Source organism: Trabulsiella odontotermitis (assembly GCF_001188485.1).
In the GTDB taxonomy this organism is placed as follows: domain Bacteria; phylum Pseudomonadota; class Gammaproteobacteria; order Enterobacterales; family Enterobacteriaceae; genus Trabulsiella; species Trabulsiella odontotermitis_A.
Map to the genome: position 1 here is coordinate 56,813 of NZ_JNGH01000104.1, position 57,671 is coordinate 114,483.

The following is a 57,671-nucleotide window of genomic DNA, read 5'->3' on the forward strand; positions in this document are numbered from 1 at the left end:
GCGGCGTGATTGTGCCTATCGTCGATTTGCGCGTGAAGTTCAGCCAGCAGGAAGTGGAGTATGACGAGAACACCGTGGTGATCGTTCTTAACCTCAACCAGCGTGTGGTGGGTATTGTGGTTGACGGCGTGTCTGACGTGCTGTCGCTGGCCTCGGAGCAAATCCGTCCGGCGCCGGAGTTCGCCGTCACGCTCTCCACCGAGTACCTCACCGGCCTCGGCGCACTGGGCGATCGCATGTTGATTCTGGTGAATATCGAAAAACTGCTCAACAGCGACGAAATGGCGCTGCTGGACAGCGCTGCCGCCCACGTAGCCTGATTTTCTCACATCCTTAGCGCCTCCGGAAACGGGGGCGTTATGCTTTGCAATCTTCCTGTCTCCGGGGCACGACCAAAGCGCAATTTTTCCTCCTCTCCCCTTTAAAGTTCTCCCTCTGAATGCCGATAACCCTGTAAATGAATAATTAAGAAGGTGTTGTATGTTGAACCGTATCCGCGTTGTCACGTTGCTGATGTTGGTGCTGGTCGTCTTCGCACTGCTTCAGCTTCTGTCCGGTGGCTTTTTATTTTCCTCCTTGCAGCAAAACCAGCAGAGTTTCGTGCTTTCTAACGAACTGCGTACCCAGCAAACTGAGCTCAGCAAAACCTGGGAGCTGATGCTGCAAACCCGTATCAACCTGAGCCGTTCATCTGCCCGAATGATGATGGACGCAGCCAATCAGCAGAGCAGTGCTAAAACCGATCTGCTGAAGAACGCCAAACTGAGCCTGGCCGAGGCGGCGAAGCATTACGACCTGTTCAAACAGGCTGCTCCGGAATCGGCGATGGCTGACGTCACGCAGCGTGTTGATGAAAGCTATCAGAAATATTTCGCCGGTCTGACGGAGCTTATCAGCTTCCTCGACAACGGCCAGATGGATGCTTATTTCGCGCAACCCACCCAGGGCATGCAAAACGCGCTGGGCGAGGCGATGAGCCAGTACGCGGCGCAGAGCGAAGCGCTCTATCAACAGGCGTTTACCACCAGCGGACAGGATTACCGCTTCGCGCAGTGGCAACTGATGATCCTCGCCGTAGTGCTGGTGGTGGTGTTAGTCGCCGTATGGATTGGTATCCGCCATATCCTGCTGCTGCCACTGGCGAAAGTGATGCACCATTTGCGTCAGATAGCCGAGGGGAATCTGACGTCGTCGCTGGCGATTGCCGGGCGTAACGAAATTGCCCAACTGGCGGACACCGTCAACCATATGCAGCATTCGCTGATCGATACCGTGACCCGTGTTCGTGAGGGAACCGACGCCATTTATACCGGCACCAGCGAAATCGCGATGGGTAACAGCGATCTCTCGTCCCGTACCGAACAGCAGGCTTCCGCGCTGGAAGAGACCGCCGCCAGTATGGAACAGCTGACCGCCACAGTGAAACAGAACGCCGATAACGCCCGTCAGGCGTCACATCTGGCGAAGAGCGCCTCGGATACCGCCGAGCGCGGCGGCAAAGTGGTGGACGGCGTGGTCAAGACCATGCACGACATCGCGGCCAGTTCGCAGAAAATCTCCGACATTACCAGCGTAATCGACGGTATTGCCTTCCAGACCAACATTCTCGCGCTGAACGCCGCCGTCGAAGCGGCCCGTGCGGGCGAGCAGGGTCGTGGCTTTGCAGTGGTTGCGGGTGAAGTCCGCAACCTGGCCAGCCGCAGCGCGCAGGCCGCAAAAGAAATTAAAGCGTTGATCGACGACTCCGTGTCGCGCGTCGATACCGGCTCCGTGCTGGTAGAAAGCGCAGGCGAAACCATGCGTGAAGTCGTCAACGCTGTCACCCGCGTCACTGACATCATGGGCGAAATCTCCTCGGCATCCGATGAGCAAAGCCGCGGTATCGATCAGGTGGCGCTGGCGGTGTCGGAAATGGACAGAGTCACTCAGCAGAACGCCTCGCTGGTGCAGGAATCCGCTGCTGCCGCAGCGGCACTGGAGGAGCAGGCCAGCCGCTTAACACAGGCTGTCTCCACCTTCCGTNAAAAGTCAGAAAACCGTCGGCAGAACGGTGCAGCCGGATGCAGCACCGGTGATTTTACGTCAACGCCCCGCTACGGCGGGCAGCGACGAAAACTGGGAAACCTTTTAATTTCTTTGCGGCACATTGCCGTTAATCGGGAGTGGGGATGTTCAATCGAATTCGTATCTCGACCACGCTGTTTTTGATTTTGATAATTTGCGGCCTGTTGCAGGTGGGGAGCAACGGACTGTCTTTCTGGGCGTTTCGTGACGGATTTCACGGTTTACAACAGGTAGCGCACAGCAATACCCAGCGTACTCAGCTGGCGCAAATGCGCTCTGTACTACTGCAGGCCAGTTCCGCGCTGAATAAAGCCGGAACCCTGACCGCGCTGAGCTACCCGCAGGACGACATCAAAGCGCTGATTGCCAGCGCCCATGCTGCCCTGCAGGAGTCAGATGGATTGCTGAAGGCGTTCGTTGCCGTTCCGGCGATGAACGAGGAAGGCCAGAAACTGATGGAGGTGTCGCAAAGCACTTACCGTCAGTGGCAAGGCGATCTTCAGCATCAGGTCACCTGGCTTGAGAACAACCAACTCTCTGATTTTATGACCGCGCCGGTGGATAAATCGCAGGCCGCGTTTGATGCCAACTTTAATGCCTGGCAGAACCACATCAATCTGTTTGTGGAGAAGGCCGGGCAAGAAGGGGAGACCAACTATCACCGTTCCGCGATGGCCTTTATTGTCGTGCTGGTGCTGGCGGCCTTAGTGACCACCGCCTCGCTGTGGTGGGCGCGTAAGATGATTGTTATTCCGTTGACCATCATCAGCAGCCACTTTGAAAGCATTGCGAAAGGTAATCTGGCGCGGCCGATTGCGGTATACGGCAAAAACGAGATTTCGGCGATTTTTGCCGGACTGAAAGCGATGCAGACGGCGTTGCGCGACACGGTCAGCCAGGTACGTGAAGGCAGCTACGCGATGCATACCGGTATTTCGGAAATCGCAGCGGGCAACAACGACCTCTCTGCCCGTACCGAGCAACAGGCGGCATCGCTGGCGGAAACCGCGGCAAGCATGGAGCAGTTGACCGCCACCGTCGCCCAGAACGCCGACAACGCCCGTCAGGCGTCGAAGCTTGCCAGCAGCGCGGCAGACACCGCGAAGCGCGGCGGGCAGCAGACGTCGCACGTGGCGGAGACGATGCATGAGATCGCCGGGAGTTCGCGCAAGATTGGCGACATTATCAACGTGATCGACGGCATTGCCTTCCAGACCAATATTCTGGCGCTCAACGCAGCGGTAGAAGCGGCGCGTGCCGGGGAGCAGGGACGTGGATTTGCGGTCGTTGCCGGGGAAGTGCGTAACCTGGCGAGCCGAAGCGCGCAGGCCGCGAAAGAGATCAAAACGCTGATCGAGGAGTCCGTGACGCGCGTGCAGGAAGGATCTGAACGGGTGGATATGGCCGCCAGCACCATGCAGGAAATTGTGCGTTCCGTGACGCAGGTAAACGACATTATGGGTGAAATCGCCTCGGCGTCTGATGAACAGCGTCGTGGTATTGAGCAGGTGGCGCAGGCTGTCAGCCAGATGGATCAGGTGACGCAGCAGAACGCCTCACTGGTGGAAGAGGGTGCGGCGGCAACGGATCAACTGGCAAGCCAGGCCGACCATCTGACCTCACTGGTGTCTGTGTTTGAGATTGAAGAAAGGAATGTGACTCAGCAAAGCGTTACGGCTGAGGCTGTACCTGTTGTTTCCTGACCAGGATTAAGAAGGCGCTATGACATCATCTCTGCCCACAGGGCAATCGTCGTTACTTATGCAGATGACACAGCGCCTGGCGCTGTCCGACGCGCAGTTTCGTCGGATATGCCAACTGATCTACCAGCGCGCAGGTATCGTGCTGGCGGATCACAAGCGCGATATGGTTTACAACCGCCTGGTGCGGCGCTTGCGCACGCTCGGGCTGGATGATTTTGGCCACTATCTGACCATGCTGGAGTCGCATCCGGATAATGCAGAGTGGCAGGCGTTTATCAACTCGTTGACCACTAACCTGACGTCGTTTTTTCGTGAGGCACACCACTTTCCGGCGCTGGCGGAGCATGCTCGCCGCCACCGCGGGGGGGAGTACCGCGTCTGGAGTGCGGCGGCATCTACGGGTGAAGAGCCGTATTCGATAGCGATTACGCTCGCTGACACCCTGGGGACGGCCCCGGGGCGCTGGCGGGTGTTTGCCAGCGACATCGACACCGAGGTGCTGCAGAAAGCGCAAAGCGGGATTTACCGCCATGAGGAACTGAAAACGCTGTCGCAGCAGCAGCTTCAGAACTACTTCATGCGCGGCACCGGCCCGCATTCCGGGCTGGTGCGGGTACGGCAGGGGGCGGGGGANGGGACCATTCGATGCGATTTTTTGTCGCAACGTAATGATTTACTTTGACAAAACGACGCAGCAGGAGATCCTCCGCCGTTTTGTCCCGTTACTTAAGCCCGACGGCCTGCTGTTTGCCGGGCACTCGGAGAATTTCAGCCACCTCGTGCGCGAGTTTAGCCTGCGTGGGCAGACGGTTTACGCGCTGAGTAAGGATAGAGCATGAGTAAAATCAGGGTGTTGTCTGTTGATGATTCCGCGCTGATGCGCCAGATCATGACGGAAATTATCAATAGTCACAGTGACATGGAGATGGTCGCGACGGCGCCAGACCCGTTAGTTGCCCGGGATTTAATTAAAAAATTTAACCCGGATGTGTTGACGCTGGATGTCGAAATGCCGCGCATGGACGGTCTGGACTTCCTTGAAAAACTGATGCGTTTGCGCCCGATGCCGGTGGTGATGGTCTCGTCACTGACCGGCAAAGGGTCGGAAGTGACGCTGCGGGCGCTGGAACTCGGCGCCATTGATTTCGTCACCAAACCACAGCTCGGCATCCGCGAAGGGATGCTGGCCTACAGCGAAATGATTGCTGAAAAGGTGCGTGCGGCGTCGCGGGCGCAGGTGATCACCCATAAATCCATGGCGGCACCTGCCATGCTGAAAGCCGGGCCGTTGTTGAGTTCGGAAAAGCTGATCGCGATTGGCGCTTCCACCGGTGGCACCGAGGCGATTCGCCACGTGCTACAGCCGATGCCGCTGACCAGCCCGGCGATTCTGATCACCCAGCATATGCCGCCAGGGTTTACCCGTTCTTTTGCCGAACGGCTCAACAAGCTGTGCCAGATAACTGTGAAAGAGGCGGAAGACGGCGAGCGCGTGCTGCCGGGGCATGCGTACATTGCGCCGGGCGACAAGCACATGGAGCTGGCACGTAGCGGGGCAAACTATCAAATTAAAATTCACGACGGACCGCCGGTTAACCGGCATCGTCCGGCGGTCGATGTGCTGTTTCATTCAGTGGCGAAACACGCGGGGCGCAACGCGGTGGGGGTGATCCTCACCGGGATGGGCAACGACGGCGCTGCTGGCATGTCAGCAATGCACCAGGCGGGTGCCTGGACGATTGCGCAAAATGAAGCAAGTTGTGTGGTGTTCGGCATGCCGCGCGAAGCTATCAACATGGGTGGCGTTAGCGAAGTGGTCGATCTTAGCCAGGTAAGCCAGCAAATGCTGGCGAAAATCAGTGCCGGACAGGCAATACGTATTTAAGAGGAGTGGAGTTTTATGGCGGATAAAGAGCTTAGGTTTCTGGTTGTGGACGACTTTTCCACCATGCGCCGGATCGTGCGCAACCTGCTGAAGGAGCTGGGATTCAATAACGTTGAAGAAGCCGAAGACGGCGTTGACGCGTTGAACAAGCTGCAGGCGGGTGGATTTGATTTTGTCATCTCTGACTGGAACATGCCGAACATGGACGGCCTCGACCTGCTGAAGACCATTCGCGCCGACGGCGGAATGGCGAACATGCCGGTACTGATGGTGACCGCAGAAGCGAAGAAAGAGAACATTATTGCGGCTGCCCAGGCCGGTGCCAGCGGCTATGTTGTGAAGCCGTTCACTGCAGCGACCCTGGAAGAGAAGCTCAACAAAATCTTCGAGAAACTCGGCATGTGAGGACGAGACAATGACGATGACGAAACCCGCGATTAAACCAGGCGAAGAACACTCCGCTGCGGATATCATCGCGCGCATCGGGAGTCTGACCCGTATGCTGCGCGACAGCCTGCGTGAGCTGGGGCTGGATCAGGCCATTGCCGAAGCGGCAGAGGCTATTCCTGATGCCCGCGACCGTCTGGACTATGTCGTCCAGATGACCGCCCAGGCGGCGGAACGCGCGCTTAACTGCGTCGAGCTGTCGCAACCTCACCAGAACCAGATGGAAAAGGACGCCAAAGCGCTGACCGGCCGTTGGGACCAATGGTTCGAAAACCCGATTGAGCTGGCCGACGCGCGCGAACTGGTCACCGACACGCGTAAGTATCTGGCGGATGTGCCACAACACACCAGTTTCACCAATGCCCAGTTGCTGGAAATCATGATGGCGCAGGATTTCCAGGATCTGACCGGGCAGGTGATTAAGCGCATGATGGACGTGATTCAGGAGATTGAACGTCAGCTGCTGATGGTGCTGCTGGAAAATATGCCCGATCAGCCTGCGCGTGCCAAACGCGAAAGCGAAAGCCTGCTGAATGGTCCGCAAATGGACACCAGTAAAGCTGGCGTGGTGGCAAGCCAGGATCAGGTCGACGACCTGCTTGACAGCCTCGGTTTCTGATGTAAAAAGATGGCCCTTGCGGGCCATCTGCTTTTTTAGCGTAACTCCATTTTGACGGTGACGTTGCCTTCGAACGGTCCTGCTTCCGGCGGTGTTGCGGTGGTTGCGACCGGCGCGGCCTGCATTTTTATCGACCCGTTTCCCTGCGAATCCAGTACCACCGGAAATGCCATATTGCCGTCAAGGCCCACGCTGTTGCTGTTCGTATCATAAAGCCGGACGCCGATATCATCACGCCCCATCATTCTGGCGATCAGCCCGTCGCCGGGATCGCTGACGCCCTGATCGGCGGTCAGCGTCAGTTTGATTTTCTGATACTGACTGACGGCGGCGTTATCGCAATGAAAGTTGATATTGACCGCTTTCAGCGTGAACCCCACTGGCGGTACGCCCGCCGTGGTGAAATTGGTTCTGGCGATGGCGCCGAAATCCACGTCGATGGTACTACCCGCGTTGATGGTGCAGCTCAAAGGCGCGCTCAGGCTGCCGGAGAGCCAGATGTTAGCCACCGGTTGGGCATCGCCGGAACCGCACATGCCGCTACCGAAATAGAGACAGGCGGAGCTTTGTTCAATCAGCGTGGGCGGAATGGTTTCCTGCCCGAGAATCGGCGATTTGATATACAGGCGGGCGGAAAGAATATTCCATTTAAACTGTCTCGACGGAACGCCTGCCACCGGCTGCGTCCCCGATCGGCAGACCGTTTCGTTACTTTCCTTAGACGTTAACGACTCCATGGAGCTGACCGGGACGGTCGTGGGGTAATTATCAATCGCAATGGAATACAACCCGCTACCGTCAGGGGAGTGGATCGCATCGGTATAAGCATCGATATCAATATCGATGTTTTCCGTCAGATAACCATACCCGGCGCGGCTGCCCGCAGAAAGCGGACTTCCGGCAAAGGCAAATCCCATCACCGTACTTGATGCGGTCATATTTCCCGGGCAATCGCACTGGGCCGTAATCGCCTGACCCGCGCCAACCAGATGACCGTCAGGCTGGATAATCTTACCGGCGCTATTTTCATCCGCACTGAATTCACGGTTGATGGTGGTCTGATACGTGCCAGGCGCGGCAAAACAGTTACGCAGAATCGTGGCCGCCCGGGCTGGGGCCATGCTCAGCATAAAAAGGAGGGTAATAAGAAAGCGTAACGTGAGGCTCATGATTGTGCTTCCTGGCGGCAAACCGCCGTGATCATTTTGATACGGGCAGGGGAACTGGCGGGGAGTTGAACCACGGCGTTGCACTGTGAATTTGCGCCCCATTTCACGGTGACCGTGGTGTTTTCAGCGATCCCCGCCATATACAGCACGCCACCTTCATCGACAATGCCGCTGTTTTGGGCGTCCGGGGTGCTGGCGATAGCACCAAAGGGCACGGGCTTGCCGTCCGGCAAAGTCAACGTCAACAATACGCGGTAGCCGATATGCGCGGTAAAATGCGCCCGCACAGCGGCGTTGCGCGACGGGACGACAGTGATCGCGGTGTTATTGCTGTCCACATCATCGGGCAGCGTGGTGGTGTCGATGGCAATCCGATTTTCCTGCCAGGCGGTCAGCGACGGAATAATGGCGTTGCCTGCCCAGTCGGTGCGGATGCCGTATTGATTCTGAAAATGCAAATCAGACGCGCCTGCGGTATCCACTATCGCAAACTGATCACCCAACGGTTGTGACAGTGTAACGCCACGCGGATGCACGACAATTCCGCCGCTGGCACCGTAGCTTATCTGCCGATCGCCCCCGGATGCGGAGTAATATCCGCCGCTGAGGTTGCCGAATGGCGAGCGCCAGGTGCTGTAAATACTGCTGCTGTTGCCCGGTTGTTGATCGCTGTGGCTCTGCTGCAGACTGTAGTTGAGGCTGCGATCTTCCAGCAGCGTGCCACTCAACCCCAGGTTCTGTTGGGTGCCACCATTTTTACTGTTGCTGAGGGAGTAACTCGTCCAGCTGTTGGCGAGCCAGCGATTCAGGGGAATGCTGACGCCAAAGGCGATCATTCGGTCATCGTCGCCGCTGTCGGTTTCCGCACGGGTCAGCGTCACGTGATAACTGATGCCCGCGTACTGATAACTCATTCCCCCCGACAGGCTGCGCGCTTTGCGCGAAGTTCCCCAGTAATTCTGCTGATAACCGTTCAGATAAATACTCCCATTACTGAACGGCTGGCTGATGCTGAACTGGATACGGTTGCGCTTGTTGTAATCATCGCGCCAGTCATCCCGATCGTCGTTGACGTGGTTGGCGTCAGCAAAGGAATAAAAGCCGCGAGTGGAATAACGGTAGCTGGCCAGCGTGAGGTGCGTATTTGTAGCGTCAATGCTTGAGGAGTAGAGCAGTCGCCAGGACTGACCATCGCTGGTCTTTTGCTGGGGTAATTCGGTTCGCGCGGCGGTGACATCAAGCGAAAGCCCCCCAAAGCGACCGAGGTTAATGCCTGTCCCGGAAGCCAGCGCCGTATAGTGGTCTGCTGCTGTCAGGCCGCCATAAATAGTGATGATATTATTCAGTCCATAAATGGCGCTGGCCTGAATAAAGGTTGGTTCACGATCGTCGTTCCCTTCCTGCGAACGGTAACGCCCGACGGTGGTTTCAAAGCGCCAGTGTCGCGGACGTTGCATCAGGGCGACGCTGGAAAAGGGCTGGGTAAAGTTGTGCTCAGTGCCATCCGCCTCCTTCACGCTGACCTGCAGATCGCCGCTGTTGGTTGAAGCATAGATATCACTGATTTCGAACGCCCCCGGCGCGACGTTCGCCTGATAAAGGGTGTAGCCGTTTTGCTTTACGGTGACGACCGCATTCGAATTGGCAACCCCACGAATAACGGGCGCGAAACCCCGTTCGCTGACCGGCAGCATCTCTTCATCAGAGGCGATATTAACACCTTCAAACTGTACGCTGTCGAACACATCGCCACGCGTGCTGCTTTGCCCGGCAACAAACTGCGCTTTAAGAAATCGCAGATCGTGCTGCAACCAACTGCCAATGGTCTGCCAGCGTCGCGTGTCTGAAGTCTGGCTCCAGGCCGAATAGTGACGAATTCTCCAGCCGCCGAGATTAACGCCGGTGCGCAGGTTAATGTACTGGCTGGTGTCGTCANCGACCAGTGCGCCGTCCGGCCCATTAAGGAAACTCAGCGTGCGCGTCTCTTTGCGCTGATTGTTCAGCAGCACAGTTGTGGGGTAGCTGCCAGGCAACTGCGCGTTTGGGTTGGAAAAAATGGATAAATCGGTTGCGGTGGTCCCGCCTTCCAGCGCGCTCGGGGAAAAATAGAAATCGCGGGCAGAAGCGCTTTCTGCGATCAATGTGATAGCGCCGCAGAGGGTAACCGAAATACGCCTGGATAAAGCCGGACAAATAATCATTAGTGCGAGTTATCCGTTATCCAGCTGGCCGCGAAATTTCTCTGATGCGTTGCCGTAATCGGTAATGCATCGCCAGTCGACGTTACGTTGATTAATGGCGGCGTTTAAGGGCAGTAAGGCTGTGCTTTTTGGGGCGACCGTGTCGGCATCCGCCACGATGCGACCGTTGATGTAAAGCGAATCAAAGACCACATGATAAGCCGAGGCGTTGCTGATGCGTAGAGTGCCCCCGCTGGCGGAAAATGTCAGATGTTCGCAGGCTTCATTTGGCGTGCCGGGTAGCCCTTCCGGGCGGTAAAACAGCTTGAGGCGTGTTTTATAAATCAGCCGCAGCACGTTTTTATCGTCGTCGCTTTTATCACTGGCAGGAATAGTTCTAACGTTGATGTAAAAGAGCGATTCCCGATCCTGCGGCAACGCGCCGCCGGACCAGACGATGCGCAGACTCTGCTCCGTCAGGGCATCGAGGCGAAACAGTGGTGGGGTGACGATGAAGGGGCCGCGCGTCTTTCCGTCGCCGCTATCAATCCAGGACTGAATTAACCAGGGTAACTCTGTGCCTTTATTTACCAGTGGCAGGGCAACTTCTTTTTTTTGCGCATCATAAATGACCCGTGTTTTGCCGATCTGTATTCCGGCAGCCAGACTGGTGTTAATAGAATGAAATGTTACCAGCGCGAATAACATCATCAATGAAATGCGGCGCATAAATTGCTCCTTGCATTAAAACGTCAAAACATGATCTGCGATGAGACAGATCATGTTTTAATGTTTATTAAATAACGTATGTAGCAATAATTAATGCGTGTCAGCGATAGAGAATATTCACGGTCATATCGGCATCCGCCGGCCCCGCCGTTACCGGTGTCGCGAAAGCGCGGTAGCGAGCAACAAATTGCTGACGAATGGCGTTACCGTCGACGGTGGGGAGATCAAGCGCAACCTGCCCCTCTGAGCCATCCATTTTCAATAACGTATCGGTTCTGTTGAACGTGCTGACGGCAACGCCAATATTGGTCGCTGCCGTATTTCCTGCCGTGGTGAGGGCGCTGACAGCCAGTAAATCTGCATTACTGGAGGCCACCGTTGTGCCTTCAAAGGTGAGCTGGATACTGGTTAGCCCGTCCGTCTGAAGCGGGCAATCTTTTAGCTCAATGGTAAAAGGAACAAGGGAGGACTCATCACCCGGGTTAGCAAACAGGGTCGTTGGGTAGGTACCGAGAGGAACGTTATTATCGGTTCCATCATTTCCATCAATAACACAGCTTGGTTCGATAATCTCTCCTGTGAAATGAACGGTACCCGCATTCATTTCATCGGCATAGACGGGTATTGATAGCGCAACGGTGAATACCGCAGGGATGTATTTTTTAAAAGTCATTCGATTGCTCCGGAATAAATCACGCTCCTGTATTCAAGAGCTATTAATTAATAGAGTGTTGTTAACTTTTGGCGAGTATACACAAATGAGGTCTAAATAAAAGTACGGGTGAGGATAAAAATGGACAATGCGTGATGATTGTTTTTAATTTTCGCTAAATATATATCTGTGGTTTATTAATTTATTTAAATATATAAAATGAAATGATCAGTCTTTGCCGAATATCATTCTGTTTATGCTCTGCGGCGGCGTATCGATCGCAACGTCGGTTCTGTGTTATTCCATTTTCCCCTGGCAATACCGCGCATAAAACCCGTTTCTGACCTCTTTTCCGGCCATTGGCACATCCCGGCTCTGGCATCATGAGCACCATGGATAGTAGCGCGGAACGCTGGCGTGGCAGAAGACAGTAGCGACGACAAAACAGAGGCCCCCACACCCCAACGGCTGGAAAAAGCCCGTGAAGAGGGGCAGATACCCCGATCCCGCGAACTGACCTCAATGTTGATTTTGCTGGTGGGAGTTTGCGTCATCTGGATCGGTGGCGAGTCGCTGGCGCGTCGGCTGGCGGCGCTGTTGTCATCGGGTTTGCACTTCGATCACAGCATCGTTAACGACCCTAACCTGATCCTCGGGCAAATTATCTCGCTGATTAAGCAAGCCATGCTGGCGATGCTGCCGCTGATTGTTGGGGTGGTAGTGGTGGCGATTATCGCGCCGATGCTGCTGGGCGGCATTGTGTTCAGTCCCAAATCCCTGTCGCTGAAGCTCGATAAGTTAAACCCGCTGCCGGGCATCAAGCGGATGTTTTCCGCGCAAACCTTCGCGGAATTGCTGAAGGCCATCCTCAAGTCGCTGTTAGTCGGCAGCGTTACGGGGTTGTACCTGTGGACGAACTGGCCGGACATGATGCGACTGGTTAGCGAATCGCCTATGAACGCGATGGGACATGCGCTGAATCTGGTCGGGCTGTGCACGCTGCTGGTGGCGTTGGGGATTGTCCCGATGGTGGGCTTCGACGTTTTCTGGCAGATCTACAGCCACACGAAAAAGCTACGCATGTCGCGCCAGGATATCCGCGATGAATTTAAGCAAAACGAAGGCGACCCGCATGTGAAGAGTCGTATTCGTCAGATGCAGCGTGCGGTGGCGCGTCGTCGCATGATGGCGGATGTGCCGAAAGCCGATGTCATCGTCACCAACCCGACGCATTACGCGGTCGCGTTACAGTACGACGAAAACAAAATGAGTGCGCCGAAAGTGCTGGCGAAAGGAGCCGGGCTTATTGCGTTGCGCATTCGTGAGATTGGCAGCGAAAACCGTATTCCGGTGCTGGAAGCGCCGCCGCTGGCGCGTGCGCTGTTTCGTCATGCTGAGATAGGGCAACAAATTCCGGGTCAGCTGTACGCCGCCGTGGCAGAAGTGCTGGCCTGGGTATGGCAACTGAAACGCTGGCGTCTGGCTGGCGGAACCGCCCCGAAAAAACCTGAAAACCTGCCGGTGCCTGCCGCACTGGATTTTTTGAATGAGAAGGAAACTGATGGCTAATCTGGTCGCAATGCTGCGTCTGCCCGCAAATCTGAAATCGACGCAATGGCAGGTTCTTGCCGGACCGGTGTTAATTCTGCTGATCCTGTCAATGATGGTGCTGCCGCTGCCAGCATTCGTCCTTGATCTGCTGTTTACCTTCAACATTGCGCTGTCGATCATGGTGCTGCTGGTGGCGATGTTCACTCAGCGGACCCTGGAATTTGCCGCGTTCCCGACCATTCTGCTGTTCACCACCTTACTGCGCCTGTCGCTGAACGTGGCGTCGACCCGTATCATTCTGATGGACGGTCACACCGGGGCAGCGGCAGCGGGCAGGGTGGTGGAAGCCTTCGGCCACTTCCTGGTCGGTGGTAATTTCGCCATCGGTATCGTGGTGTTTGTCATTCTCGTCATCATCAACTTTATGGTTATCACCAAAGGTGCCGGGCGTATCGCGGAAGTGGGCGCGCGCTTTGTTCTCGACGGGATGCCAGGCAAACAGATGGCGATCGACGCCGACCTGAATGCCGGTCTGATTGGCGAAGATGAGGCGAAAAAACGTCGTTCAGACGTTACCCAGGAAGCAGACTTCTACGGCTCCATGGACGGTGCGAGTAAATTCGTGCGCGGAGATGCGATTGCCGGGATCCTGATCATGGTGATCAACGTCCTCGGCGGCCTGCTGGTGGGCGTTCTGCAGCACGGACTGCCGCTGGCGAAAGCGGCAGAATCCTACACGCTGTTGACCATCGGTGATGGCCTCGTTGCGCAGATCCCGGCGCTGGTCATCTCGACAGCGGCGGGGGTTATCGTGACCCGCGTCAGCACCGAACAGGATGTCGGCGAGCAGATGGTGGGGCAGCTGTTCAACAACCCACGCGTGATGTTGCTCAGCGCCAGTGTTCTCGGGCTGCTCGGTCTGGTGCCGGGGATGCCAAACTTTGTTTTCCTGTTATTCACCGCCGCACTGCTCGGTCTTGCCTGGTGGCTTCGTGGCCGCGAACAGGTCGCGCCAACACAGCCGCAGCCGGTGGCGATGCCGGAAAACGGTCAGGCGGTCGAGGCATCGTGGAAAGACGTGCAACTGGAAGATACGCTCGGTATGGAAGTGGGCTATCGGCTGGNNGTAAGAAATTTGCTCAGGAGATGGGGTTTCTGCCGCCCGTGGTGCACATTCGTGACAACATGGATCTTCCCCCGGCGCGCTACCGTATTCTGATGAAAGGGGTGGAAATTGGCAGTGGTGACGCCTATCCGGGTCGCTGGCTGGCAATTAACCCGGGCACCGCCGCGGGCACACTACCGGGCGAACCGACGGTCGATCCGGCGTTCGGGCTGGCAGCTATCTGGATTGAAAGCGCGCTGAAAGAACAGGCACAAATTCAGGGTTATACGGTGGTGGAATCCAGTACCGTGGTGGCAACGCACCTTAACCATCTGATCAGTCAGCACTCCGCCGAACTGTTTGGCCGCCAGGAGGCACAGCAACTGCTGGATCGCGTGGCGCAGGAGATGCCGAAGTTGACCGAAGATCTGGTGCCGGGTGTCATCACCCTGACCACGCTGCATAAAGTGCTGCAGAACCTGCTTGATGAGAAAGTACCGATTCGCGATATGCGCTCGATTCTGGAAACGCTGGCTGAACATGCGCCAATCCAGACTGATCCGCATGAGCTGACGTCTGTGGTGCGCGTGGCGCTGGGCCGCGCCATCACCCAGCAATGGTTCCCGGGCAATGACGAAGTGCAGGTTATCGGCCTGGATACCGCGCTGGAACGTCTGCTGCTGCAGGCATTGCAGGGCGGCGGCGGTCTGGAGCCGGGGCTGGCGGATCGCCTGCTGGCACAAACGTCCGACGCGTTAACGCGTCAGGAAATGCTGGGCGCGCCGCCCGTGTTGCTGGTGAACCACGCGCTGCGTCCGTTGCTGGCGCGTTTCCTGCGCCGCAACCTGCCGCAACTGGTGGTGCTGTCCAACCTCGAATTGTCTGACAATCGTAACATCCGTATGACCGCCACCATTGGAGGGAAATAATGCGTAAACTCTTCGCATTGCTGTTACTCCCGCTGTGTGTACAGGCGGGAGAGGGATCGTGGCAGGCCAGCAGCATTGGGATTACGCTCACCTGGCGTGGACAATCAGCCTCCTNCCGGCGCTAAATGTGCGCAGCAATAAAGTCATCGTCAACTACCGCTAATCGCCGCTTTTCTCACCGTTCGGCAGACTCATCTGCCGACGCGATCTCATTTCTGGTCCTTTCTTTTGATGTAACAGAAACGCTGTTTTATAAATCAGTGACGCATGTAATCCCACTCTTTGCATTTCTGCCACTCCAGAGCGCGTCGTGGCAAAATCAGAAAGGTTTCCCGTTGCCCATGCTTTTACTGTAGCCGTGTAAGTGCCCCTAAGGACCGCCGGATTGCCGGAGGATCGCCACTAAGAAACAGGGTTTACGGCAATGAAAACACGAAAAATCGGTTTAGCGAATTATCTCGCCTACGGATCGGGCGACTTCCTTGGCGCAGGCACCACCGCGCTTACCGCCGCATGGCTGCTCTATTTCTACACCACCTTTTGCGGTCTTTCGCCCATTGAGGCGACGTTTATTTTTGCAACCGCCCGGGTTCTGGATGCAGTGGTCAGCCCGCTGATGGGCTTCCTGACAGATAACTTTGGCTCGACCTGGCTCGGCAAACGCTTCGGACGGCGTAAATTCTTTATTCTGCTCGGCATTCCCTGCGTTTTCAGCTATTCGCTGATGTGGGTCGGCGAAATGGGGTTCTGGTACTACTTACTGACGTATCTGCTGTTTGATGTCGTTTACACCATGATTCTGGTGCCTTATGAAACCTTAGTGCCAGAAATGACCGATGACTTTAAACAGAAAACGAAATTCTCCGGCGCGCGGATCTCCATGGCGCAGATGTCGGCGATTCTGGCCTCTTTCCTGCCCGGCGTACTGCTGACGCTGCTCGGCAAAGACAATGCCATCTCCTTCTTCTATGCCAGCCTGGTGTTTTCCGTACTCTGTGCGCTGATGCTGATGTTTGTCTGGTTCTTCACCTGGGAACGCCCGCGCGAAGAATGGACCGAGGCTGCGATACGGGCTGATGAAGAGAAGAAAACCCTGACGCTGGCGCAGAGTCTGAACCGGTTGATCATTGAGTTGTCTTCAACGCTGCGCATCCGTATTTTTCGCCAGCACCTCGGCATGTATCTCGGCGGGTATATCGCCCAGGACGTGTTTAACGCGGTGTTCACCTACTACGTGGTGTTTGTCCTGATGCAGGAGGCGTCCGTCGCCTCGAACCTGCTCGGCACCATGGCTATCTTCCAGTTCCTCGCGGTGATCGGCATGATCCCGCTCTGTATTCGTTTCGGGCCTGCGCCGTCCTACCGCATGGTGGTGGTGCTGTTTGGTCTGGCATCGCTTTCTTATGCGGCGCTTTATTATGCCGGAATGAGCGATATCTACTCGCTGCTGTTGCTGGTGTCGGCGGTTGCCGGGCTGGGGCGTGGCGGTATCAACTATGTGCCGTGGAATACCTATACCTACATTGCGGACGTCGATGAGGTGATCACCGGCCAGCGCCGCGAAGGGATTTTCGCCGGCATTATGACTCTGACCCGTAAAGCATCGCAGGNGGTGGGGATCATCATGCAGGTGTCCGGTTTCGTCAGCGGACAGAAAACACAGCCCGCGGAGGTAAGCCACACCATTCTGCTGATCCTGAGCGTCGGCACCCTCGCGGTGTTGCTCTGCGGTTTTCTGGTTTCCCTGCGTTTCAGACTGAATCTGCAGACCCACAGCGTACTGCGCGACGAGACGGCGAAGATGCGCCTGTCCGGGCGGGCGATACCGGAAAACGTCACGCCGCAGGCGCGCGCCACGGTTGAAATGCTGGCGGGCATGCCGTTTGACTGTCTGTGGGGCAATAACAATATTGGCTATCTGAACCGGAAAAAACCGGCCGCGCCGCCGCTCGGCCAGGTGGAGCCACTGAATTCGTCGTATAACTGAGGTAATTACTATGAAGGTCTGGCCTGTCAAACAGAGCCCATTGCTGCGTCAGCCGACGCATTTCATTGCCCGCGATGAGCTGAAAGCGCTGATCGAGAAGGTGACGCACAATCTGGTCAACATTAAAGATGAAACCGGCGCGTTTTTACTGCGACTGGATGACGGGCGTGTGATAGATACCAAAGGCTGGGCGGGCTGGGAGTGGACGCACGGTGTCGGGCTGTATGGGATCTACCAGTATTACCAGCAGACCGGCGATGTGCAGATGCGCGGCATCATCGACAGCTGGTTTGCCGACCGTTTTGCCGAAGGCGCAACCACTAAAAACGTCAATACCATGGCGCCATTTTTGACCCTTGCGTATCGCTATGAAGAGACGCGCAATCCGGCGTTCCTGCCGTGGCTGGAAAGCTGGGCGGAATGGGCGATGTACGAGATGCCGCGCACCGATTTCGGCGGCATGCAGCACATCACGCTCGCCGAAGAAAATCATCAGCAAATGTGGGACGACACGCTGATGATGACCGTTCTGCCGCTGGCGAAAATTGGCAAGCTGCTGAACCGCCCGGATTATGTTGAAGAGGCGGTGTATCAGTTCCTGCTGCACGTGCAGAACCTGATGGACAGGGAAAGCGGGCTCTGGTTTCACGGCTGGAATTACGACGGTAAACATAACTTTGCCCGCGCACGCTGGGCGAGGGGCAACAGCTGGCTGACCATCGTTATTCCGGATTTCCTCGAGCTGGTGGATTTGCCGGAACACAGCGCGGTGCGCCGTTATCTGGTGCAGGTGCTGAACGCGCAAATTGCGGCGCTGGCGGCCTGTCAGCACAACAGCGGGCTGTGGCATACGTTGCTCGACGATCCGGATTCGTACCTCGAAGCCTCGGCGACAGCGGGGTTTGCCTACGGCATTCTCAAGGCGGTACGAAAACGCTACGTGTCGGCGGAATATGCAGAAGTGGCAGAGAACGCGGTGCGAGGCATTGTGCGCAACATCTCCCCGGAAGGAGAGTTGATGCAGACGTCGTTCGGTACCGGGATGGGCAGCGATCTGGATTTTTATCGCCAGATCCCACTGACCTCGATGCCTTACGGCCAGGCGATGGCGATTTTGTGTCTGACGGAGTATTTGCGGAAGTATTTCTGAGAATAAGAAACCCGGCGGCTGCCGGGTTTTTTGTCACTTACATGCGTTCAACTGTTTCGATACCGAGCGTATCCAGGCCGAGCTTGAGGGTTTTCGCCGTCAGCAGCGCCAGCTTCAGGCGGCTGTTGCGGATCTCCTCGCTTTCAGCGCTGAGGATCGGGCAGTGCTCGTAGAAACCGGAGAACAGACCGGCCAGATCGTACAGGTATGAGCACATCACGTGCGGCGTACCTTCACGCGCCACCACGTTCAGTGTCTCTTCGAACTGCAGCAGACGCGCCGCCAGTTGGGCTTCACGATCTTCATTAATGAACACCGCGGCGTTCAGCAGCGCATGCTCTTCGATATCCGCTTTGCGGAACACCGACAGCACGCGGGTGTAGGCATATTGCATGTACGGCGCAGTGTTGCCTTCAAACGCCAGCATGTTGTCCCAGTCGAAGATGTAATCGGTGGTACGGTTTTTCGACAGGTCGGCGTATTTCACCGCGCCGATACCCACCGCATTAGCCAGTTTTTCCAGCTCGTCAGCAGGCATATCCGGGTTCTTCTCCGCCACCAGACGACGGGCGCGCTCCAGCGCTTCGTCCAGCAGATCGGCGAGCTTCACAGTACCGCCCGCGCGGGTTTTGAACGGCTTGCCGTCTTTGCCCAGCATCATGCCGAACATGTGATGTTCCAGCGGTACGGAATCCGGCACGTAACCGGCTTTGCGCACGATAGTCCACGCCTGCATCAGGTGCTGGTGCTGGCGGGAGTCGATGTAATAGAGCACGCGATCGGCATGCAGCGTTTCATAACGGTATTTTGCGCAGGCGATGTCGGTGGTGGTGTAGAGGTAGCCGCCATCCTTTTTCTGGATGATGACGCCCATTGGTTCGCCTTCCTTGTTTTTGTATTCATCAAGGAACACAACCGTTGCGCCTTCGCTTTCTACTGCCAGACCTTTGGCTTTCAGATCCGCCACGATACCCGGCAGCATCGGGTTATACAGACTCTCGCCCATCACGTCGTCGCGCGTCAGGGTGACGTTCAGGCGCTGATAGGTGATCTGGTTTTGCGACATGGTGATGTCGACCAGCTTGCGCCACATCTCACGGCAGTATTCGTCGCCGCCCTGCAGCTTCACCACATAGCCGCGCGCGCGTTCAGCGAAGGCTTCGTCTTCGTCGTAGTGTTTTTTGGCAGCGCGGTAAAACTCTTCGAGATCCGACAGCGCCATTTCGCCCGCGTTTTCCTGCTGCTGTTTTTCGAGGAACGCAATCAGCATGCCGAACTGGGTGCCCCAGTCGCCAACGTGGTTTGCGCGGATCACCTTGTGACCGAGGAATTCCTGGGTACGCACGGACGCATCACCGATGATGGTTGAGCGCAGATGACCCACGTGCATCTCTTTCGCCACGTTCGGCGCAGAGTAGTCGATGACAATAGTCTGCGGCTCAGGCGTTGTTACGCCAAGACGGTCAGATTTCAGCGCTTCGTTGACGTGCGTTGCCAGAAACGCCGGATCGAGAAAAATATTGATAAAGCCCGGGCCAGCGATTTCCACTTTGCTGGCGATGCCGTCCAGGGCGAGATGGGTGAGGACCTGCTCTGCCAGTTGTCGCGGCGCCATGCCCAGTTTTTTCGCAACTGCCATCACGCCATTGGCCTGATAGTCGCCAAACTGTACTTTTGCTGACTGACGAACCTGCGGTTCGCAATCGGCAGGGGGGCCCCNNGAATACCTTACGTTTGTCGCGCTAAACCCTGAGACGAGCCGCGCCGGGATATGGATAAATTAAGGCGGGAGTATACTGCATTTGACCTGTGCCGTCAGCACTGAGCAGGGCTCAGCGCGGCCGGAAATTCACTGCACGATTAACGAATAACCATTCACTTGCCGGTCACGACATTCAGCGGTTGGTTCACCCGCAGTAACCTGGTAAATTAGCGCTTTCCCGAACAATGACAGAGACGAAAATGACCGAATGGCAGAGCATTGAGGAACTGCATGATATTTCCGCAGATTTACCCCGTTTCACTCAGGCGTTAACAGAACTTTCCACCCGGCTTGGGCTGGATATCGCACCGCTTGATGCCGATCACATTTCCCTGCGCTGTCACCAGAACGCCACGGCGGAACGCTGGCGGAAGGGGCTGGAGCAGTGCGGCACGCTGCTGTCTGAAAATATCATCAACGGTCGCCCCATTTGCCTGTTCAAACTGGCTGCACCGGTTTGCGTCGCGCACTGGCGGTTTGAGGTGGTGGAACTGCCGTGGCCGGGCGAAAAACGCTACCCGCATGAAGGCTGGGAGCATATCGAAATCGTCCTGCCGGGCGAGCCGGAGACGCTGAACGCCCGCGCGCTGGCGCTGCTCGCCGATGAAGGGCTCAGCCAGCCGGGGATCGTGGTAAAAACCAGCTCGCCGAAAGGGGAGCACGAACGCCTGCCCAACCCGACGCTGGCGGTGACCGATGGCAACGTGACCATTAAGTTTCATCCGTGGTCCATAGAGCAGATTGTCGCCAGTGAGCAACAGATGTAACCACAATGTGAAGTAACGCGACGTCCGCCTGGCGCAAGCGTGGCAAGATGATGCGCTTTATGTGCTCTGCACGAGTAAAAAGGAGATGACCATGGCGTTGCTGGAGATTTGTTGCTACAGCATGGAATGTGCGGTAACGGCGCAGCAAAAGGGGGCGGATCGCATTGAACTTTGCGCGGCTCCGCAGGAGGGCGGGTTAACCCCTTCGTATGGCGTGCTGAAAACGGTTCGTCAGAAGGTGACGATCCCGGTGCATCCGATTATCCGTCCGCGCGGGGGTGATTTCTGCTACACCGACGGCGAGTTCGCGGCGATGCTGGCAGATATCCGCACGGTGCGCGAACTGGGTTATCCGGGCCTTGTAACGGGCGTGCTGGATGCCCACGGTAATGTCGATATGCCGCGCATGCGTGACATTATGGCGGCTGCGGGAAAAATGGCAGTCACTTTTCATCGGGCGTTTGATATGTGCTCGAATCCGAAGCAATCCTTTGAAAATCTGAAAGAATTAGGCGTTGCGCGCATTCTGACATCCGGCCAGCAATCATCAGCCGAAAAAGGTCTCGAATTAATTCGGGAACTAATTGCCCATGATGATGCTCCAATCATTATGGCGGGTGCTGGCGTGCGGGCGAGTAACCTTGAGTTATTTCTGGACGCAGGCGTGAAAGAGGTACACAGCTCCGCCGGACACTGGGTTCCGTCGGTGATGCGCTACCGTAACCCAGGCCTTTCGATGTCCACTGACCCCAATGCCGATGAATACTCTCGCTTTGCCGTCAATGGCGATACCGTGGCGGATATGAAAGCGATTGTCGCCCGCTACGACACGGAATAAACGATTTTTACCGCGCATCATGTCGCCCAATATGATGCTTGCTTGTACCAGGCCCCTGCCAATTAAACAGGGGCCTTTTTTTCTCCGTCATCCAACCTGGCTCACTCGTCATTTTGTCCCCGGGAAGTGCTCGGCGTCCTCACGTACTTCATGTACGCTCCGGGGTCTGCGCGCTTGCCGTGAACAAACTGACGTCGCCGCCGACGGTTGGGTTCTGCGCTTATGGTTTTTTCGCAATCAACACCGCGCGAAGCGGGGCGGGATAACCTTCGACGGTTTTTGAACTGTCGTTCGGATCAAGGAAATCGGCTAAGGATTCGGTGGTCATCCACGCGGTTTTGCGCTGCTCTTCGGTGGTGGTGACGCACATATCCACGATGCGAACATCAACAAATCCGCATTTCTCCAGCCACTTTTTCAGCGCCGGGGCAGAAGGGATAAAGTNTGATAGAGCACGCCCATCGAAAAGACGGTATCAAAGGCGTTCAGCGCTGGCAGTTGCTCGATGCCCAGCGGCAGCAGGTGCGCGCGCTGATCGTTGCCGAGCAGTTTACGTACTGCTTCAAACTGACACAGGAACAGCTGCGTCGGGTCGATACCTACAGCCAGATGCGCACCCGCACCAATCATCCGCCACAGGTGATAACCGCTGCCGCAGCCGACGTCGAGGATCGTGCGGCCACTGAGATCGGAAAGGTGCGGCAATACGCGCTGCCATTTCCAGTCCGAACGCCATTCGGTATCGATATTCACGCCATAGAGCGAAAACGGCCCTTTGCGCCACGGCATCAGGTTCTGCAACAGTTTTTCGATGCGTAACTGCTGACCTTCGCTGAGCGGCGTTTCGCTCTCCGCCGTCACGCTGTGCAGCAGATCGAGCTTATAGGGTTTCATGTCCGGCAGAAATTCCACCGCGTTGGTCCACTGTTTGAACTGACCGTGCAACGACGCACGCTGCCACTCGCCAATTTGCGCGGGCAGGGTTTCCAGCCAGTGGGAAAGGGGGCTTTTCGCGATGCGCTGATAAAAGTTGCCGAACTCGATCATGCCGCGTCCCCGGCTTTCAGCGCCACCAGCGAGCCAAAGTTAAAGCACTGGAACCACAGTTCGCTGTGTTCGAACCCGGCGTTATGCAGACGCGATTTGTGGGTTTCCACCGAATCGGTGAGCATCACGTTTTCCAGCATGCTGCGCTTCTGACTGATCTCCAGCTCGCTGTAGCCGTTGGCGCGCTTGAAGTCATGATGCATGTTGAACAGCAGCTCGCCGACGGTACTGTCTTCAAAACTGAATTTTTCCGACAGCACCAGCGCGCCGCCAGGATTCAGCCCGCGATAGATTTTTTCCAGCAACGTCTGACGTTCAGCAGGCTCCAGGAACTGCAGCGTAAAGTTCAGCACCACCATAGACGCGTTTTCGATGGTGATATCGCGGATATCGCCTTCAATCACCGCCACCGGCGTCGGCGCTTTGTAGGCGTCGATATGACGGCGACAGCGTTCCACCATCGCCGGGGAGTTATCGACCGCGATAATTTTACAGCCGGAATGCGCGATGTTGCGGCGCACCGACAGCGTGGCGGCACCCAGCGAGCAGCCCAGATCGTAAACCTGGGTGTCCGGCTGCACGAAGCGCTCGGCCAGCATGCCGATCATCGAAATAATATTGGAATAACCCGGCACGGAGCGCTGGATCATATCAGGGAAGACTTCAGCGACCCGTTCGTCGAAGGTCCAGTCGCCCAGACTGGCAATCGGCGCAGAAAAAAGCGTATCGCGGTTGGACATAACGTGTAATCCGAAAAATCAAAAACGGCGTATTGTGCGCTAACGTAAGGAGAAAACCAACTCCCACGGCATATACCAGAGGTTAGCCAGCACCGCCAGCAGCAACGCGCACCAGGTGGCGCTCATGCCGGAACGACGCCAGCGGATCAGCCGGTGGTGATAGCCATAATAATGCATCAGGCGTCCGGCGATCAGTAACAGCCCGCAGATGTGCACCATCCAGGTTTCAGCACCGTTCATCTCCATAAACAGCAGCAGAATAAGGCCGACAGGGATGTATTCCACCGCATTACCGTGAATGCGAATGGCGCTCTGCAGCTCGCTAAAGCCGCCGTCACCATACGAAACCCGGTACTGAAAACGCAGGCGAACCACATCAAACGAAAACTTAATTAACAGCAACGCACCCAGCACGGCATACAGCGCGCTTACCATACAAACTTCCTTTTAATACCCACAGATGGCTGTCCATATCATATATCAGAATAACGAAGATTGCTGCGGGATCGCGGGGGCGGCGCCAACATCGGGCAGGGCGGAACGGAGATCGGCCCACAGCGTATCGACCAGTTCCGGCGCCTGGGCGATGTCCGGCGTATGCAGAAAAAGATAAGGCGTGGTGCTGTTGACCCACTGCGGCAGCGTTTTCAGCCATACGGCGAAGAGTTCGCGATTTTGTGCCATGTCATCGCTGCCGATGAAACGCACCATCGGGTGTTGCGCGGTGACGACGGCATGCACCGGTACCTTCGGTTTTTTGCGCTGCGCCTCGATGATGGTTTCGCTGTGCGGCACAGCGCTGTGCACCGGGCGACTGTCGAGAATCACCCGATTCACGCCGCGCTGATGAAGCCCGCGATTCAGCGCTGTTTCCGCGTCACCTTTGGTGAAAAAGAGCGGGTGACGAACTTCCACGCCGTAGGTGAAGATTTTCGGCAGCGTGTCGAGGAAATGCCACAGGGCAGGGAGATCGGTCGGGCCAAAGGTGGCAGGCAACTGCAGCCAGTACTGGCCGATACGGGCCGCCAGCGGCGACAGGCGGGCAAAAAATGACGCAGCGAGGCCTGGTGGGAAATGGTCGCCGGGAATTTAAAGCAGAAGCGAAAATCATCCGTGGTTTGCTCATGCCAGCGCGCGACAATCTCCGCTTTCGGCAGCGCGTACAGCGTGGTGTTGCCCTCCACGCAGTTAAAGTGGCGGGCGTACTCTTCCAGACTGGTGATGCCGAGCCGCACCCATTTCGGGTGCGACCATTGCGGCANNGCAGGCCAACGTAAATCATAACGCCGCGAGGATCTCCTCTGTGCTGCGAACGCGGGCAATACGCGGGAAAGTGTGGGTCACGCTGTTCTGATGCTGTTCCGCCGATGCGGCGCTGCAGGCGTCTTCGGCGATGACCAGCGCGAAGCCCAGTTCCCAGGCGTTACGCGCCGTCGATTCCACGCCAACGCTGGTCGAAATCCCGCAGAGAATAAGGGTATCGATGCCGCGACGGCGCAGCTGCAATTCCAGATCGGTGCCGTAAAACGCGCCCCACTGGTGTTTGGTGACTTCAATGTCGCTGTCCTGTTTGCCCAGCGCTGGTGGGTAAACCCACCAGTTGTCCGGCAACGCGCGAGCGGGCGCAGGGGCGTCCACCGGCTGGTTTCGCGCAACCAGCACCACCGGTGATCCCTGTTGACGGCATTTCGCTGCAAGCGTTGCCGCTTTGGTGACCACATCATTCGCAGAATGCGGGCCACCCGCATGAGGCAGAATACCTTCCTGGAGATCTATCACCACCAGCGCGGTGGTTTTTGCGTTTAGTTTCAACATTGTTATCCCCATTACATCAAAATTTTGAGGCTTAACCTTACGCTGAGAGGCAGGTGGTCAGCGCAACAAATTTTGTTAATTTTTGTGAGAACGCGCAACAAGCGTACAGCAAACGCGCGTCTGGTGCGTGATGCACTTATCGTGCGCCAGAATTTCCAGTATAATAGCCCCCTTTTTTCATCCAGTTGTGACATTCAGCTAAAGCTGCGACAGTAGTGCCTGCGAGGCAGGCGACAATCGGCCTGCGGCTAAGTTAAGGGAACTCTCATGCGTACAGAATATTGCGGACAGCTGCGTCAGTCCCACGTTGGGCAGCAGGTGACGCTGTGTGGTTGGGTCAACCGCCGTCGTGATCTCGGAAGCCTTGTCTTTATCGATATGCGTGACCGCGAAGGCATCGTTCAGGTGTTCTTCGATCCGGATCGCGAAGAGGTATTTAAGCGAGCGTCCGAACTGCGTAACGAGTTCTGCATCCAGATCACCGGTACCGTCCGTGCCCGTGACGGGAAAAACATCAACCGCGATATGGCGACCGGTGAAGTCGAAGTATTTGCCAGTGAACTCACCATCATCAACCGTTCCGAGCCGCTGCCGCTGGACTCTAACCAGATCAACACCGAAGAAGCGCGTCTGAAATACCGCTACCTGGATCTGCGTCGCCCGGAAATGGCCCAGCGCCTGAAAACGCGCGCCAAAATCACCAGCTTCGTGCGCCGCTTTATGGACGACCACGGTTTCCTCGATATCGAAACCCCGATGCTGACCAAAGCCACGCCGGAAGGCGCGCGCGACTACCTGGTGCCTTCGCGTGTGCATAAAGGCAAATTCTACGCGCTGCCGCAGTCGCCTCAGTTGTTCAAACAGCTGCTGATGATGTCCGGTTTTGACCGCTACTATCAGATCGTAAAATGCTTCCGCGACGAAGACCTGCGTGCTGACCGTCAGCCAGAATTTACCCAGATTGATGTGGAAACGTCTTTCATGACCGCACCGCAGGTGCGCGAAGTGATGGAAGCGCTGATCCATCAGCTGTGGCTGGAAATCAAAGGGGTAGACCTGGGCACATTCCCGGTGATGACCTTTGCCGAAGCCGAGCGTCGTTACGGTTCCGATAAACCGGATCTGCGTAACCCGATGGAGCTGGTGGACGTTGCCGATCTGCTGAAAAACGTCGATTTCGCCGTGTTTGCCGGTCCGGCGAACGACGCCAAAGGCCGTGTTGCCGCGCTGCGCGTACCGGGCGGTGCCAGCTTAAGCCGTAAGCAGATTGACGACTACGGCAACTTCATTAAGATCTACGGCGCGAAAGGGCTGGCCTATATTAAAGTCAACGAGCGTGTGAAAGGTCTGGACGGGATCAACAGCCCGGTGGCGAAATTCCTCAACGCTGAAATTGTGGAAACCATTCTCGCGCGTACCGGCGCGCAGGACGGCGACATGATTTTCTTCGGCGCGGACAACAAAAAAGTGGTCGCCGATGCGCTGGGCGCGCTGCGTCTGAAACTGGGTAAAGACCTGGGGCTGACGGACGAAAGCAAATGGGCGCCGCTGTGGGTCATCGATTTCCCGATGTTCGAAGACGACGGCGAAGGTGGCCTGACTGCGATGCACCACCCGTTCACTTCTCCGAAAGACATGACCGCCGCAGAGCTGAAAGCCGCGCCGGAAGATGCGGTGGCGAACGCGTACGATATGGTGATCAACGGCTACGAAGTGGGCGGCGGTTCCGTACGTATTTATAACGGTGAAATGCAGCAAACTGTGTTTGGCATTCTCGGTATCAATGAGCAGGAACAGCGTGAGAAGTTTGGCTTCCTGCTGGATGCGCTCAAGTTTGGTACGCCGCCGCACGCGGGTCTGGCGTTCGGTCTTGACCGTCTGACCATGCTGCTGACCGGCACCGACAACATCCGTGACGTTATCGCGTTCCCGAAAACGACCGCGGCGGCGTGTCTGATGACCGAAGCGCCGAGCTTCGCCAACCCGACGGCGCTGGCCGAATTGGGCATTGAAGTGATTAAAAAGGCAGAGAACAACTGATATGGCATACAAGCGTCCCGTTTCTATTCTTGTTGTTATCTACGCGCAGGATACGAAACGGGTGCTGATGCTACAGCGGCGCGACGATCCCGAATTCTGGCAGTCGGTTACCGGCAGTCTGGAAGAGGGGGAAACCGCGTCGCAGGCCGCCGCGCGTGAAGTAAAGGAAGAGGTCGCCATTGATGTGGCGTCTGAGCAACTGGCCTTAATTGACTGTCAGCGCACGGTGGAGTTCGAGATTTTTTCACATTTACGTCATCGCTATGCGCCGGGCATAGAGCGCAATACGGAATCGTGGTTCTGTCTTGCGTTGCCTCACGAACGGTCAATCGTGTTTAGCGAGCATCTGGCTTACCGCTGGGTCGATGCGGCAGGCGCTGGCGCCCNNTTTCCCAGAATTTCAGTTTCCAGGAAGGCGGCAAGACCGGACATCACCAGCAGCTTACTGAAGTAAGTGACTGGTGTGGGCGGTGACAGCCAACGCATCTGGAAGCTGAAAGGCGCAGGAAAATTTGGAGATATTTTTATGGCAGGTCATAGCAAATGGGCCAACACCAAGCACCGCAAAGCGGCACAGGATGCCAAGCGCGGTAAGATCTTTACCAAAATCATTCGCGAGCTGGTCACGGCAGCGCGTCTGGGCGGCGGCGACGCCGGTTCCAACCCGCGTCTGCGTGCGGCTATCGATAAAGCGCTGTCGAACAACATGACGCGCGACACCCTGAACCGCGCCATCGCGCGTGGCGTCGGTGGTGACGAAGACGCGAACATGGAAACCATCATTTATGAAGGTTACGGCCCAGGCGGCACGGCGGTGATGGTGGAATGCCTGTCCGATAACCGTAACCGTACCGTGGCAGAAGTGCGTCATGCTTTCAGCAAATGCGGTGGCAACCTTGGCACTGACGGTTCCGTCGCGTATCTGTTCAGCAAAAAAGGCGTGATCTCTTTCGAAGCCGGTGACGAAGACACCATCATGGAAGCGGCGCTGGAAGCGGGTGCAGAAGACGTTATCACCTTTGATGACGGCGCGATTGACGTATACACCGCGTGGGAAGAGATGGGCACCGTGCGTGATGCACTGGAAGCCGCAGGTCTGAAAGCGGACAACGCGGAAGTCTCTATGATCCCCTCCACCAAAGCGGACATGGATGCGGAAACTGCACCGAAACTGCTGCGTCTCATCGATATGCTGGAAGACTGCGACGATGTGCAGGAAGTTTATCACAACGGTGAGATCTCTGATGAGGTCGCGGCTACTCTGTAATGGAGCAGCCTGAATCGTTAACCGGAGACGCGTGATGGCCATTATTCTCGGTATCGACCCGGGTTCGCGCGTCACCGGTTATGGTGTGATCCGCCAGGTCGGCCGCCAGTTAACCTATCTTGGCAGCGGCTGTATCCGCACCAAAGTGGATNTTTACCGTCGCGGCTTAAGCTGATTTACGCGGGCGTGACGGAGATCATCACCCAGTTTCAGCCTGATATTTTTGCTATCGAACAGGTGTTCATGGCGAAAAATGCCGACTCGGCGCTGAAGCTTGGGCAAGCGCGCGGGGTGGCTATTGTCGCGGCGGTGAATCAGGATCTGCCGGTGTTCGAATATGCGGCCCGTCAGGTGAAGCAAACGGTCGTCGGGACGGGCGGCGCGGAGAAAAGTCAGGTGCAGCATATGGTGCGTACCCTGTTGAAACTCCCCGCGAATCCGCAGGCCGACGCCGCCGATGCGCTGGCCATCGCCATCACCCACTGTCACGTCAGTCAGAACGCGATGCAAATGAGTGAAACGCGGTTAAATCTGGCGCGAGGGCGGTTAAGATAATGACAAATCAGGCTGGATATCTATCCAGCCTTTTTTTATGATGGCAGCAGTTTCTTTATATCCACTTCATCCTTAACGCAGGAGCGTCATGTGATAGGCAGACTCAGAGGCATTATTCTCGAAAAACAACCCCCGTTGGTGTTACTCGAAGCGGGAGGCGTGGGCTATGAAGTCCATATGCCAATGACCTGTTTTTATGAACTGCCTGACCTCGGCAAAGAAGCGGTGATCTTCACCCAGTTTGTGGTGCGCGAGGATGCGCAACTGCTGTACGGGTTTAACAACAAACAAGAGCGCACGCTGTTTCGTGAGCTGATCAAAACCAACGGTGTTGGCCCGAAACTGGCACTCGCCATTCTTTCTGGTATGTCGGCGCAGCAGTTCGTCAACGCCGTTGAACGTGAAGAAGCGGCGGCGCTGGTGAAACTGCCGGGCATCGGTAAGAAAACGGCCGAACGTCTGATTGTTGAAATGAAAGACCGCTTTAAAGGACTGCATGGCGACCTGTTCACCCCGGCAGCAGATCTGGTACTGACGTCACCGGCCAGCGCTACCGATGGCGACGCAGAGCAGGAAGCGGTTGCTGCGCTGGTGGCGCTGGGCTATAAACCTCAGGAAGCCAGCCGGATGGTGAGCAAAATTGCCCGACCGGACGCCAACAGTGAAACTCTGATCCGCGAAGCGCTCCGCGCCGCGTTGTGAGGTAAAGGATGATTGAAGCAGACCGCCTGGTCACAGCAGGCAGTACCAGCGAGGAAGAGGTGGTAGATCGCGCCATCCGCCCTAAGCTGCTTGAAGAGTATATCGGCCAGCCACAGGTTCGCTCGCAGATGGAGATTTTCATCCAGGCGGCGAAACTGCGCGGCGACGCGCTCGATCATCTGCTGATTTTCGGCCCGCCGGGGCTGGGCAAAACCACCCTGGCGAATATTGTCGCCAACGAGATGGGCGTTAATCTGCGTACCACTTCAGGTCCGGTGCTGGAAAAGGCGGGCGATCTGGCGGCGATGCTCACCAACCTCGAACCTCACGACGTGTTGTTTATCGACGAAATTCATCGCCTGTCACCGGTGGTGGAAGAGGTGCTTTATCCGGCGATGGAAGATTACCAGCTCGATATTATGATTGGCGAAGGGCCGGCGGCGCGCTCCATTAAAATCGATCTCCCGCCGTTTACGCTGATTGGCGCGACCACCCGCGCGGGCTCGCTGACCTCGCCGCTGCGTGACCGTTTCGGCATTGTGCAGCGCCTCGAGTTTTATCAGGTGCCTGATTTGCAGCACATCGTCGGGCGTAGCGCGCGCTATATGGGGCTGGAGATGAGCGAAGAAGGCGCGCTGGAAGTGGCCCGCCGTGCCCGCGGTACGCCCCGTATCGCCAACCGCCTGCTGCGCCGCGTGCGTGATTACGCCGAAGTGCGTCACGATGGCACCATCTCGCTGGAGATTGCTTCTCAGGCGCTGGATATGCTGAACGTCGATGCCGAAGGGTTTGACTACATGGACCGCAAGCTGCTGCTGGCGGTCATTGATAAATTCTTCGGTGGGCCGGTCGGGCTGGATAACCTTGCCGCCGCCATCGGCGAAGAGCGTGAAACAATTGAGGATGTGCTGGAGCCGTATCTGATCCAGCAGGGCTTTTTACAGCGCACGCCGCGTGGACGCATGGCGACGGTGCGCGCGTGGGATCACTTCGGCATTAAGCCGCCTGAAATGCCCTGACGGTTATTGCCCCGGTCCGCGATGCGCTGCCGGGGCAAAGATATTTTACTGCGCAGGTTTTTTCAGCATGCTGAAAATAAACAGCAACGCTGCGCAGAGCACCACCGATGGACCCGCAGGCGTGTCATAGAACGCCGAAAAGGTTAACCCACCTGTTACTGCCATCATTCCCACTCCCACTGCCACCGCGGCCATTTGTTCTGGCGTACGGGCAAAACGCCGCGCGGTTGCCGCAGGAATAATCAGCAACGAGGTGATGATCAGCGCGCCGACGAACTTCATCGCCACGCCAATGGTCAGCGCCGTGACCAGCATCAGCAATAGCTTCACGCGCTGTAGCTTCACGCCATCGACAAACGCCAGGTCCGGGCTGATGGTCATCGACAGCAGATTGCGCCACTGCCACAGCAGAATACCCACCACAACGATCACGCCCAGGGCGATAGAAATCAAATCTTCCGGGGTGACGGCCAGCAGATCGCCAAACAGATAGGCCATCAAATCCACCCGCACGTTGGCCATCAGGCTCACCACCACCAGACCCAGCGACAGGGCGCTGTGTGCCATGATCCCCAGCAGGGTATCAATCGCCAGTTGCGGGCGGCGCTCCAGCCATACCAGCCCGGCGGCCAGCAGCAGGGTTACGGCTATCACCGCATAGAAGGGGTTCACATCCAGCAGCAATCCAAACGCCACACCCAGCAACGAGGCGTGGGCGAGGGTATCGCCAAAGTACGACATGCGGCGCCACACGACGAAAGAACCAAGCGGACCTGCCGCGCAGGCGAGCATAATTCCGGCCAGCCAGCCGGGGAACAATAATTCAATCATGGACGGCCATTTCCCCGACGCAAAACGATGTGACCTTGCAGGTCATGACGATGATTATGATGATGGCGGTAGAAGCCCAGTTGCTCAGCGCCACGGGGGCCAAACATGGACATAAACTCAGGATGCAGCGCGACCACTTCAGGCGTTCCGGAACAGCAGATGTGTTGGTTGAGGCACAGCACCTCATCGGTTTTCGCCATCACCAGATGCAGATCATGGGAAACCATCAGCACTGCGCAATCCAGCTCCTGGCGCAGCTGATTGATAAGATCGTACAGCGCCACCTGGCCGTTGACATCGACCCCTTGCGTGGGTTCGTCGAGCACCAGCAACTGCGGTCGATTCAGCAGGGCGCGCGCCAGCAGCACACGTTGCGTTTCGCCCCCGGAGAGCTTTTGCATCGGTGCATCAATAAGATGGCCTGCCTGCACACGCTTCAGGGCAGGGAGAATATCGGCTTTGCGCGTACCAGGACGCAGGCGCAAAAAACGGCTGACGGTCAGCGGCAGCGTGGCATCAAGATGCAGTTTTTGCGGCACATAGCCGATGCGCAATTTACCTTCCCGCGTCACCACTCCCTCATCAGGCGTAACGAGCCCGAGCACCACGCGCACCAGCGTCGATTTCCCGGCACCGTTAGGGCCAAGGAGAGTTAAAATTTTTCCCGGCTTCAGCGCCAGGGAAATATCAGATAGCACGCGCCGTTGACCAAATGTGACCGCGACGTGGTCCAGCGTTACAAGATTTGTCATTTTAATAAAAGGGTTGCACTCGAATGTGAATGTTATAATATCACATTTACCACAAACAATACGATCAGTAGACGCATTATGTTACATAAAAATACGCTTCTTTGCGCTGGCATTTCCGCCGCGTTGTTGGCTGGCGCGGCGCTCCCGGCGAATGCTGCCGTTGTCGCTTCGCTTAAACCCATTGGATTTATCGCCTCCGCCATCGCTGATGGGGTTACAGAGACGCAGGTGTTACTGCCTGACGGTGCCTCTGAGCATGATTATTCATTACGGCCGTCTGATGTAAAACGCTTACAGAATGCAGACTTAGTGGTCTGGATTGGTCCGGAGATGGAAGCATTTATGGATAAGTCAACGCAAAGCATTGCGGCGAACAAGAAGGTAACGATTGCGCACCTCGATGGTGTGAAACCGTTGCTCATGAAAGGTGCCGACGACGACGATGACGATCATGGACATGAACACGGGCATGATGAAAAAAGTGACGAGCATCACCATCACGGCGATTACAACATGCATCTTTGGCTCTCGCCAGAGATAGCGCGCCTCTCAGCGGTTGCAATCCATGATAAATTAGTGGAACTTATGCCGCAAAGTCGGGCACGGCTCGACGAAAACCTGAAGGCTTTTGAAGAAAATTTGAATCAGGCCGATAAACAGGTTACTGCTGCGCTGTCACCGCTGAAAGGAAAAGGGTACTTCGTTTTTCATGATGCCTACGGCTACTACGAAAAACACTACGGCCTGACCCCGCTGGGTCACTTTACCGTCAACCCGGAAATACAGCCTGGTGCACAGCGTTTACATGAAATAAGAACACAGTTGGTTGAGCAGAAAGCGACATGCGTTTTTGCTGAGCCACAGTTCAGGCCAGCCGTCGTAGAAGCTGTTGCCAGAGGGACGTCCGTGCGCATGGGAACCTTAGACCCTCTTGGAACAAACATCACGTTGGGTAAAACGAGCTACGCGCAGTTTATTACTCAACTGGCGAATCAGTACGCGAGCTGCCTGAAGGGAGATTAATGAGGAAGTGAATACGTGCAACAGATAGCCCGCTCTGTCGCCCTGGCATTTAATAACTTGCCGCGACCTCACCGCGTAATGCTGGGGTCGCTGACCGTTCTTACTTTAGCGGTCGCCGTCTGGCGACCCTATGTTTACCATCCTGAATCCGCACCGATTGTCAGAACCATTGAGCTTGAGAAAAACGAAATTCGTTCTCTGCTGCCTGAAGCCAGTGAACCTATCGACCAGTCCGCGCAGGAAGATGAAGCCATTCCGCAGGATGAGCTTGACGATAAAATCGCCAGCGAAGCCGGGGTACATGAGTATGTGGTCTCTACCGGCGATACGCTCAGCAGCATTCTGAATCAGTATGGCATCGACATGGGTGATATCACCCAACTGGCGACTGCCGATAAAGAGTTGCGCAACNTCACCGCTGAAGGCGATCTGCAGCGTCTGACCTGGGAAATGTCCCGCCGCGAAACCCGCACCTACGATCGTACCGCGACCGGTTTCAACATGAGCAGCGAAATGCAGCAGGGTGACTGGGTTAACAGCACCCTGAACGGCACCGTGGGTGGCAGCTTTGTTGCCAGCGCGCGGGCAGCGGGCCTGACCAGCGGTGAAGTGAGCGCAGTGATCAAAGCCATGCAGTGGCAGATGGACTTCCGCAAACTGAAAAAAGGCGATCAGTTCTCCGTATTGATGTCCCGTGAAATGCTGGACGGCAAGCGTGAACAGAGCCAGTTGCTGGGCGTGCGTCTGCGCTCCGCCGGTAAAGATTACTACGCGATCCGCGCCGAAGACGGCAAATTCTACGACCGTAACGGTACGGGTCTCGCAAAAGGCTTCCTGCGTTTCCCGACCGCACGTCAGTTCCGTGTGTCGTCCAACTTTAACCCGCGTCGCCAGAACCCGGTAACGGGTCGTGTCGCACCGCACCGTGGCGTCGATTTCGCCATGCCGCAGGGCACGCCGGTGCTCTCGGTCGGTGATGGCGAAGTGGTTGTAGCGAAACGCAGTGGTGCCGCAGGTTATTACGTTGCGATTCGTCATGGCCGTACCTACACCACGCGCTATATGCACCTGCGCAAAATGCTGGTGAAACCGGGTCAGAAAGTGAAACGTGGCGACCGCATCGCGCTGTCCGGCAACACCGGGCGTTCGACCGGGCCGCATCTGCACTATGAAGTGTGGATCAACCAGCAGGCGGTTAACCCGCTGACGGCGAAACTGCCGCGCACCGAAGGTCTGACCGGATCCGATCGCCGCGATTACCTGGCGCAGGCGAAAGAGGTGATCCCGCAACTGCGTTTCGACTAGAAGCCGTCATTTCTCAGGCCGGTGCCTCTGTGCACCGGCTTTTTGTTTTGTGCGTAAGCGGACACCTCGCTACACTATCCCATTATCTTTAATTGCTCGCGCAACTGTGAACCTGCATGGAAACGAAAAAAAATAATAGTGAGTTTATTCCTGTCTTTGAAAAATCTTTTTTGCACCCGCGCTTCTGGGGCTCCTGGCTGGGCGTTGCCGCCTTTGCGGGTATTGCGTTAACGCCGCCGTCCTTTCGCGATCCGCTGCTTGGCAAGCTCGGAAAAATGGTCGGGCGACTGGCCCGCAGTTCACGCCGTCGTGCGCAAATCAATCTGCTGTACTGCTTCCCGGAAAAGAGCGAGCAGGAGCGAGAAGCGATGATCGATGCGATGTACGCCACCGCGCCACAGGCGATGGTGATGATGGCCGAGCTGGGCCTGCGCGATCCAAAGAAAGTGATGAAGCGCGTGGACTGGCGTGGCAAAGACATTATCGATGAGATGCAGCGCAATAACGAGAAGGTGATTTTTCTCGTGCCGCATGGCTGGGGCGTGGATATTCCGGCAATGCTGATGGCGTCACAGGGACAGATGATGGCGGCGATGTTCCATAACCAGGGCAACCCGGTCTTTGATTACGTCTGGAACACCGTACGACGCCGTTTTGGTGGCCGTATGCACGCCCGCAACGACGGTATCAAACCGTTTATTCAGTCGGTGCGTCAGGGCTACTGGGGCTACTATCTGCCGGATCAGGACCACGGCGAAGAGCACAGCGAATTCGTTGATTTCTTTGGCACCTATAAAGCGACGCTGCCAGCGATTGGCCGCCTGATGAAAGTCTGCCGCGCCCGGGTGGTGCCGCTGTTCCCGGTTTACGATGGCAAAACCCACCGCCTGACGGTCGAAGTTCGCCCGCCGATGGATGATCTGCTGAAGGCGGACGACAACACTATCGCCCGGCGGATGAACGAGGAAGTGGAGATTTTTGTCACGCCGCATCCTGAGCAGTACACCTGGATCCTCAAACTGCTGAAAACGCGCAAGCCGGGTGAAACCGAACCCTATAAACGCAAAGAGCTGTTTCCGAAGAAATAAAAAAGCGCCCGTCGGGGCGCTTTGTCGTTCTGGCGGCGAGCGTTTACTCGACAGTCATCACGCGGGTGGTATTGGTAGAGCCGATGGTGCTCATCACGTCGCCCTGGGTGACGATCACGATATCACCGGACATCAGATAGCCTTTATCACGCAGCAGATTCACCGCATCGTTGGCGGCGGCAACGCCGTCGTTGTCGCTGTCGAAGAACACCGGGGTTACACCACGGTAGAGCGCGGTCAGGTTCAGAGTACGTTCATGACGGGACATAGCGAAAATCGGCAGGCCGGAGCTGATGCGCGAGGTCATCAGCGCGGTGCGACCGGATTCGGTCATGGTAATAATCGCCGTCACGCCTTTCAGGTGGTTTGCCGCATACATCGCTGACATGGCAATCGCTTCTTCAACGTTATCAAATTCCACGTCGAGGCGGTGTTTAGAAACGTTAATGCTCGGGATTTTCTCAGCGCCGAGGCAAACGCGTGCCATCGCGGCAACGGTTTCCGCCGGATACTGACCCGCCGCGGTTTCCGCAGAAAGCATTACGGCGTCGGTGCCGTCGAGCACGGCGTTCGCCACGTCCATCACTTCCGCACGGGTTGGCATCGGGTTAGTGATCATCGATTCCATCATCTGCGTTGCGGTGATCACCGCGCGGTTCAGCTTACGGGCGCGGCGGATCAGGGCTTTCTGAATGCCGACCAGTTCCGGGTCACCGATTTCCACACCGAGGTCGCCACGGGCTACCATCACCACGTCAGAAGCCAGAATGATGTCATCCATTGCGTCCTGGGTGCAGACGGCTTCTGCACGCTCAACTTTAGCGACGATTTTGGCGTCACAGCCGGCATCGCGCGCCAGGCGGCGGGCGTAGTTAAGATCTTCGCCGCAGCGCGGGAAGGAGACGGCCAGGTAGTCAACGCTGATTTGCGCCGCGGTCTGGATATCCGCTTTGTCTTTTTCAGTCAATGCTTCGGCAGACAGACCGCCGCCGAGTTTGTTGATGCCTTTGTTGTTGGAGAGCGGGCCACCGACAGTCACTTCGGTGAACACTTTCATCCCCTGGACTTCCAGGACTTTTAACTGCACGCGACCATCGTCGAGCAGCAGAATGTCGCCAGGGACCACGTCCGCTGGCAGACCTTTATAGTCGATGCCGACCTTTTCTTTATCGCCTTCGCCTTTACCCAAGCTTGCATCGAGCAGGAATTTATCGCCGATATTGAGGAAAACTTTGCCTTCTTTGAAGGTAGAAACACGGATTTTTGGCCCCTGCAAATCGCCGAGGATGGCGACGTGGCGGCCCAGTTTGGCTGCAATTTCACGCACTTTATCAGCACGCAGTTTGTGGTCTTCCGGGGTGCCGTGAGAGAAATTCATACGCACTACGTTAGCGCCAGCCGCAATAATTTTTTCGAGATTATTGTCGCGGTCAGTAGCCGGGCCTAACGTGGTGACAATCTTAGTTCTGCGAAGCCTTCTGGACATGTAATACTCCGTTGACTGAAACAACTTTGGTGTTGCGTGAACAGGAATTCAGGTGTCGTTCCTCACGTTAACTCTGGAGGAACTTAACCGAATGTACAAATAAGTTACAACCTGGTTTTCGATTTTTAATGATTATCGCTGCGCAGCAGCAATTCCTTATCAAAACGCGATTCTTTCAGCGCTTCTTTGACTCTCTTCAAGTTATCTCTGAATTTTGCCCCCCGGCGTAGCGTAAAACCCGTCGCCAGGACGTCAATAACAGTTAATTGTGCCAGGCGCGAAACCATAGGCATGTAAATGTCAGTATCTTCCGGTACGTCGAGCGTAATTGCCAGGCTGGCCTCTCGGGCAAGCGGTGTGCCGGGAGAGGTAATGGCGATCACCATGGCATCGTTTTCGCGGGCCAGCTGTGCCAGTTCGACCTGGCTTTTAGTTCTGCCGGTGTGGGAAATCAGCACCACAACGTCGTCATCGCTGCAATTCATACAACTCATACGTTGCAGAACGATGTCGTCGGAATAGATAACGGGCACGTTGAAGCGGAAGAATTTGTTCATCGCGTCATGCGCAACCGCGGCCGAGGAGCCGAGGCCGAAAAAGGCGATCTTATTCGCCTGCGTAAGCAGGTCAACCGCACGATTTACTGCGCCCATATCCAGCGACTGACGAACGTGGTCGAGGCTCGCCATCGCCGATTCGAAGATTTTGCTGGTATAGGCTTCTACACTGTCATCTTCATCAACGTTGCGATTAACATAGGGCGTGCCGTTAGCGATGCTTTGCGCCAGATGCAGCTTGAAGTCCGGGAAACCGCGGGTTTCAAGGCTGCGGCAAAAACGGTTTACCGTGGGTTCACTGACGCCGGCTTGCAGCGCCAGGGTGGCAATGCTTGAATGGATGGCCTGAGCCGGGTCGGCGAGGATAACTTCAGCCACTTTGCGTTCAGATTTGCTAAGGTGTTCAAGGTGGTACTGGATTTTTTCAAGCATGTTCATTATTAAACGCTCATCAACTTAAGCGATTTCTGAAATGGGTGAAATCGTCATGCGAATTAGCAAGAATATACCCCTCGGGAGAACGTAAGGGTAAAGAACAACGAGCGGAAATGTTGTTTTTTTTCATTACTTGATCAGAGTCGTGTTTTAACGACAGCGTTCAGGGCGAAAGAACGAACAAAATTAGCCACTTGCCTGAAACCGGCGCGCGCACTTTTTCAAAGGATGCGCTTTAGCGGCGCAAATCGCGGAATAGGGTTTCGGGAAATACGTAAACACAGTACAGTGCACCGTAATAAAATTACAACGAAGTCCTGGCGCCAACGCCGGGAAATCAACTAAGGAGAATGACATGGCGGTAACGCAAACAGCCCAGGCATGTGATCTGGTCATTTTCGGCGCCAAGGGAGATCTGGCTCGTCGAAAATTGCTGCCTTCCCTGTATCAGCTCGAAAAATCAGGTCAAATTCACCCTGACACTCGCATCATCGGGGTTGGACGCGCAGACTGGGACAAAGACGCGTACACCAGGGTCGTGCGTGAAGCACTGGAAACCTTCATGAAGGAAAAAATTGATGAAGGTTTATGGGATACGCTGAGCGGCCGACTGGATTTCTGCAATCTGGACGTCAACGACACCAAAGCCTTTACCCGCCTTGGCAAAATGCTCGATCAAAAAGAGCGCGTCACTATTAACTATTTCGCCATGCCGCCCAGCACCTTTGGCGCGATCTGCAAAGGGCTCGGCGAGGCAAAACTGAACGCCAAACCGGCGCGCGTGGTGATGGAAAAACCGCTGGGTACGTCGCTTGAGACCTCCCGTGAAATCAACGACCAGGTCGGCACGTATTTTGATGAATGCCAGGTTTACCGCATCGACCACTATCTGGGTAAAGAGACGGTACTGAACCTGCTGGCGCTGCGCTTCGCTAACTCGCTGTTCGTTAACAACTGGGATAACCGCACGATCGATCATGTGGAAATCACCGTTGCGGAAGAAGTGGGGATTGAAGGCCGCTGGGGTTACTTCGACCAGGCCGGTCAGATGCGCGACATGATCCAGAACCATCTGCTGCAGATCCTGTGCATGATCGCAATGTCGCCGCCGTCAGACCTCAGCGCAGACAGCATCCGTGATGAAAAAGTCAAAGTGCTGAAATCGCTGCGTCGCATTGACCGTTCCAATGTCCGTGAAAAAACCGTCCGGGGTCAGTACACCACCGGATTTGCGCAGGGCAAAAAAGTGCCGGGCTATCTGGAAGAAGAGGGCGCCAACAAGAGCAGCAATACTGAAACGTTTGTGGCGATCCGCGTCGACATCGACAACTGGCGCTGGGCGGGCGTGCCGTTCTATCTGCGTACCGGTAAACGTCTGCCGACCAAATGTTCTGAAGTGGTGGTTTACTTCAAAACGCCTGAGCTGAACCTGTTCAAAGAGTCCTGGCAGGATCTGCCGCAGAACAAGCTGACCATTCGTCTGCAGCCGGACGAAGGCGTGGATATCCAGGTGCTCAACAAAGTGCCGGGTCTCGACCACAAACATAACCTGCAGATCACCAAGCTGGATCTGAGCTACTCCGAAACCTTCAATCAAACGCACCTGGCAGACGCTTACGAGCGCCTGCTGCTGGAAACCATGCGTGGCATTCAGGCGCTGTTCGTGCGTCGTGATGAAGTCGAAGAGGCGTGGAAATGGGTTGACTCCATTACCGAAGCCTGGGCTGCCGATCAGGATGCGCCGAAACCGTATCAGGCAGGCACCTGGGGACCGGTCGCGTCCGTGGCGATGATCACCCGTGATGGCCGTTCCTGGAACGAGTTTGAATAAGCCAGATGAGGTTATCCAGAGGTGTTATTTTACCGGTAACATGATCTGATACACATTAATGGTGATTTTTTGCACTAATAAGCTCCGCGTGGATTTCCCCGCGGAGTTTTTTTTATTACACTGACTGAAGCGATTTTGCCCCTGAGCTCCGGCATTCAAGCGTTTCAGCATTGTTAAACATTACTGACAGTCTTGTTAATCCCGCGGCCCGGACAGATAAATTTGAGGAGCTTCTATGAACCCGATAATGTTACGCGTAACACAGCGAATCATTGACCGCTCGCGGGAGACCCGCGCGGCGTACCTCGAACGGATTAACCAGGCAAAGGCGGAGACCGTACACCGATCTCAACTGGCCTGCGGTAACCTGGCGCACGGCTTCGCCGCCTGCCAGCCTGACGATAAAGCCGCGCTGAAAAGCATGCTGCGTAACAATATCGCCATCATTACCTCCTACAACGACATGCTGTCGGCGCATCAGCCGTACGAACACTACCCGGACATCATTCGCAAAGCGCTGCACAGCGCTAACGCGGTCGGCCAGGTGGCGGGCGGCGTACCGGCGATGTGCGACGGCGTGACGCAGGGGCAGGACGGGATGGAGCTGTCATTGCTGAGCCGCGAAGTGATTGCCATGTCGGCGGCGGTGGGGCTGTCTCATAACATGTTTGACGGCGCGCTGTATCTTGGCGTGTGCGACAAAATCGTCCCCGGCCTGGCGATGGCGGCGCTGTCGTTTGGTCATCTCCCGTCGATCTTTATTCCGTCCGGCCCGATGGCCAGCGGACTGCCGAACAAAGAGAAAGTCCGCATCCGCCAGCTGTATGCGGAAGGCAAAGTCGATCGCATGGCGCTGCTGGAATCAGAAGCCGCGTCGTATCATGCGCCGGGCACCTGTACATTCTACGGCACGGCGAACACCAACCAGATGGTCATCGAGTTTATGGGGATGCAACTGCCGGGCTCGTCGTTTGTACACCCGGATGCGCCGCTGCGTGAGGCGTTAACCGCTGCCGCCGCGCGTCAGGTGACCCGCATGACCGGCAACGGTAACGAATGGATGCCGCTCGGCAAAATGTTTGATGAAAAAGTGGTGGTCAACGGTATCGTCGCGCTACTGGCGACCGGCGGCTCGACCAACCACACCATGCACCTGGTGGCGATGGCGCGCGCGGCGGGCATTATCATCAACTGGGACGATTTCTCTGACCTTTCTGACGTGGTGCCGTTAATGGCGCGTCTCTACCCGAACGGCCCGGCCGATATCAACCACTTCCAGGCTGCCGGTGGTGTGCCGGTGCTGGTGCGCGAGCTGCTGAAAGGCGGTCTGCTGCATGAAGATGTCAACACCGTCGCGGGCTTTGGCCTGACGCGCTACACCATGGAGCCGTGGCTCAACAACGGCGAGCTGGACTGGCGTGAAGGGGCGGCCGCGTCGCTGGACAGCGACATCATTGCCACCTTCGACAACCCGTTCTCGCATCATGGCGGCACCAAAGTGCTGAGCGGCAACCTTGGCCGCGCGGTCATGAAAACGTCCGCTGTGCCGGTTGAGAATCAGATTATTGAAGCGCCAGCGGTGGTCTTTGAGAGTCAGCACGACGTACTGCCTGCTTTTGAAGCCGGGCTGCTGGATAAAGATTGTGTCGTTGTGGTGCGCCATCAGGGGCCAAAAGCCAACGGCATGCCAGAATTACATAAACTTATGCCGCCTTTAGGTGTATTATTGGACCGCCGTTTCAAAATCGCGTTAGTTACCGATGGACGACTCTCTGGCGCTTCAGGTAAAGTGCCGTCAGCTATCCATGTGACCCCGGAAGCGTATGACGGCGGTCTGTTAGCCAGAGTTCGCGATGGCGACATGATTCGCGTGAACGGGCAGACCGGGGAACTGACGCTGCTGGTGGACGATGCCGAACTGGCCGCCCGTCAGCCGCATATTCCTGACCTGAGCGCCTCGCGCACAGGCACCGGCCGCGAACTGTTTGGCGCGTTGCGTGAAAAACTGTCCGGCGCAGAGCAGGGTGCAACCTGCATCACCTTTTAAGACGACAAGAATTATCGATCTGGCGAGAGAAAAACTCTGATGAAAAACTGGAAAACAACAGCAGAAACAATCCTGACCAACGGCCCTGTAGTACCGGTTATCGTAGTGAAAAAGCTGGAACATGCGGTGCCGATGGCGAAAGCGCTGGTGGCCGGTGGTGTCCGCGTGCTGGAAGTGACTCTGCGTACCGACTGTGCGCTTGACGCGATCCGCGCCATTGCCAAAGAAGTGCCTGACGCGATCATCGGTGCGGGTACCGTCACCAATGTTAAACAGCTGAAAGAAGTGACCGACGCGGGCGCGCAGTTCGCCATCAGCCCGGGCCTGACCGAGCCGCTGCTGAAAGCCGCAACAGAAGGCACTATTCCACTGATCCCGGGTATCAGCACCGTTTCTGAACTGATGCTGGGCATGGACTACGGTCTGAAAGAGTTTAAATTCTTCCCTGCGGAAGCCAACGGCGGCGTGAAAGCGCTGCAGGCGATTGCCGGACCGTTCGGCAATATCCGTTTCTGCCCGACCGGTGGTATTTCCCCGGCGAACTACCGTGATTACCTGGCGCTGAAAAGCGTGCTGTGTATCGGCGGCTCCTGGCTGGTTCCGGCCGACGCGCTGGAAGCGGGTGACTGGGATCGCATCACTAAACTGGCGCGCGAAGCCGTAGAAGGCGCGAAGTAAGTTCGAAATAAGCCTGGTGGCATCGCGCCGCCAGGCTTTTTTATTACCCTTTCACCACCACAGACGACGCCGCGGCTTTTGCTTTCGCGACCGCCTGCTCGATATCTTCCGCCACAGCAAGCGCCACGCCTAAGCGACGGGAACCGTCGATGTCCGGCTTACCAAACAGACGCAACTGCACGCCGGCGCCAACCGCCGCCTGCACGTTATCAAAGGTGACATTCTGACTGGTCAGTTGCGGCAGGGTCACCCCCCGGCCGAGGGACCGTACTGACGAATGCCACCGACGGGCAAGCCAAGAAACGCGCGAACGTGCAGGGCGAATTCCGACACATCCTGCGAAATCAGCGTCACCATGCCGGTATCATGCGGGCGCGGCGAGACTTCGCTGAAAATTACCTCATCCCCGCAGACAAACAGTTCCACGCCAAACAGGCCATAACCGCCCAGCGCCAGCACCACTTTTTGGGCGATTTCTTCCGCGCGTGCCTGCGCCAGCGGGCTCATCTGTTGCGGCTGCCAGGATTCACGATAATCGCCATCTTCCTGACGATGACCGATCGGCGCGCAGAAATGGACGCCATCAACGGCGCTGACGGTGAGCAGGGTGATTTCAAAATCAAATTCCACCACGCCTTCGACGATAACGCGTCCGGCACCGGCACGGCCGCCCTGTTGAGCGTACTGCCAGGCATCGCTCAGCTGTGCAGCGGAGCGGATAAAGCTCTGGCCTTTACCCGACGAGCTCATCACCGGTTTGACGATGCACGGTAAACCAATGGCCGCAACGGCTTCCTGGAAGGCACTTTCGCTGTCGGCAAAACGGTAGGCGGAAGTCGGCAGCGCCAGTGCTTCTGCGGCAAGGCGGCGAATGCCTTCGCGGTTCATGGTCAGTTTTGCGGCGCGGGCGCAGGGCACCACTTTTTGGCCGGCGGCTTCCAGTTCGATTAGCATATCGGTGGCGATCGCTTCGATCTCCGGCACCACAAAATCAGGTTTTTCCTGTTCGACCAGCGCCTTCAGGGCGTTGCCATCCAGCATGTTAATGACGTGAGAACGATGCGCGACATGCATCGCGGGCGCATCGGCATAGCGGTCGACCGCGATCACTTCGAGACCCAGCCGCTGGCACTCAATGGCGACCTCTTTGCCCAGTTCTCCAGAACCCAATAACATCACGCGCGTGGCCGAAGGGCGCAGCGCGGTTCCTAATAAAGTCATAACGATTTCCCGGGATAAAAAGCGATGGCGCATTATAAACGAAAACGTTTGCGTCTGTCTTGCTGACCAGGGCAAGACTTATTTGCGCTTCTTTAGCTGAAACAGACATTTCCTGACATCACCCTGTTTATTCTGTGGTTTACGTCTATCCATTTTGGGGTGAAACATGGCTAACTGGTTAAATCAATTACAGTCGTTACTGGGGCAAAACAGCGGCACGGCATCCTCAGGAAACCAACAGGGATTAAATAACCTGCTGGTACCCGGTGCGCTGGGCGGGCTGGCAGGGCTGTTGCTCTCCAGCAAGTCGTCGCGCAAGCTGCTGGCGAAATATGGCACCAGCGCGCTGCTGGCGGGTGGTGGCGCGATTGCCGGCACGGTGCTGTGGAACAAGTATAAAGATCGGATGGGCAGTACGGCGCAGCCCCAGCCCGTACAGGAGATGCCGCAGGCGACGCTTGATGCGCGCACGGAGCGGCTGATTCTGGCGCTGGTGTTTGCCGCTAAAAGTGACGGACATATCGACGACAAAGAGCGGGCGGCCATTGAACAGCAGCTGCGCGAAGCCGGCGTCGAGGCGCAAGGCAGAGCGCTGGTGACGCAGGCCATCGAACAACCGCTCGATCCGCAGCGGCTGGCGCGCGATGTGCAGAACGAGGAAGAGGCGCTTGAACTCTATTTCCTCAGCTGTGCCGCCATCGATATCGATCACTTTATGGAGCGCAGCTATCTGAATGCGCTTGGCGAGGCGCTAAAGATCCCTCAGGACGTTCGCACGAGCATCGAACAGGATCTTCAGCAGCAAAAACAGGCGCTTTAGCGGTTCCGTGATAGGTTTCGCTTGCATCATCGCTGACTTTTGCCACCCTTAGAGGATGTGGAATAAAAAGTACAATGCAATGTTACCAAAAGCGAAAAAACGCCCTCACGCCATGACTTTGCATGGCGATACACGAATCGATAATTACTACTGGCTGCGTGACGACACCCGTTCGCAGCCGGAAGTCCTTGAGTACCTGAAACAGGAAAACGACTACGGTCGGCGGGTGATGGACACCCAGAGCGCGCTGCAGGACAGGGTGCTCAAAGAAATTGTCGATCGCATTCCGCAGCAGGAAATGTCTGCTCCTTATACCCGCAATGGCTACCGCTACCGGTATCGCTACGAAGCGGGCTGCGAATACGCTATTTATGAGCGCCAGTCGGTGATCAAAGCGGAGTGGGAAGCGTGGGACGTGCTGCTCGACGCCAACCAGCGCGCCTCGCACAGCGAGTTTTACACGCTCGGCAGCATGGTGATCTCACCTGATAACACCATTATGGCGCTGGCGGAGGATTATCTTTCGCGGCGTCAGTACGGGCTGCGGCTGAAAAATCTGGAGAGCGGAAACTGGTATCCTGAACTGCTGGATAACGTCACACCGGATGTGGTGTGGGGTAATGACTCCATGACGCTCTACTATGTGCGTAAGCATCCCGTTACGCTGCTGCCGTATCAGGTCTGGCGGCATACGGTCGGCACGCCGATGGCCTCCGATGAACTGGTGTATGAAGAGCACGACGAGACCTTTTACGTCAGCCTGCACAAAACCACGTCACGCCACTTTGTGCTGATCTATTTAGCCAGCGCCACGACCAGCGAAGTGCTGCAGCTGGACGCCGAACTGCCGGACGCGCAGCCGGATATTTTTCTGCCGCGCCGCAAAGATCATGAATACAGTCTCGACCATTATCAGCACCGCTTTTATGTGCGCTCCAACCGCGACGGCAAAAACTTCGGTCTGTACCGCTCCACGGTGCGCGACGAGGGCCAGTGGGAGACGCTCATTCCTGCGCGTGACGAAGTGATGCTGGAAGGTTTTACGCTGTTTACCGACTGGCTGGTGGTTGAAGAGCGCCAGAGGGGGCTCACCAGCCTGCGGCAAATCAACCGCAAAACGCGCGAAGTGACCGGTATCGCCTTTGACGATCCCGCGTATGTCACCTGGCTTGCCTATAACCCGGAGCCGGAAACGTCCCGTCTGCGCTACGGCTATTCGTCGATGACCACGCCCACAACGCTGTTTGAACTGGACATGGACACCGGCGAGCGGCGAGTGCTGAAACAGCAGGAAGTTAAGGGATTCGACAGCAGCTTATACCGCAGCGAGCACCTGTGGGTCACAGCGCGCGATGGCGTGGAAGTGCCCGTGTCACTGGTTTATCACAAAGAACACTTTCACAAAGGCGGCAACCCGCTGCTGGTGTACGGCTACGGCTCTTATGGTTCCTGTATGGATGCAGATTTCAGTACCAGCCGCCTGAGTTTGCTTGACCGTGGTTTTGTGTTCGCCATTGCGCACATTCGAGGCGGTGGCGAGCTGGGGCAGACGTGGTATGAAGACGGCAAATTTCTGCGCAAGAAAAATACCTTTAATGATTATCTCGATGTCTGCGACGCGCTGCTGGAGCAGGGGTACGGCAACCCGGATCTCTGTTTCGGCATGGGCGGCAGCGCAGGCGGACTGTTGATGGGCGCGGCCATTAACCAGCGGCCATCGCTGTTCCATGGCGTTATCGCCCAGGTGCCGTTTGTCGACGTGCTGACCACCATGCTGGACGAATCTATCCCGCTGACCACCGGTGAGTTTGAGGAGTGGGGCGATCCGAAGAATGTGGAATATTACCACTATATGAAAAGCTACAGCCCCTACGATAACGTTGAAGCAAAAGCCTATCCGCATCTGCTGGTCACCACCGGCCTGCATGATTCGCAGGTACAGTACTGGGAACCGGCGAAATGGGTGGCGAAGCTGCGCGAAATGAAAACTAACGACAGCCTGCTGTTGCTCTGTACCGACATGGATTCAGGGCATGGTGGGAAATCCGGGCGATTCAAAAGCTATGAAGGTGTGGCGATGGAATATACCTTTCTGATTGCGCTGGCGCAGGAGACGCTGCCGGGTCATCCGGCAGGGTAATCATTCGCCGAGATAATGCTTGAGGGTTAACCGCAGCTCCGGGCTCATCCGATCCAGGTTATTGAACAGCCAGCGCAGATAACCCGGGTCGTCCTGCGCCACTTCCGCTACGGGTTTACCGCGGTATTTGCCGAAGCTGAACGTCGTCACCAGCCCGGGACGGCCAGTGATGTCCGCCATTTCGTCAGGCGTCCAGCCGGACACATTCATGATATCGATGAGCAGCGCGGCAGTGATATAGCAGTCATACAGCGCGCGGTGATGATGCAGCCCTGACGGCGGCGTTACGCTGAGCTTGCGCGATTTATACAGCGCCATGTTGCTGTATTTGATGCCCGGCCACAGCCGACGCGCCAGCTTCATGGTGCAGATCCATTCGCCACGCATTTCTGGCAACACCCGACGGTCAAAGCTGGCGTTATGTGCCACATACCAGCTGCTACCCTGATACTGAGGAACGATCTCCTCAATCCACGGTTGGTCGGCAACCATGGCTTCGGTGATCCGATGGATCGCCATCGCCTGCGGGCTGATGGGGCGATCCGGGCGTACGAGGTGGCTCATCGGATTGGTAATCACCCCATCAACGACATCCACAGACGCAATTTCAACAATGCCGCCTTGCAGTCCGCAGGTTTCCGTATCGATAACGCGCAGCATGGCTCACTCCTGGCCTTAAAAAGGTTAGCGTAAAGGAATGATGTCACCTTGCCAACCCTCGGCATGCTTTTGCCCGGTCAGCAGCAGTTCGCCGCGATCGGCGCGGACAATCAACTGGCCTTGCTCATCCCATAACGCGCTGCCGCCGAGCAGCGTGCCGCTGGCGTAATCGGATTTGAGCACCGCAATGGCATACCGGTGGGCAAAGCGCTGTAACGTGGCGGTGGACTGTTGCTCCAGCGGCTCGTCGGGGCAGTAGCCTGTTGCCAGCAGTGAAGCTTTGGGATCAAGCTCGGCGGCGTCGGCATCAAACGGCAGAACGCTGATCGTGGTTTGCAGCGGCGCGAGGCAGGCGCCTTTGCCCTGCGCACAGGTTACCGGCTCCTGTCTACCAGGAACAAAAATGGCCAGGCCTTTGACGGTCTTGCCGTTTTTGATCACCGGTAAACCGGCAATCACCATGATTTTGTGACGGGTGGCGGCCTCGCAGAGCGGGCGCAGTTCAGCGGCGTCGGGCGGTAACGGCAACGACGCGTTACGCAGCGGGCCGGTCAGCGATAATTCAGGGAAGAAAAGCACGTCACACGATGCCGCGGCGGCGGCGTCGATAAAGCGTAAATGGTGGGTAATATTTTCCGCAACGCTCCGGTTGCGCGGCTCATACTGAGCAGCTGCTATCGTCCATACAGGCATAGTGGCATCCTTAACACAATGTCCCGAAAACACAACGTCCCGAACTCAATCCTGAGTATAGTCGGCGTAGTCTAGCAGCGACAGTGTAAGGAAGCGTAACTATCAGTAAGGATTACTTTATTTTCGGCTCGTAGGGCAGACGGGAGAGAGAAACAGATGCCAGCCGGTGGGCGATCAGACGCTCGCGAAACCAGCTTCGCAGGTGCTCAGGCTGTTCGCGCTCAACCACTTCAGCCACCACCGGCATGTTATAGCGCTCTTTAAACACCACCCCTGCGGCAGCAAGGTCGACGTTGATTTTATCCATCTCTTCCTGGGGAAGTTTGGCCAGATTTGCGTACACAGCGTTCTCCTCTTTTTACGACGCAGAAATTACCCGGAGTGGCGAAGAATAACAAGTCCGGGCAGGGGAGCCTCGACTCCCGCATTATACAGGGTTATCCTCTGTGCGGCATGTATAACAAAAAGGAATGAAGAATATGGGATTCACCACATCGCGAATGTTACAGACGTCGGCTCTGCTGGTCAGCCTGTTGACCGCCACGGGCGCGTTGGCGCATGCGCATCTGAAAAATCAGTCACCAGCGGCAGACAGCCAGGTGACAGACGCTCCTCGCACGCTGACGCTGACCTTCTCTGAAGGCGTGGAAGCAAAATTCAGCGGTCTCACCCTCACCGGGCCTGAGCAGGCGAAAATCGCCACCGGGCCAGCCAGCGTGGATGAAAAAGACAACAAGCAACTGGTGGTTCCGCTCCAGCAGCCGCTGGCATCGGGCAACTATACCGTGGACTGGCACGTTGTTTCCGTTGACGGCCACAAAACGAAAGGGCAATACCATTTCAGTGTGAAATAAATGATGCTGGCGTCTTTCTGGGTTGCATTGCGCTTTATCCATTTTGCCACCGTGATGGTGGCATTTGGCGGTGCGTTGTACAGCGGCTGGTGGGCACCGGACCGTTTGCGGCCATTGCTGGCGCGACGTTTTCAGCAGGTCATGCGCATCGCCCTCGCCGTGAGCGCGGTCAGCACGGCGTTGATGCTGATGGTGCAGGGCGGACTGATGGCCGGCGGCTGGGCGGACGTTTTGCTGCCTGACGTCTGGTTCGGCGTGTTGGGTACGCGCTTTGGCAACCTCTGGCTATGGCAAATCGTTCTGGCGTGGCTGTCGTTGATCATCTTCTTACTCAGACCGGAGCGCAGCATGCGGCTCATGCTGTACCTGCTGGGTTTCCAGCTGATCCTGCTGGCCGGTGTCGGACATGCCGCGATGCGGGAAGGGCTGCCCGGCGTCCTGCAGCGGTTGAATCACGCGGTGCATCTGATTTGCGCTTCCGCCTGGTTCGGCGGACTGCTGCCATTTATTTATTGTCTGCGTCTGGCGCGGGGGCAATGGCGCCAGCCTGCTATCGACACCATGATGCGTTTCTCCCGTTATGGCCATCTGGCCGTGGCGGGGGTGATCCTCACCGGTATCATCAACGCCTGGCTGATTCAGGGAACACTGATTTCTGATTCTGCCTATGGCGATATGCTGTTAGCGAAATGTGCGCTGGTGGCGCTGATGGTGGTAATCGCCCTGGTGAACAGGTATGTTCTGGTGCCACGACTTTCCACGAACGGGGGACAGGCGCAGCAGTGGTTTATCCGCACCACTCAGGCCGAAGTTGTGCTTGGTGCGCTGGTGCTACTGGCGGTCAGCCTGTTCGCGACCTGGGAACCTTTCTGATACGAACGATACGATGATGAAGAAAATTGCGCTCTCTTTACTGTTAATGGCGGCCTCCTCCGCGGCACTTGCCGCCCCGCAGGTGATTACCGTCAGCCGTTTTGAAATGGGCAAAGACAAATGGGCTTTCAACCGGGAAGAGGTGATGCTCACCTGCCGCCCGGGCAATGCGCTGTTTGTCATTAACCCCAGCACGCTGATGCAATATCCGCTCAATGACGTTGCCGAAAAGCAGGTGGCGGAAGGGAAAACCAGCGGGCAGCCGATTGATGTGATCCGGGTTGATGAACCGGGGCAGCCCGGGAAGAGAATGAGCCTGGCACCGTTTATTGAACGGGCACAAACGCTCTGCTAGTTAACAATAAATATCTGGTTGTTTTCCAATAAAAAACCGCAGGCTTTCATAATGAAAACGTGCGGTTTTTTCTTTTCCGGACCGTTTAACAGGTGCAATTTTCTGACCACTTTAGCAGCGGACTGGAAAACCTGGCACGGTCATCTATTCTTAAAGGGCAAGGCGACTTAGCCTGCATTAATGCCAACTTTTAGCGCACGGCTCTCTCCCAAGAGCCATTTCCCTGGACCGAATACAGGAATCGTATTCGGTCTCTTTTTATTTGTCTTATTTATCAATCTGTTATGATTGAAGATCCGAAAATGTCCGATATTTTTCCGAATTTCTATATTCCGGTCTTTTTCTCTTATAACACAACAAAAAGTACCTTAACATTTCTTTTACAGAAAATTAGAGCATCAAATATGCTTTCTCATCACGTTCATCAAGGTACATTTTTGTGGTGGTTTCAGAGGTGTGGCCTAACAGCTTCTGAGCGAATTCTTCTCCGTATGCATCTTTGTATAGTCTGCCTGCTAAGCTGCGAATCTCATGGAACGTTGTTGGGTTGTCGCCAGGCGAAGGCCAGCCGCGGGAACTTTGAACGAATGTTTCAATGGCTTCAATTTGATCAAACACACTTTTTTGGTTCTAACTTCACTAAGGACACTAAACCCGGCGATGTTATCTATTCAATTATTAAGCACTTTGGTTAACTCAGCGTCTCCAGTAGCAGCATTAAAATAAAGATAGAATTGGTTTCCACTCGACTGGCCGGGCTTCAACCAGATCTCCATCTCCCCAAGGCTACGTCTATCCCTGATATATCCCATTTCCTTCAGATAAACCTTCAACGGCGCAATTCCGGTTGCCCCCTTAAAGGTAATACTATTTGTAGGCTCGTAGCCATCACCGGGGTGCGACTCAAAGTAGTATTCATCAGTGATGCGAGGAGCTTGTGCAATATCTTTATTCGTCAGGGTGTGGTATTTGAAAAAGTCCTTTTCGGTGTAGGTGATTGTCTCGTTGACACCGGACGCAACGAACCAGATAAACAGCCAGCACAGAATAAGCACTGCAACAATTGTCAAGCCACCCCACTTCAAGAATTGAAGCATGATTATTTCACCCCCCTTAAAGCAAGGGATGTTCCGTCACTTGTGATGACGTTGACAATACCAGACATAAAGTCATCCCATGGGCGCAGCCACGTTAGAAAGCGAGGAAGGATAGATATATATGGCCGGTGCATTACACATGGATCATCAGGATTCGGAAATAAAATAGGATGGAATCCCCTGTTCTTGTACGAACCAACAGCTCCGTAATAATCCCACCGACGAGTAGCCGCAATATAATTCACAGGTCTGAGGTGGGCTCCATAACGTCCCGGTATGATAGCGCGATAAAACCCAAACAGATCGGATACAAGATCCTCACCACTAAAACCGCTATCTGTATACCACGAAAATGCACGTAAACTCTGCAGCCCTTCGAAACTGGATGCGGTACACATCATCATCGCCAACATGATTTTGTTAATATCTTCGGCACTTCGACCACGTTTAATTTCCCAGCGAGAGAATTTTCCCACCCCAAGCCGCGAATTGAATTTTGCGAAACTCATGTCCTGGCGATACATCACAATATAGGAAGGCATACCACTACGCTCACCAGCAATAAACTGATTCCTGAGCGCCAACACATCATTACCCCGAGCATGCCCCATATCAATCCATCCCAGCACCTCAGTGTATACAATCCCTCTATCGAGCATGTCAAATTGCGCACCATCCTTTATATCACTTCTGGTACTCATGATTTCATCTCCATATAAAACCTAATCATCCATAATACAGATGATTTTTTAACCAGTCCAAAAGTAATTGCCCGTGGCGATGTCGCGAATAGCTCCATCGGTCAGAAACTCTTCGCGACTTTGCGCATGGGCAAATCTTCCACACATAATTTCCTCCAGTTACATACTGGAAGTATAGAAACGGGAGGGGAAAAGCATGTCCGGCGGTACCGAAAATTCTCCGAAAACCTTCGAAAAAAGTGATATGTGTTTGAATGCTAAGGGCAGGAAAACACCATTATGTGCCAAAATTTATACCAAAGCCGATTTCTCGCTTTGAAATATTAAAAGAAAACCGAACTCCAGCAGCAACAAGAGTCGTATTCGGTCTCTTTTTATCTGTTTTTTATTTCAGGGATTTAGCACATCTCTCTGTATTACAATTGATGTGCTTTGTCTTTATATCATACCCAAATGCAGCACAACATTTCTTTTACAAAACTGTCATGCCATTAGCTTGCCTGCTTCTGCTTTTCCGCATCGCTCAGATAACGCACCTTACGGGTATAATCCTGTCCCTTGAAGAGCAATGGCGTATCCGGCGATTCCAGATATTTCTGCCATTCGGAAAGCGGGAAACCGCCATGCGCGCCAATCACTTCTTTCGGAATGACGGAGGGTGTTCCGCCGATTTTTTTCGATACCGGCCAGTTCGTCCAGTCGCCCAGATTGACGGTAATAAAATCCAGCAAATCCAGCGTGGCGGCTAAAGGCGGTTGATCCGTTGGCGGCTGATCGTCCGGGATCATCTCCCAGGTATCGTTAAACAGGTTGAGCCACAACGGGCACAGACGCTGGAAGGTATGATACGTTGCGGCAAGAAAGGCACTGTTGACATGATCTTCCAGTGAGGGGCGAATGGTCGAAGCATAATAGGCCGGGACCTTTTCATAACGGCCGTTTTCAAACTTCGCACCCATTCTTCCTTTTCTGAAACAGGAATAAAGGCGGTCCTCTTTAACAAGATACGCCGGGTCTCGTAATAAATTTAGATCAGAGTCAATCATTAATACGCCGGTGGAATCCGGTGTTGCCTGCAGAGGTGCCTGAATTTTCAGCATCCTGCTTTTATAGATTTGCGCGTATTTATGGTTCGGATTCGGAACGCTAATCTCTAAACGGACAACGCGCGTATTTGCAGGCAGGTCGTTAAATTTTTCGACGGGCTGATCGGTGACAATAACGATTTCTTTCGCCATGATGGCATTCAGCGAGGCAAATTTAGCGCTCAGTAACGCCTCTTCAATAAAGTCTTCACCGACGGTCGGGATGACGATACTGCTGACAGGGGTTCCTTCACGCGGCGCATCAGACGCATAAGCAATGTTGTGACGCGCGGTGATATGCCGGTATTGCTTGCTTAGCTTTTTGAACAACACTCGTCATGGCTCCTTAATTTTCATGCGGTTATGCATGATGTACAACGTTATGAAGCGCTCATTCTAGCGTAAAATAACGGTGTTTTCCCGCTTTGTTATAGCCGTGTATTTACGGAGAGGTAATGATTTAAACGTTATTAATTCAAAACATTTACTTTTTCTCCCCTGTCACTCCGTGGACGCATGTGAACCACAAATACGACAGTGCTTGTATAATCCCTGTGAACAGAGTTTTCCAGTTGTTGCCATAATGGAAATTGAAAGTTCCGAAAAAATTTGTTTTAGGACACAACTTATTCTTACGTCATATTTTCTGAAAATTACAATCGCGCTCTGTTATTTTCCCCGCAAAAGGTGCATGCTGTGCGCAGCGTAGCTACAGCCTCAGTTGCAGGTTTTTGTGTGGTCACCTCCTTGTCATGGGGACGTTGAGTTGATCAACTGGTTCACTGTCACTTGCGCTATACGTACCGCATAAAAGACAGATGAACGGACTCATTTTTTTCTTACGCGTTACCCAAATTTTTAGACGCTTACGGTAAAAATTGTATGTCCGCTGCATTTGATCGATCGCTCCTCCATCCCCGTTACTGGTTCACCTGGTTTGGTCTTGGTATTCTCTGGCTCCTCGTCCAGCTTCCTTACCCCGTACTCTCCTTCCTTGGCTCTGCAATGGGAACGGCGTCGCGTCGTTTTCTGAAACGCAGGGCGCATATTGCTGACAGAAATATCGAGCTTTGCTTTCCAGAAATGAGCCCGGTTGCGCGTGAGCGCCTGGTTGAACAGAACTTCCATTCGTTGGGCATGGGATTGATTGAGACCGGCATGGCGTGGTTCTGGAGCGACGCCCGGGTGAAAAAATGGTTCGATGTCGAGGGATACGACAATCTGACCCGCGCGCTTGGTGCCGGGAAAGGGGTGATGGTGGTTGGCATTCATTTTATGTCGCTGGAACTGGGCGGCCGCGTGATGGGGCTTTGCCGTCCGATGATGGCGACCTATCGCCAGCACAACAGTCCGCTGATGGAGTGGGTGCAGACGAAAGGGCGCCTGCGTTCCAACAAGGCGATGATTGACCGGCGTAACCTTCGCGGCCTGGTGCAGGCGCTGAAATCTGGCGAAGCCGTCTGGTTTGCGCCGGATCAGGACTACGGTCGCAAAGGCAGCGTGTTCGCGCCCTTTTTCTCGGTCCCTGACGCCGCCACGACAAACGGTACCTACGTGCTGTCGAAACTGTCCGGCTCGTCGCTGCTGACCATCACGATGGTGCGTAAACCCGGCAAACAGGGCTACCGCCTCTTTATCAGCAAGGCGATGGATGACTACCCGGTGGAAGATGAAATGGCCGCCGCGTGCTACATGAATAAAGTCATCGAACGGGAAATTTTGCGCGCGCCTGAGCAATATTTGTGGGTGCATCGCCGCTTCAAAACGCGTCCTGTGGGCGAAGCGTCGTTGTACTAAGCGGTGGTCGGGTTGTCATTCAGGCGCGACGATAGCCGGGTAGAGCCTGCTTTCGATCGCGCTGACGGCAACCCATATTGTATCGCTGAAGATAAACCAGATGCCGAAGATGAGTATCACCAGGACCAGTAGTAACAGCACAATTTCCATTTTACTCATATCTGCAACAGCCTGAACCTGAATGAAGCGTATCGGTTCATTGTGCCGCAGCAATACGACGACGGCAACAAGGGGCAGATAGCGGGAAGCGTTTACCTCATCAGCATTTCAACCTGTTCCGCCAGACTGTCCAGTAACTGGAAACGGCGGCGATATTCCGCCCGTTTTTTACTGGCAATGCTTTCCAGCGGTTTCCGTGCCATTTCCTGCGGCAAACGCCAGCGCCAGCGATTGTCTTTCACGCCTTCAACGGATGCCCAGAATTCATCATAACTGGCGTGAAAATGACGGCCTTTGCTCAGACGGTAACGGAGCGCCCGGAATACGTGCCCGTTGTCGCTAACGCCATACACTGCTGAAATACCGGTCTGGCGCGCAAACAGCCAGATAAACTCCATCAGCAGACGTTTCGGGAAAATACCATGGCAGGCGCGCGTGGCATGCTTAATGACCTCGTGCGATACGTTACGTCGCGGGCCCTGCAGGCCGCCGATCACCAGTTGCCATTCACCGTTTTGATTGACCACGCTAAAGGTCACGCTGGCGAGCAGCGTACGGCTGGCGTCATGCAGCCAGAGGGTGGTTTCCCCTTCACGTTCTGCTTTGCTGGCGCAGGAGGCGGAGAGCGTAAAGCGCGCGTCATCTTTTCCTTCAAGCTCAATCAGCGGCATTTCCTCAGGAGAGGTCAGCGCCCGGGCGAGGCGTGAACCGGCCAGGGTGTCGATAAATGCATAATGACTCACCACCGCGTCAGCGCGCTGGCGGGCGTTCATGCCGAGCGTCAGGTACTGGCGATGCGGTTTACTCGGCAGCGTCACCTGTGCTTTCAGCAGTTGTTCGAAATCGGGCCGTTGCGACAGATTATTCAGCATGCGACGCGTCGGCGTATAAAACAGCAGCGTGCGCAGTAAGAATTTGAGCCGATAGTTTCTTTTTTTCCAGATAGGCGCAGGCGTCAGTTCGCCCGTCACCAGAGCGGAAATCAGACCGGTGCGATGTGTTAAAACATGTTCTGTGTGCAGACTGTTATCAGTCACGGAAAAATACCTCATCATTATTCTGCGGTTATTTTACCGGGCGGATAATGCGGGTTTAATGCTCAGCCAGACTATATTCCCGTTCTGTTTAGATATGGTTTAGAGAAATTTACCTTTAGTGCTGACCCAACGTTGTTTTTTGTTTTTCTCTATACTTACTTTCTGCAGGAGGGGAAAAATATGTACCAGCGAATCGAGGGTAAACAATGGCGGCACATCTGGCTGGTGGGCGACCTGCACGGCTGTTATCAGCCATTACTGACAGAGCTGAAAGCGCGTAAATTTAATCCTTATCAGGACTTACTGATATCGGTGGGAGATTTAATCGATCGTGGCGCGGCGAGTTATCAGTGTCTGGCATTATTAAACGAACCCTGGTTTGCCGCCATTCGGGGAAATCACGAACAAATGGCAATGGACGCCGTGGATAACGGCGATATGTCGCTGTGGTATATGAACGGCGGCTCGTGGTTTTTAGACAGCGCCCCGGCAACGCAGGCGGACATTAAGCGTTTGTTACAGCAGTGCCATCAGCTCCCTTATATTATTGAGCTGAATTGCGAGAGCGGGCTGAATATTATCGCGCACGCTGATTATCCCTCTGCGGAGTATGTCTGGCAGAAGTCGGTGGATCCGCAACAGGTGCTGTGGAATCGCGGGCGGCTGAGCGATCATTTTGCCGGGGTTCATGCACCGATAACCGGCGCCGATCATTTCTGGTTCGGGCATACACCGCTTCAGGAGCGCTATGATGCGGGGAATCAGCACTACATTGATACCGGCGCGGTATTTGGCGGCTCGCTGACGATGGTGCAACTCCAGTAGTCAGAAGTCGCTGAAATCACTGGCCGGGCGCCAGAAACCATCAATAAAATCCTCTACCGGAAAGCAGCCACCCTGGCGCAGGCGCTGGTCCTGCATTGCAAAGACACATTGTGACTCGGTGCGAAAAACATCCACGACAATGTCTTCGCAGCCGCCGTCGAGATAGCAGACAAACAAAACCAGTGCGAACATCGCTCCCTCAAAGCAGTACACCCTGTAATAATTGTAGGAGAGGAAGCGGTGCAGGGGAAACCGGAAATAAATAACCCGCCTCAGCGACGGGTTCTTTTTGAGTCAGGCAAGACGCATGACCCAGGCATCGGATTGTTCGTCGTAATGTTTGCGGTAAAGGACGGAATGCTCGCCATTCAGAAGGGCAGGCACGCTGGTGTCGGCATCCCAGGCATCAAGCTGCATGCATAAATCCGGATCGGATTTGCAGGGAATACTTAACGTTCGCTCACCGTGCTGGTCGCCATGCAGCTCGGCGTCGTCTATCTCAAAAGCTCCGATACGTACGCTGGTTTTGCTCATCATCTTCTCCTTGAATTGCCGTGTCGTGGTACGACCAGTCTGGCCGCCCATTTCTCATCCTAGTC

At 55.5% G+C, this 57,671-nt stretch carries 51 protein-coding genes and 9 pseudogenes (1 of these 60 cut by a window edge); 34 read left to right on the top strand and 26 right to left on the bottom strand.

Translation table 11 applies throughout. The annotated features are described in order from the left end of the window. From cheW to cheZ, 7 genes and pseudogenes are all read left to right on the top strand, one after another. On the top strand, positions 1-320 hold the 3' portion of the coding sequence (cheW, locus tag GM30_RS17335; protein WP_049849639.1) for a chemotaxis protein CheW. The gene continues 184 nt to the left of window position 1, outside the view; the window shows 320 of its 504 coding nt (coding positions 185-504); its start codon lies off the left edge, out of view; it ends in the stop codon at positions 318-320. Between the two features lie 160 nt (positions 321-480). Further along, a pseudogene (gene tar / locus GM30_RS17340) lies at positions 481-2,131 on the top strand (methyl-accepting chemotaxis protein II). 37 nt (positions 2,132-2,168) lie between these two features. Next, complete coding sequence (gene tap, locus GM30_RS17345; protein ID WP_049849640.1) at positions 2,169-3,767, top strand: methyl-accepting chemotaxis protein IV; 1,599 nt, start codon at positions 2,169-2,171, stop codon at positions 3,765-3,767. Between the two features lie 19 nt (positions 3,768-3,786). Further along, positions 3,787-4,606, top strand: a pseudogene (cheR, locus tag GM30_RS17350) (protein-glutamate O-methyltransferase CheR). Next, positions 4,603-5,652, top strand: coding sequence for a protein-glutamate methylesterase/protein-glutamine glutaminase (locus tag GM30_RS17355; RefSeq protein ID WP_049849641.1), 1,050 nt, complete (start codon positions 4,603-4,605; stop codon positions 5,650-5,652). Before cheR ends, GM30_RS17355 begins: the two are co-directional and overlap by 4 nt. A 15-nt stretch (positions 5,653-5,667) precedes the next feature. Beyond that, complete coding sequence (cheY, locus tag GM30_RS17360; RefSeq protein ID WP_049849642.1) at positions 5,668-6,057, top strand: chemotaxis response regulator CheY; 390 nt, start codon at positions 5,668-5,670, stop codon at positions 6,055-6,057. A 16-nt stretch (positions 6,058-6,073) separates the two neighbouring features. Then, on the top strand, positions 6,074-6,718 hold the full coding sequence (gene cheZ / locus GM30_RS17365; RefSeq protein WP_049849689.1) for a protein phosphatase CheZ: 645 nt from the start codon (positions 6,074-6,076) through the stop codon (positions 6,716-6,718). A gap of 35 nt (positions 6,719-6,753) precedes the next feature. On the opposite strand, the gene GM30_RS17370 is transcribed toward cheZ, so the two are convergent. The 4 genes from GM30_RS17370 to GM30_RS17385 form a co-directional block, all read right to left on the bottom strand. Then, positions 6,754-7,887, bottom strand: a complete 1,134-nt coding sequence (locus GM30_RS17370; RefSeq protein ID WP_049849643.1) for a fimbrial protein — start codon at positions 7,885-7,887, stop codon at positions 6,754-6,756. Then, the gene (locus GM30_RS17375; protein WP_049849644.1) at positions 7,884-10,088 is read right to left on the bottom strand and encodes a fimbria/pilus outer membrane usher protein; all 2,205 of its coding nucleotides are present in this window, start codon (positions 10,086-10,088) and stop codon (positions 7,884-7,886) included. The genes GM30_RS17370 and GM30_RS17375 overlap by 4 nt, the downstream gene beginning before the upstream one ends. Before the next feature lie 9 nt (positions 10,089-10,097). Then, positions 10,098-10,796: a fimbrial biogenesis chaperone gene (locus GM30_RS17380; RefSeq protein ID WP_049849645.1), complete on the bottom strand. Its 699-nt coding sequence runs from the start codon at positions 10,794-10,796 to the stop codon at positions 10,098-10,100. 100 nt (positions 10,797-10,896) lie between these two features. Beyond that, entirely contained in the window at positions 10,897-11,469 is a 573-nt protein-coding gene (locus GM30_RS17385; protein WP_049849646.1) for a fimbrial protein, read from the bottom strand. Between the two features lie 396 nt (positions 11,470-11,865). Here GM30_RS17385 and flhB point away from each other — a divergent pair, with 396 nt between their 5' ends. The 5 genes and pseudogenes from flhB to bglB all read left to right on the top strand — a co-directional run bounded on the left by flhB (position 11,866) and on the right by bglB (position 18,170). After that, the gene (gene flhB / locus GM30_RS17390; RefSeq protein WP_049849647.1) at positions 11,866-13,017 is read left to right on the top strand and encodes a flagellar biosynthesis protein FlhB; all 1,152 of its coding nucleotides are present in this window, start codon (positions 11,866-11,868) and stop codon (positions 13,015-13,017) included. Then, positions 13,010-15,033 (top strand): annotated as a pseudogene (gene flhA, locus GM30_RS17395) (flagellar biosynthesis protein FlhA). The gene flhB and the pseudogene flhA overlap by 8 nt, the downstream one beginning before the upstream one ends. Further along, positions 15,033-15,146 (top strand): annotated as a pseudogene (locus GM30_RS27405) (flagellar protein FlhE); the annotation flags it as partial. The pseudogenes flhA and GM30_RS27405, both read left to right, overlap by 1 nt. A gap of 311 nt (positions 15,147-15,457) precedes the next feature. After that, on the top strand, positions 15,458-17,020 hold the full coding sequence (locus tag GM30_RS17400; RefSeq protein ID WP_049849648.1) for an MFS transporter: 1,563 nt from the start codon (positions 15,458-15,460) through the stop codon (positions 17,018-17,020). Positions 17,021-17,030: 10 nt separating this feature from the next. After that, positions 17,031-18,170, top strand: a complete 1,140-nt coding sequence (gene bglB, locus GM30_RS17405; RefSeq protein ID WP_049849649.1) for a beta-galactosidase BglB — start codon at positions 17,031-17,033, stop codon at positions 18,168-18,170. Positions 18,171-18,207: 37 nt separating this feature from the next. On the opposite strand, the gene argS is transcribed toward bglB, so the two are convergent. After that, positions 18,208-19,941: an arginine--tRNA ligase gene (gene argS, locus GM30_RS17410; RefSeq protein WP_049849650.1), complete on the bottom strand. Its 1,734-nt coding sequence runs from the start codon at positions 19,939-19,941 to the stop codon at positions 18,208-18,210. A gap of 191 nt (positions 19,942-20,132) precedes the next feature. Here argS and GM30_RS17415 point away from each other — a divergent pair, with 191 nt between their 5' ends. Both GM30_RS17415 and cutC read left to right on the top strand, forming a co-directional pair. Continuing rightward, a complete protein-coding gene (locus tag GM30_RS17415) occupies positions 20,133-20,699 on the top strand; it encodes a VOC family protein (RefSeq protein ID WP_049849651.1) in 567 nt (188 codons plus the stop codon). Positions 20,700-20,790: 91 nt separating this feature from the next. Then, positions 20,791-21,537, top strand: coding sequence for a copper homeostasis protein CutC (gene cutC, locus GM30_RS17420; RefSeq protein ID WP_049849652.1), 747 nt, complete (start codon positions 20,791-20,793; stop codon positions 21,535-21,537). Positions 21,538-21,757: 220 nt separating this feature from the next. Here cutC and cmoB read toward each other — a convergent pair. The 5 genes and pseudogenes from cmoB to GM30_RS17445 all read right to left on the bottom strand — a co-directional run bounded on the left by cmoB (position 21,758) and on the right by GM30_RS17445 (position 25,139). Then, a pseudogene (gene cmoB, locus GM30_RS17425) lies at positions 21,758-22,584 on the bottom strand (tRNA 5-methoxyuridine(34)/uridine 5-oxyacetic acid(34) synthase CmoB). After that, entirely contained in the window at positions 22,581-23,324 is a 744-nt protein-coding gene (gene cmoA, locus GM30_RS17430) for a carboxy-S-adenosyl-L-methionine synthase CmoA (protein ID WP_049849653.1), read from the bottom strand. The pseudogene cmoB and the gene cmoA overlap by 4 nt, the downstream one beginning before the upstream one ends. A gap of 39 nt (positions 23,325-23,363) precedes the next feature. Beyond that, complete coding sequence (locus GM30_RS17435) at positions 23,364-23,759, bottom strand: MAPEG family protein (RefSeq protein WP_049849654.1); 396 nt, start codon at positions 23,757-23,759, stop codon at positions 23,364-23,366. A gap of 45 nt (positions 23,760-23,804) precedes the next feature. Beyond that, positions 23,805-24,586 (bottom strand): annotated as a pseudogene (locus tag GM30_RS17440) (DUF72 domain-containing protein). Positions 24,587-24,602: 16 nt separating this feature from the next. Further along, complete coding sequence (locus GM30_RS17445) at positions 24,603-25,139, bottom strand: hydrolase (protein ID WP_049849655.1); 537 nt, start codon at positions 25,137-25,139, stop codon at positions 24,603-24,605. Positions 25,140-25,406: 267 nt separating this feature from the next. Between GM30_RS17445 and aspS the strand changes: the two genes are divergently transcribed. The 6 genes and pseudogenes from aspS to ruvB all read left to right on the top strand — a co-directional run bounded on the left by aspS (position 25,407) and on the right by ruvB (position 30,722). Then, entirely contained in the window at positions 25,407-27,179 is a 1,773-nt protein-coding gene (aspS, locus tag GM30_RS17450) for an aspartate--tRNA ligase (RefSeq protein WP_049849656.1), read from the top strand. Between the two features lies 1 nt (position 27,180). After that, positions 27,181-27,633 carry a dihydroneopterin triphosphate diphosphatase gene (nudB, locus tag GM30_RS17455; protein WP_049849657.1) on the top strand — a complete coding sequence of 151 codons (453 nt, stop codon included), beginning with the start codon at positions 27,181-27,183 and terminating at the stop codon, positions 27,631-27,633. A gap of 72 nt (positions 27,634-27,705) precedes the next feature. Next, entirely contained in the window at positions 27,706-28,446 is a 741-nt protein-coding gene (locus GM30_RS17460) for a YebC/PmpR family DNA-binding transcriptional regulator (protein WP_049849690.1), read from the top strand. A 34-nt stretch (positions 28,447-28,480) separates the two neighbouring features. Then, a pseudogene (gene ruvC, locus GM30_RS17465) lies at positions 28,481-29,001 on the top strand (crossover junction endodeoxyribonuclease RuvC). A gap of 90 nt (positions 29,002-29,091) precedes the next feature. Next, positions 29,092-29,703, top strand: coding sequence for a Holliday junction branch migration protein RuvA (gene ruvA, locus GM30_RS17470; RefSeq protein ID WP_049849658.1), 612 nt, complete (start codon positions 29,092-29,094; stop codon positions 29,701-29,703). Positions 29,704-29,711: 8 nt separating this feature from the next. Then, positions 29,712-30,722 carry a Holliday junction branch migration DNA helicase RuvB gene (gene ruvB, locus GM30_RS17475; protein ID WP_049849659.1) on the top strand — a complete coding sequence of 337 codons (1,011 nt, stop codon included), beginning with the start codon at positions 29,712-29,714 and terminating at the stop codon, positions 30,720-30,722. 45 nt (positions 30,723-30,767) lie between these two features. Here ruvB and znuB read toward each other — a convergent pair whose 3' ends face one another. Further along, a complete protein-coding gene (gene znuB, locus GM30_RS17480) occupies positions 30,768-31,553 on the bottom strand; it encodes a zinc ABC transporter permease subunit ZnuB (RefSeq protein ID WP_049849660.1) in 786 nt (261 codons plus the stop codon). Next, positions 31,550-32,305: a zinc ABC transporter ATP-binding protein ZnuC gene (gene znuC, locus GM30_RS17485; RefSeq protein ID WP_049849661.1), complete on the bottom strand. Its 756-nt coding sequence runs from the start codon at positions 32,303-32,305 to the stop codon at positions 31,550-31,552. The genes znuB and znuC overlap by 4 nt, the downstream gene beginning before the upstream one ends. Before the next feature lie 78 nt (positions 32,306-32,383). Between znuC and znuA the strand changes: the two genes are divergently transcribed. The 3 genes from znuA (at position 32,384) to lpxM (ending at position 35,721) form a co-directional block, all read left to right on the top strand. Further along, positions 32,384-33,328, top strand: a complete 945-nt coding sequence (gene znuA, locus GM30_RS17490; RefSeq protein ID WP_049849662.1) for a zinc ABC transporter substrate-binding protein ZnuA — start codon at positions 32,384-32,386, stop codon at positions 33,326-33,328. 15 nt (positions 33,329-33,343) lie between these two features. Next, positions 33,344-34,633: a murein DD-endopeptidase MepM gene (gene mepM / locus GM30_RS17495; RefSeq protein WP_072094161.1), complete on the top strand. Its 1,290-nt coding sequence runs from the start codon at positions 33,344-33,346 to the stop codon at positions 34,631-34,633. A 116-nt stretch (positions 34,634-34,749) separates the two neighbouring features. Further along, a complete protein-coding gene (gene lpxM / locus GM30_RS17500; RefSeq protein WP_049849664.1) occupies positions 34,750-35,721 on the top strand; it encodes a lauroyl-Kdo(2)-lipid IV(A) myristoyltransferase in 972 nt (323 codons plus the stop codon). 43 nt (positions 35,722-35,764) lie between these two features. On the opposite strand, the gene pyk is transcribed toward lpxM, so the two are convergent. Then, a complete protein-coding gene (gene pyk, locus GM30_RS17505) occupies positions 35,765-37,207 on the bottom strand; it encodes a pyruvate kinase (RefSeq protein ID WP_049849665.1) in 1,443 nt (480 codons plus the stop codon). 125 nt (positions 37,208-37,332) lie between these two features. Continuing rightward, complete coding sequence (locus GM30_RS17510) at positions 37,333-38,202, bottom strand: MurR/RpiR family transcriptional regulator (protein WP_049849666.1); 870 nt, start codon at positions 38,200-38,202, stop codon at positions 37,333-37,335. A gap of 352 nt (positions 38,203-38,554) precedes the next feature. On the opposite strand from GM30_RS17510, the gene zwf reads away from it, so the two are divergent. From zwf to GM30_RS17525, 3 genes are all read left to right on the top strand, one after another. Further along, positions 38,555-40,030 carry a glucose-6-phosphate dehydrogenase gene (zwf, locus tag GM30_RS17515; RefSeq protein ID WP_049849667.1) on the top strand — a complete coding sequence of 492 codons (1,476 nt, stop codon included), beginning with the start codon at positions 38,555-38,557 and terminating at the stop codon, positions 40,028-40,030. Positions 40,031-40,265: 235 nt separating this feature from the next. Then, positions 40,266-42,077, top strand: a complete 1,812-nt coding sequence (gene edd / locus GM30_RS17520; RefSeq protein ID WP_049849668.1) for a phosphogluconate dehydratase — start codon at positions 40,266-40,268, stop codon at positions 42,075-42,077. Positions 42,078-42,116: 39 nt separating this feature from the next. Continuing rightward, positions 42,117-42,755 (top strand): bifunctional 4-hydroxy-2-oxoglutarate aldolase/2-dehydro-3-deoxy-phosphogluconate aldolase, encoded by a 639-nt coding sequence (locus GM30_RS17525; RefSeq protein ID WP_049849669.1) that lies wholly within the window; start codon positions 42,117-42,119, stop codon positions 42,753-42,755. A 43-nt stretch (positions 42,756-42,798) separates the two neighbouring features. Here the strand turns inward: GM30_RS17525 and purT are convergent. Then, positions 42,799-43,976, bottom strand: a pseudogene (purT, locus tag GM30_RS17530) (formate-dependent phosphoribosylglycinamide formyltransferase). Positions 43,977-44,142: 166 nt separating this feature from the next. Between purT and GM30_RS17535 the strand changes: the two are divergent. Together GM30_RS17535 and ptrB are read left to right on the top strand one after the other, a co-directional pair. After that, positions 44,143-44,796 carry a tellurite resistance TerB family protein gene (locus GM30_RS17535; RefSeq protein WP_049849670.1) on the top strand — a complete coding sequence of 218 codons (654 nt, stop codon included), beginning with the start codon at positions 44,143-44,145 and terminating at the stop codon, positions 44,794-44,796. Positions 44,797-44,875: 79 nt separating this feature from the next. Then, complete coding sequence (gene ptrB / locus GM30_RS17540) at positions 44,876-46,936, top strand: oligopeptidase B (protein WP_049849671.1); 2,061 nt, start codon at positions 44,876-44,878, stop codon at positions 46,934-46,936. Here the strand turns inward: ptrB and exoX are convergent, their stop codons facing one another. The 3 genes from exoX to GM30_RS17555 form a co-directional block, all read right to left on the bottom strand. After that, a complete protein-coding gene (gene exoX, locus GM30_RS17545; protein WP_049849672.1) occupies positions 46,937-47,596 on the bottom strand; it encodes an exodeoxyribonuclease X in 660 nt (219 codons plus the stop codon). Between the two features lie 24 nt (positions 47,597-47,620). Further along, the gene (locus GM30_RS17550) at positions 47,621-48,289 is read right to left on the bottom strand and encodes a carbon-nitrogen hydrolase family protein (RefSeq protein WP_049849673.1); all 669 of its coding nucleotides are present in this window, start codon (positions 48,287-48,289) and stop codon (positions 47,621-47,623) included. A 112-nt stretch (positions 48,290-48,401) separates the two neighbouring features. Continuing rightward, a complete protein-coding gene (locus GM30_RS17555) occupies positions 48,402-48,632 on the bottom strand; it encodes a DNA polymerase III subunit theta (RefSeq protein ID WP_072091842.1) in 231 nt (76 codons plus the stop codon). Positions 48,633-48,768: 136 nt separating this feature from the next. On the opposite strand from GM30_RS17555, the gene yobA reads away from it, so the two are divergent. The 3 genes from yobA to GM30_RS17570 are packed head-to-tail and all read left to right on the top strand — an operon-like array spanning position 48,769 to position 50,371. Continuing rightward, positions 48,769-49,143 (top strand): CopC domain-containing protein YobA, encoded by a 375-nt coding sequence (gene yobA / locus GM30_RS17560; protein ID WP_049849674.1) that lies wholly within the window; start codon positions 48,769-48,771, stop codon positions 49,141-49,143. Between the two features lie 3 nt (positions 49,144-49,146). Further along, entirely contained in the window at positions 49,147-50,016 is an 870-nt protein-coding gene (gene copD / locus GM30_RS17565) for a copper homeostasis membrane protein CopD (protein WP_049849692.1), read from the top strand. A 13-nt stretch (positions 50,017-50,029) separates the two neighbouring features. After that, positions 50,030-50,371, top strand: coding sequence for a YebY family protein (locus GM30_RS17570; RefSeq protein ID WP_155484005.1), 342 nt, complete (start codon positions 50,030-50,032; stop codon positions 50,369-50,371). A gap of 390 nt (positions 50,372-50,761) precedes the next feature. Here GM30_RS17570 and GM30_RS24805 read toward each other — a convergent pair. The 3 genes and pseudogenes from GM30_RS24805 to GM30_RS17580 all read right to left on the bottom strand — a co-directional run. After that, positions 50,762-50,923, bottom strand: a pseudogene (locus GM30_RS24805) (tyrosine-type recombinase/integrase); the annotation flags it as partial. 119 nt (positions 50,924-51,042) lie between these two features. Next, positions 51,043-51,468 (bottom strand): hypothetical protein, encoded by a 426-nt coding sequence (locus GM30_RS17575; RefSeq protein ID WP_049849675.1) that lies wholly within the window; start codon positions 51,466-51,468, stop codon positions 51,043-51,045. Between the two features lie 2 nt (positions 51,469-51,470). Then, positions 51,471-52,169: a hypothetical protein gene (locus GM30_RS17580; RefSeq protein WP_049849676.1), complete on the bottom strand. Its 699-nt coding sequence runs from the start codon at positions 52,167-52,169 to the stop codon at positions 51,471-51,473. 196 nt (positions 52,170-52,365) lie between these two features. On the opposite strand from GM30_RS17580, the gene GM30_RS27615 reads away from it, so the two are divergent. Next, positions 52,366-52,488 (top strand): hypothetical protein, encoded by a 123-nt coding sequence (locus GM30_RS27615; protein WP_274519067.1) that lies wholly within the window; start codon positions 52,366-52,368, stop codon positions 52,486-52,488. Positions 52,489-52,660: 172 nt separating this feature from the next. On the opposite strand, the gene GM30_RS17585 is transcribed toward GM30_RS27615, so the two are convergent. Beyond that, the gene (locus GM30_RS17585) at positions 52,661-53,584 is read right to left on the bottom strand and encodes a hypothetical protein (protein WP_049849694.1); all 924 of its coding nucleotides are present in this window, start codon (positions 53,582-53,584) and stop codon (positions 52,661-52,663) included. Between the two features lie 552 nt (positions 53,585-54,136). Here GM30_RS17585 and lpxP point away from each other — a divergent pair. Next, positions 54,137-55,051, top strand: coding sequence for a kdo(2)-lipid IV(A) palmitoleoyltransferase (gene lpxP / locus GM30_RS17590; RefSeq protein ID WP_049849677.1), 915 nt, complete (start codon positions 54,137-54,139; stop codon positions 55,049-55,051). A gap of 15 nt (positions 55,052-55,066) precedes the next feature. Here lpxP and GM30_RS26325 read toward each other — a convergent pair whose 3' ends face one another. Next, positions 55,067-55,210: an Ecr family regulatory small membrane protein gene (locus GM30_RS26325; RefSeq protein ID WP_148097667.1), complete on the bottom strand. Its 144-nt coding sequence runs from the start codon at positions 55,208-55,210 to the stop codon at positions 55,067-55,069. A 92-nt stretch (positions 55,211-55,302) separates the two neighbouring features. Next, positions 55,303-56,247: a VirK/YbjX family protein gene (locus GM30_RS17595; protein ID WP_049849695.1), complete on the bottom strand. Its 945-nt coding sequence runs from the start codon at positions 56,245-56,247 to the stop codon at positions 55,303-55,305. 180 nt (positions 56,248-56,427) lie between these two features. Between GM30_RS17595 and pphA the strand changes: the two genes are divergently transcribed. Beyond that, the gene (gene pphA / locus GM30_RS17600; RefSeq protein ID WP_049849678.1) at positions 56,428-57,072 is read left to right on the top strand and encodes a protein-serine/threonine phosphatase; all 645 of its coding nucleotides are present in this window, start codon (positions 56,428-56,430) and stop codon (positions 57,070-57,072) included. Here the strand turns inward: pphA and GM30_RS17605 are convergent, their stop codons facing one another. After that, positions 57,073-57,264, bottom strand: a complete 192-nt coding sequence (locus GM30_RS17605) for a YdfD/YebW family protein (RefSeq protein WP_049849679.1) — start codon at positions 57,262-57,264, stop codon at positions 57,073-57,075. A 102-nt stretch (positions 57,265-57,366) separates the two neighbouring features. Further along, on the bottom strand, positions 57,367-57,606 hold the full coding sequence (locus GM30_RS17610; protein WP_049849680.1) for a YebV family protein: 240 nt from the start codon (positions 57,604-57,606) through the stop codon (positions 57,367-57,369). Between the last annotated feature and the right edge of the window lie 65 nt (positions 57,607-57,671).

Bases quoted from the DNA above. Each gene is read 5' to 3' on its own strand.
- tap (WP_049849640.1), top strand. From the start codon at position 2,169: ATGTTCAATCGAATTCGTATCTCGACCACGCTGTTTTTGATTTTGATA.
- GM30_RS17355 (WP_049849641.1), top strand. From the start codon at position 4,603: ATGAGTAAAATCAGGGTGTTGTCTGTTGATGATTCCGCGCTGATGCGC.
- cheY (WP_049849642.1), top strand. From the start codon at position 5,668: ATGGCGGATAAAGAGCTTAGGTTTCTGGTTGTGGACGACTTTTCCACC.
- cheZ (WP_049849689.1), top strand. From the start codon at position 6,074: ATGACGAAACCCGCGATTAAACCAGGCGAAGAACACTCCGCTGCGGAT.
- GM30_RS17370 (WP_049849643.1), bottom strand. From the start codon at position 7,887: ATGAGCCTCACGTTACGCTTTCTTATTACCCTCCTTTTTATGCTGAGC.
- GM30_RS17380 (WP_049849645.1), bottom strand. From the start codon at position 10,796: ATGCGCCGCATTTCATTGATGATGTTATTCGCGCTGGTAACATTTCAT.
- GM30_RS17385 (WP_049849646.1), bottom strand. From the start codon at position 11,469: ATGACTTTTAAAAAATACATCCCTGCGGTATTCACCGTTGCGCTATCA.
- bglB (WP_049849649.1), top strand. From the start codon at position 17,031: ATGAAGGTCTGGCCTGTCAAACAGAGCCCATTGCTGCGTCAGCCGACG.
- GM30_RS17415 (WP_049849651.1), top strand. From the start codon at position 20,133: ATGACCGAATGGCAGAGCATTGAGGAACTGCATGATATTTCCGCAGAT.
- cutC (WP_049849652.1), top strand. From the start codon at position 20,791: ATGGCGTTGCTGGAGATTTGTTGCTACAGCATGGAATGTGCGGTAACG.
- cmoA (WP_049849653.1), bottom strand. From the start codon at position 23,324: ATGTCCAACCGCGATACGCTTTTTTCTGCGCCGATTGCCAGTCTGGGC.
- GM30_RS17435 (WP_049849654.1), bottom strand. From the start codon at position 23,759: ATGGTAAGCGCGCTGTATGCCGTGCTGGGTGCGTTGCTGTTAATTAAG.
- GM30_RS17445 (WP_049849655.1), bottom strand. From the start codon at position 25,139: ATGTTGAAACTAAACGCAAAAACCACCGCGCTGGTGGTGATAGATCTC.
- aspS (WP_049849656.1), top strand. From the start codon at position 25,407: ATGCGTACAGAATATTGCGGACAGCTGCGTCAGTCCCACGTTGGGCAG.
- GM30_RS17460 (WP_049849690.1), top strand. From the start codon at position 27,706: ATGGCAGGTCATAGCAAATGGGCCAACACCAAGCACCGCAAAGCGGCA.
- ruvB (WP_049849659.1), top strand. From the start codon at position 29,712: ATGATTGAAGCAGACCGCCTGGTCACAGCAGGCAGTACCAGCGAGGAA.
- znuB (WP_049849660.1), bottom strand. From the start codon at position 31,553: ATGATTGAATTATTGTTCCCCGGCTGGCTGGCCGGAATTATGCTCGCC.
- znuC (WP_049849661.1), bottom strand. From the start codon at position 32,305: ATGACAAATCTTGTAACGCTGGACCACGTCGCGGTCACATTTGGTCAA.
- znuA (WP_049849662.1), top strand. From the start codon at position 32,384: ATGTTACATAAAAATACGCTTCTTTGCGCTGGCATTTCCGCCGCGTTG.
- lpxM (WP_049849664.1), top strand. From the start codon at position 34,750: ATGGAAACGAAAAAAAATAATAGTGAGTTTATTCCTGTCTTTGAAAAA.
- pyk (WP_049849665.1), bottom strand. From the start codon at position 37,207: ATGTCCAGAAGGCTTCGCAGAACTAAGATTGTCACCACGTTAGGCCCG.
- GM30_RS17510 (WP_049849666.1), bottom strand. From the start codon at position 38,202: ATGAACATGCTTGAAAAAATCCAGTACCACCTTGAACACCTTAGCAAA.
- zwf (WP_049849667.1), top strand. From the start codon at position 38,555: ATGGCGGTAACGCAAACAGCCCAGGCATGTGATCTGGTCATTTTCGGC.
- edd (WP_049849668.1), top strand. From the start codon at position 40,266: ATGAACCCGATAATGTTACGCGTAACACAGCGAATCATTGACCGCTCG.
- GM30_RS17525 (WP_049849669.1), top strand. From the start codon at position 42,117: ATGAAAAACTGGAAAACAACAGCAGAAACAATCCTGACCAACGGCCCT.
- GM30_RS17535 (WP_049849670.1), top strand. From the start codon at position 44,143: ATGGCTAACTGGTTAAATCAATTACAGTCGTTACTGGGGCAAAACAGC.
- ptrB (WP_049849671.1), top strand. From the start codon at position 44,876: ATGTTACCAAAAGCGAAAAAACGCCCTCACGCCATGACTTTGCATGGC.
- exoX (WP_049849672.1), bottom strand. From the start codon at position 47,596: ATGCTGCGCGTTATCGATACGGAAACCTGCGGACTGCAAGGCGGCATT.
- GM30_RS17550 (WP_049849673.1), bottom strand. From the start codon at position 48,289: ATGCCTGTATGGACGATAGCAGCTGCTCAGTATGAGCCGCGCAACCGG.
- yobA (WP_049849674.1), top strand. From the start codon at position 48,769: ATGGGATTCACCACATCGCGAATGTTACAGACGTCGGCTCTGCTGGTC.
- copD (WP_049849692.1), top strand. From the start codon at position 49,147: ATGCTGGCGTCTTTCTGGGTTGCATTGCGCTTTATCCATTTTGCCACC.
- GM30_RS17570 (WP_155484005.1), top strand. From the start codon at position 50,030: ATGATGAAGAAAATTGCGCTCTCTTTACTGTTAATGGCGGCCTCCTCC.
- GM30_RS17575 (WP_049849675.1), bottom strand. From the start codon at position 51,468: ATGCTTCAATTCTTGAAGTGGGGTGGCTTGACAATTGTTGCAGTGCTT.
- GM30_RS17580 (WP_049849676.1), bottom strand. From the start codon at position 52,169: ATGAGTACCAGAAGTGATATAAAGGATGGTGCGCAATTTGACATGCTC.
- GM30_RS27615 (WP_274519067.1), top strand. From the start codon at position 52,366: ATGTCCGGCGGTACCGAAAATTCTCCGAAAACCTTCGAAAAAAGTGAT.
- lpxP (WP_049849677.1), top strand. From the start codon at position 54,137: ATGTCCGCTGCATTTGATCGATCGCTCCTCCATCCCCGTTACTGGTTC.
- GM30_RS26325 (WP_148097667.1), bottom strand. From the start codon at position 55,210: ATGAGTAAAATGGAAATTGTGCTGTTACTACTGGTCCTGGTGATACTC.
- pphA (WP_049849678.1), top strand. From the start codon at position 56,428: ATGTACCAGCGAATCGAGGGTAAACAATGGCGGCACATCTGGCTGGTG.
- GM30_RS17605 (WP_049849679.1), bottom strand. From the start codon at position 57,264: ATGTTCGCACTGGTTTTGTTTGTCTGCTATCTCGACGGCGGCTGCGAA.
- GM30_RS17610 (WP_049849680.1), bottom strand. From the start codon at position 57,606: ATGAGCAAAACCAGCGTACGTATCGGAGCTTTTGAGATAGACGACGCC.